The organism is Pseudomonas sp. Sample_22, from assembly GCF_004307635.1.
Taxonomy (GTDB): Bacteria; Pseudomonadota; Gammaproteobacteria; order Pseudomonadales; family Pseudomonadaceae; genus Aquipseudomonas.
The window spans coordinates 1-57,671 of the sequence record NZ_RCNY01000007.1 but is presented as its reverse complement, the minus strand read 5'-3'; the positions used below and the strand labels follow the sequence as shown (position 1 = coordinate 57,671).

Annotated in this window: 40 protein-coding genes (1 of these 40 running past the window's edge); 21 read left to right on the top strand and 19 right to left on the bottom strand. The window is 58.9% G+C overall.

Going from position 1 to position 57,671, the window contains the following annotated elements:
* Positions 1-498 carry the final stretch of a hemolysin family protein gene (locus D8U73_RS01270; protein WP_056854350.1) on the top strand. Its footprint begins 843 nt before the window's first position, so 498 of the gene's 1,341 nt are visible here — the last part of the coding sequence; the start codon falls outside the window, past its left edge; it ends in the stop codon at positions 496-498.
* Between the two features lie 65 nt (positions 499-563).
* Here the strand turns inward: D8U73_RS01270 and D8U73_RS01265 are convergent, their stop codons facing one another.
* The 8 genes from D8U73_RS01265 to D8U73_RS01230 form a co-directional block, all read right to left on the bottom strand.
* Entirely contained in the window at positions 564-1,484 is a 921-nt protein-coding gene (locus tag D8U73_RS01265; protein ID WP_130903515.1) for a peptidoglycan DD-metalloendopeptidase family protein, read from the bottom strand.
* A gap of 219 nt (positions 1,485-1,703) precedes the next feature.
* Positions 1,704-2,627, bottom strand: coding sequence for a response regulator (locus D8U73_RS01260; RefSeq protein WP_130903514.1), 924 nt, complete (start codon positions 2,625-2,627; stop codon positions 1,704-1,706).
* Between the two features lie 167 nt (positions 2,628-2,794).
* Positions 2,795-3,556, bottom strand: coding sequence for a phosphate signaling complex protein PhoU (phoU, locus tag D8U73_RS01255; protein WP_008150055.1), 762 nt, complete (start codon positions 3,554-3,556; stop codon positions 2,795-2,797).
* A 72-nt stretch (positions 3,557-3,628) separates the two neighbouring features.
* On the bottom strand, positions 3,629-4,462 hold the full coding sequence (gene pstB, locus D8U73_RS01250; RefSeq protein ID WP_020797931.1) for a phosphate ABC transporter ATP-binding protein PstB: 834 nt from the start codon (positions 4,460-4,462) through the stop codon (positions 3,629-3,631).
* 156 nt (positions 4,463-4,618) lie between these two features.
* Positions 4,619-6,289 carry a phosphate ABC transporter permease PstA gene (pstA, locus tag D8U73_RS01245; RefSeq protein WP_130903513.1) on the bottom strand — a complete coding sequence of 557 codons (1,671 nt, stop codon included), beginning with the start codon at positions 6,287-6,289 and terminating at the stop codon, positions 4,619-4,621.
* A gap of 15 nt (positions 6,290-6,304) precedes the next feature.
* Positions 6,305-8,587, bottom strand: coding sequence for an ABC transporter permease subunit (locus D8U73_RS01240; protein ID WP_130903512.1), 2,283 nt, complete (start codon positions 8,585-8,587; stop codon positions 6,305-6,307).
* Between the two features lie 217 nt (positions 8,588-8,804).
* Positions 8,805-9,803 (bottom strand): phosphate ABC transporter substrate-binding protein PstS, encoded by a 999-nt coding sequence (locus tag D8U73_RS01235; protein WP_130903511.1) that lies wholly within the window; start codon positions 9,801-9,803, stop codon positions 8,805-8,807.
* 259 nt (positions 9,804-10,062) lie between these two features.
* A complete protein-coding gene (locus tag D8U73_RS01230) occupies positions 10,063-11,361 on the bottom strand; it encodes an MFS transporter (protein ID WP_130903510.1) in 1,299 nt (432 codons plus the stop codon).
* 361 nt (positions 11,362-11,722) lie between these two features.
* Here D8U73_RS01230 and D8U73_RS01225 point away from each other — a divergent pair, with 361 nt between their 5' ends.
* Positions 11,723-12,127: an acyl-CoA thioesterase gene (locus D8U73_RS01225; protein WP_007896491.1), complete on the top strand. Its 405-nt coding sequence runs from the start codon at positions 11,723-11,725 to the stop codon at positions 12,125-12,127.
* A 74-nt stretch (positions 12,128-12,201) separates the two neighbouring features.
* Complete coding sequence (locus D8U73_RS01220) at positions 12,202-13,101, top strand: D-hexose-6-phosphate mutarotase (protein ID WP_130903509.1); 900 nt, start codon at positions 12,202-12,204, stop codon at positions 13,099-13,101.
* Positions 13,102-13,226: 125 nt separating this feature from the next.
* Here the strand turns inward: D8U73_RS01220 and D8U73_RS01215 are convergent, their stop codons facing one another.
* From D8U73_RS01215 to purE, 4 genes are all read right to left on the bottom strand, one after another.
* Positions 13,227-13,763: a DUF3299 domain-containing protein gene (locus D8U73_RS01215; protein ID WP_056854381.1), complete on the bottom strand. Its 537-nt coding sequence runs from the start codon at positions 13,761-13,763 to the stop codon at positions 13,227-13,229.
* A gap of 82 nt (positions 13,764-13,845) precedes the next feature.
* The gene (locus D8U73_RS01210; RefSeq protein ID WP_056854342.1) at positions 13,846-14,091 is read right to left on the bottom strand and encodes a GlsB/YeaQ/YmgE family stress response membrane protein; all 246 of its coding nucleotides are present in this window, start codon (positions 14,089-14,091) and stop codon (positions 13,846-13,848) included.
* A gap of 105 nt (positions 14,092-14,196) precedes the next feature.
* Entirely contained in the window at positions 14,197-15,279 is a 1,083-nt protein-coding gene (locus tag D8U73_RS01205) for a 5-(carboxyamino)imidazole ribonucleotide synthase (protein WP_056854341.1), read from the bottom strand.
* Between the two features lie 11 nt (positions 15,280-15,290).
* Positions 15,291-15,782: a 5-(carboxyamino)imidazole ribonucleotide mutase gene (gene purE, locus D8U73_RS01200; protein WP_034149342.1), complete on the bottom strand. Its 492-nt coding sequence runs from the start codon at positions 15,780-15,782 to the stop codon at positions 15,291-15,293.
* Positions 15,783-16,150: 368 nt separating this feature from the next.
* Here purE and D8U73_RS01195 point away from each other — a divergent pair, with 368 nt between their 5' ends.
* A complete protein-coding gene (locus D8U73_RS01195; RefSeq protein ID WP_130903508.1) occupies positions 16,151-16,843 on the top strand; it encodes a hypothetical protein in 693 nt (230 codons plus the stop codon).
* Positions 16,844-16,880: 37 nt separating this feature from the next.
* On the opposite strand, the gene D8U73_RS01190 is transcribed toward D8U73_RS01195, so the two are convergent.
* Positions 16,881-17,789 carry a LysR substrate-binding domain-containing protein gene (locus D8U73_RS01190; protein WP_056854340.1) on the bottom strand — a complete coding sequence of 303 codons (909 nt, stop codon included), beginning with the start codon at positions 17,787-17,789 and terminating at the stop codon, positions 16,881-16,883.
* Between the two features lie 180 nt (positions 17,790-17,969).
* Between D8U73_RS01190 and aspA the strand changes: the two genes are divergently transcribed.
* From aspA to D8U73_RS01145, 8 genes are all read left to right on the top strand, one after another.
* Positions 17,970-19,394, top strand: coding sequence for an aspartate ammonia-lyase (gene aspA, locus D8U73_RS01185; RefSeq protein WP_130903507.1), 1,425 nt, complete (start codon positions 17,970-17,972; stop codon positions 19,392-19,394).
* 427 nt (positions 19,395-19,821) lie between these two features.
* Positions 19,822-21,270, top strand: coding sequence for an alanine/glycine:cation symporter family protein (locus tag D8U73_RS01180; RefSeq protein WP_056854338.1), 1,449 nt, complete (start codon positions 19,822-19,824; stop codon positions 21,268-21,270).
* Positions 21,271-21,347: 77 nt separating this feature from the next.
* Positions 21,348-22,352 (top strand): asparaginase, encoded by a 1,005-nt coding sequence (locus D8U73_RS01175; RefSeq protein ID WP_056854337.1) that lies wholly within the window; start codon positions 21,348-21,350, stop codon positions 22,350-22,352.
* 173 nt (positions 22,353-22,525) lie between these two features.
* Complete coding sequence (locus tag D8U73_RS01170; RefSeq protein ID WP_130903506.1) at positions 22,526-23,518, top strand: AraC family transcriptional regulator; 993 nt, start codon at positions 22,526-22,528, stop codon at positions 23,516-23,518.
* A 229-nt stretch (positions 23,519-23,747) separates the two neighbouring features.
* Positions 23,748-24,779, top strand: coding sequence for a histone deacetylase family protein (locus D8U73_RS01165; RefSeq protein ID WP_130903505.1), 1,032 nt, complete (start codon positions 23,748-23,750; stop codon positions 24,777-24,779).
* A 12-nt stretch (positions 24,780-24,791) separates the two neighbouring features.
* Entirely contained in the window at positions 24,792-25,892 is a 1,101-nt protein-coding gene (locus D8U73_RS01160; RefSeq protein ID WP_130903504.1) for a polyamine ABC transporter substrate-binding protein, read from the top strand.
* 315 nt (positions 25,893-26,207) lie between these two features.
* Positions 26,208-30,836, top strand: a complete 4,629-nt coding sequence (locus D8U73_RS01150) for a DUF6543 domain-containing protein (RefSeq protein WP_130903503.1) — start codon at positions 26,208-26,210, stop codon at positions 30,834-30,836.
* 132 nt (positions 30,837-30,968) lie between these two features.
* Positions 30,969-35,546: a DUF6543 domain-containing protein gene (locus tag D8U73_RS01145; RefSeq protein WP_130903502.1), complete on the top strand. Its 4,578-nt coding sequence runs from the start codon at positions 30,969-30,971 to the stop codon at positions 35,544-35,546.
* A gap of 32 nt (positions 35,547-35,578) precedes the next feature.
* Here the strand turns inward: D8U73_RS01145 and D8U73_RS01140 are convergent, their stop codons facing one another.
* Positions 35,579-37,129, bottom strand: a complete 1,551-nt coding sequence (locus D8U73_RS01140; protein ID WP_130903501.1) for a PLP-dependent aminotransferase family protein — start codon at positions 37,127-37,129, stop codon at positions 35,579-35,581.
* Between the two features lie 92 nt (positions 37,130-37,221).
* Here D8U73_RS01140 and D8U73_RS01135 point away from each other — a divergent pair, with 92 nt between their 5' ends.
* From D8U73_RS01135 to D8U73_RS01115, 5 genes are all read left to right on the top strand, one after another.
* On the top strand, positions 37,222-37,845 hold the full coding sequence (locus tag D8U73_RS01135) for an FMN-binding negative transcriptional regulator (protein WP_130903500.1): 624 nt from the start codon (positions 37,222-37,224) through the stop codon (positions 37,843-37,845).
* Between the two features lie 10 nt (positions 37,846-37,855).
* The gene (locus D8U73_RS01130) at positions 37,856-38,302 is read left to right on the top strand and encodes a GNAT family N-acetyltransferase (RefSeq protein ID WP_056854329.1); all 447 of its coding nucleotides are present in this window, start codon (positions 37,856-37,858) and stop codon (positions 38,300-38,302) included.
* 17 nt (positions 38,303-38,319) lie between these two features.
* Complete coding sequence (locus tag D8U73_RS01125) at positions 38,320-38,991, top strand: GNAT family protein (protein WP_130903499.1); 672 nt, start codon at positions 38,320-38,322, stop codon at positions 38,989-38,991.
* A 407-nt stretch (positions 38,992-39,398) separates the two neighbouring features.
* Positions 39,399-42,362: an autotransporter domain-containing protein gene (locus D8U73_RS01120; RefSeq protein WP_130903498.1), complete on the top strand. Its 2,964-nt coding sequence runs from the start codon at positions 39,399-39,401 to the stop codon at positions 42,360-42,362.
* A 199-nt stretch (positions 42,363-42,561) separates the two neighbouring features.
* Positions 42,562-44,898 carry an autotransporter domain-containing protein gene (locus tag D8U73_RS01115; protein ID WP_130903497.1) on the top strand — a complete coding sequence of 779 codons (2,337 nt, stop codon included), beginning with the start codon at positions 42,562-42,564 and terminating at the stop codon, positions 44,896-44,898.
* Between the two features lie 76 nt (positions 44,899-44,974).
* On the opposite strand, the gene oadA is transcribed toward D8U73_RS01115, so the two are convergent.
* Together oadA and D8U73_RS01105 are read right to left on the bottom strand one after the other, a co-directional pair.
* On the bottom strand, positions 44,975-46,783 hold the full coding sequence (gene oadA, locus D8U73_RS01110) for a sodium-extruding oxaloacetate decarboxylase subunit alpha (protein ID WP_056854323.1): 1,809 nt from the start codon (positions 46,781-46,783) through the stop codon (positions 44,975-44,977).
* Between the two features lie 11 nt (positions 46,784-46,794).
* Positions 46,795-48,210: an acetyl-CoA carboxylase biotin carboxylase subunit gene (locus D8U73_RS01105; protein ID WP_056854322.1), complete on the bottom strand. Its 1,416-nt coding sequence runs from the start codon at positions 48,208-48,210 to the stop codon at positions 46,795-46,797.
* A gap of 190 nt (positions 48,211-48,400) precedes the next feature.
* On the opposite strand from D8U73_RS01105, the gene D8U73_RS01100 reads away from it, so the two are divergent.
* Positions 48,401-49,363 (top strand): LysR family transcriptional regulator, encoded by a 963-nt coding sequence (locus tag D8U73_RS01100; RefSeq protein ID WP_130903496.1) that lies wholly within the window; start codon positions 48,401-48,403, stop codon positions 49,361-49,363.
* Here D8U73_RS01100 and D8U73_RS01095 read toward each other — a convergent pair.
* Positions 49,305-49,517: a hypothetical protein gene (locus D8U73_RS01095; protein WP_130903495.1), complete on the bottom strand. Its 213-nt coding sequence runs from the start codon at positions 49,515-49,517 to the stop codon at positions 49,305-49,307. The genes D8U73_RS01100 and D8U73_RS01095 overlap by 59 nt on opposite strands.
* Before the next feature lie 215 nt (positions 49,518-49,732).
* Complete coding sequence (gene hexR / locus D8U73_RS01085) at positions 49,733-50,599, bottom strand: transcriptional regulator HexR (RefSeq protein WP_007954250.1); 867 nt, start codon at positions 50,597-50,599, stop codon at positions 49,733-49,735.
* Positions 50,600-50,938: 339 nt separating this feature from the next.
* Between hexR and D8U73_RS01080 the strand changes: the two genes are divergently transcribed.
* A complete protein-coding gene (locus D8U73_RS01080; protein WP_130903494.1) occupies positions 50,939-51,253 on the top strand; it encodes a hypothetical protein in 315 nt (104 codons plus the stop codon).
* A gap of 69 nt (positions 51,254-51,322) precedes the next feature.
* Here the strand turns inward: D8U73_RS01080 and D8U73_RS01075 are convergent, their stop codons facing one another.
* The gene (locus D8U73_RS01075; RefSeq protein ID WP_130903493.1) at positions 51,323-54,193 is read right to left on the bottom strand and encodes an EAL domain-containing protein; all 2,871 of its coding nucleotides are present in this window, start codon (positions 54,191-54,193) and stop codon (positions 51,323-51,325) included.
* A 258-nt stretch (positions 54,194-54,451) separates the two neighbouring features.
* Between D8U73_RS01075 and uvrD the strand changes: the two genes are divergently transcribed.
* Both uvrD and D8U73_RS01065 read left to right on the top strand, forming a co-directional pair.
* The gene (uvrD, locus tag D8U73_RS01070) at positions 54,452-56,635 is read left to right on the top strand and encodes a DNA helicase II (protein WP_130903492.1); all 2,184 of its coding nucleotides are present in this window, start codon (positions 54,452-54,454) and stop codon (positions 56,633-56,635) included.
* 223 nt (positions 56,636-56,858) lie between these two features.
* Positions 56,859-57,671 (top strand): TIM44-like domain-containing protein (locus D8U73_RS01065; RefSeq protein WP_130903491.1); only part of this gene is annotated, 813 nt, incomplete at its 3' end.

The following is a 57,671-nucleotide window of genomic DNA, read 5'->3' as shown; positions in this document are numbered from 1 at the left end:
GACCTGCTGCTGGAACTGGCGGCGCTGGACCACATTCCCGAGTCGTTCAACCTTGCCGAATTGACCCGCCCTCTGGAACGCGTTTCCCGGCACATGCCGCTGTCGCAATTGCTGGAACAGTTTCGCAAGGGCGGCTCGCACTTCGCCGTGGTCGAAGAGGCCGATGGCAACATCATCGGCTACCTGACCATGGAAGACGTGCTGGAAGTGCTGGTGGGCGACATTCAGGACGAACACCGCAAGGCCGAGCGCGGCATCCTCGCGTACCAACCGGGCAAGCTGCTGGTGCGCGGTGATACACCGCTGTTCAAGGTCGAGCGTCTGTTGGGTATCGATCTGGACCACGTCGAAGCCGAAACCCTTGCCGGGCTGGTCTACGAAAGCCTGAAGCGGGTGCCGGAAGAGGAAGAAGTGCTGGAAGTCGAAGGTTTGCGGATCATCATCAAGAAGATGAAAGGGCCGAAGATCGTGCTGGCCAAGGTGTTGATGCTGGATTAAGTCACGCCCCTGTAGGAGCCGGCTTGCTGGCGATGGGTACGCCGCGGTGCCCCTGTGATACCGCGTTATCGTTCATCGCCAGCAAGCCGGCTCCTACTGCCCAACGCAAAGTTGGGCATCGCCCCCACCGGTTGATTGAACCGGTACGGAATCGACACCAGCCCCATCCCGGTATTGCGCTGCACCACGAAGTGCAAATGTGGCCCGGTGCTGTTGCCGGTGTTGCCCGACAGGGCCAGTGCACTACCTACCGCCACCTTCTGCCCCTCTCGTACCCTGACCGAGCCTTGCTTGAGGTGCAGGTACACACCCATGGTCCCGTCATCGTGCAGCACCCGCACGAAATTGCCGGAAGCATCAGTGCCACGCCCGCTCTGGCCATTCTCGGTTTTCACCACCACCCCGCCCCGTGCGGCGATGATCGGCGTGCCCTCCGGCATGGCAATGTCGATGGCGTAGCGGCTTTTAGGGCCGAAGTGGCTGTAGGGTCCGTTGGCACCCTGACTGATCCGGAACGGACCGCCACGCCAAGGCAAGGGATACCGATAGCCCACAGCGGTGCCTGTCGGGTCACCGAGCGAATATTTGAGCTTGGGAATGTAGGCGAGCGGCTTCCCGGCCCGAGTCGCCGTGAGCTGCGCCAGGCGAACGCTGGTGCGCAGTGGAATGACTCGGCGGATCGATCGACCTGGAATTCCGCTGACGTTCTTCACGCCGGCAAAACTCAATTCGATCTCCACCGGTGCATACAGGTCATTGCGCACATACACGCTGTCCACGCCGTCCTTTTTCATGATCACGTAGTACACCTGACGCTCCAGGCGCTCGACCATCCGATCTCGAAAAACGAACACCTTTGAGCCTTTCGTGGGGCGATCGCTGTAAGAGACCACGCCATTGGCATCGGTGGACTTGTAGATAGTCATGGCCATGGATGAAGCGCAGGCCATGGACAAACCACAAAGAAACAACAGGCGCGCGAACATGGGAAGGAGTTCTGTCGAGTAAGGCTTGGGAATGAGCCTAGCAGCCGGAATTGACCCGCGTGGTCGACAGATGTTTCGAAATGGATGTTACGGGAGGATGAGCGGTGACGAGTGGCATGGGGAAGACAGTTGCTCCCACAAGGTATTCAATGTCCCTGTGGGAGCGACGGTGCGACGATTCGACTTGCTCGCGATGGCAATCTCACGGGCGACGCAGTTTTAAGCGCCGGGAATGAAATGCTTCTGCGCCGTGCCACGGGCAATCAGGCGGGAGATGTAGTCGAGTTTCTGCGCATCTTGGTCGACGAAGCGAAAGGTCAATTGCAACCATTCGCTGTCGGGCTTCTGTTCGTGAGCGACGATGGCATGCAGATAGCCATTGAGACGCGCCGTTTCGGCGTTGTCACCCTGCTCCAGATCGAGCACAGCGCTGTCGAGGACTTGCGGCAGGGTTTCGGCGCGCTTGACCACCAACAACGCTTCCTTGAGGCTCAGGGCCTTGATCACGCATTGCTGGATGCCGTTCGGCAAGCGCAATTGACCCTGGCCACGTCCTCCACCCACGGTGGCCGCTGCTACAGGAGCCTTGACTGGCGGGCTGTTGAGCAAGCCACCCCGCGACGGTGCCGGGGCCGCAGGTGCAGTTGCAACGGCAGCCGGAGCGACCACGGCGGGTTTGCCGCCAGTCAATGCACTGAGCGAGTCATTGCCGAATGCCGGGCTGGTTTTAGTCGCTGCAACGTTGATCAAGGCATCGAGCTTGCCGACCTTGTGCAGCGCCTGCTTGACCTTGGTGATCAGTTGCTCGTTGGTGAACGGTTTGCTGACGTATCCGGACACGCCGGCCTGGATTGCCTGGACCACGTTCTCTTTGTCGCCGCGACTGGTCACCATCACGAACGGCATGCTTTTGAGGCTGTCCTGCTCACGGCACCAGGTCAGCAGTTCCAGGCCGGACATTTCCGGCATTTCCCAGTCGCACAGGACCAGGTCGAACGCTTCCTTCGCCAGCATGGCCTGAGCCTTTTTGCCGTTGACCGCGTCTTCGATTCGCATGCCCGGGAAATAGTTACGCAGGCATTTCTTCACCAGGTCACGAATGAACGAGGCATCGTCCACGACCAACACACTGACCTTACTCATCCATAACCCCTTTAAAAAATCCCGGCAAGCATACCGCTTTGCTGATGGCACATTGCCAAAACCTTCAGTCACGCCGGCACTTTTCGTTCGCGGGTGCTGCTTTTCGAATTCGTCGGCCGCAAACAAAAACGCCCGGCCAAAAGGCCGGGCGCTTTACTTGGGCAACCTTACTTATCGTCAGCTTTGCCCGGAACATTAGCGGTTTCACCGCTTGTTCCTTCAACTTCTTCTTTCATGCGCTTGAGGCCCAGGTGACGCACGTCGGTACCGCGCACCAGGTAAATCACCAGTTCCGAGATATTGCGCGCGTGGTCGCCGATCCGCTCCAGCGAACGCAGCACCCAGATAATGCTCAAGACCCGCGAGATAGAGCGCGGGTCTTCCATCATGTAGGTGGCCAGTTCACGCAGGGCGGTCTTGTATTCGCGGTCGATGATCTTGTCGTACTGCGCCACCGACAACGCCAGGTCGGCGTCGAAACGGGCAAACGCGTCCAGCGCATCACGCACCATATTGCGTACCTGGTCGCCGATGTGACGAACCTCGACATAACCGCGCGGCGCTTCACCTTCTTCGCACAGCTGAATCGCACGGCGGGCGATCTTGGTCGCTTCGTCGCCGATGCGCTCCAGGTCGATCACCGATTTGGAAATGCTGATGATCAGGCGCAAGTCCGAGGCCGCCGGCTGGCGACGGGCCAGAATGCGCAGGCATTCTTCGTCGATGTTGCGTTCCATCTGGTTGATCTGGTCGTCGATCTCGCGAACCTGCTGGGCCAGGCCGGAGTCGGCCTCGATCAGCGCGGTCACCGCGTCGTTGACCTGCTTCTCGACCAGCCCGCCCATGGCCAGGAGGTGGCTGCGTACTTCCTCCAGTTCGGCGTTGAACTGCGCGGAAATGTGGTGGGTAAGGCCTTCTTTACTAATCATGTTGGCGTCCTTGGAGCGTCCGGTAAGGTGCGGTGGGCCGCAGCGTCAGTTCAGTGAGCAACCAACCGCTTGCTAGCCGTAACGACCGGTGATGTAGTCTTCGGTCTGCTTCTTCGCCGGATTGGTGAACAGGGTGTCGGTGTCGCCGAATTCCACCAGTTTGCCCATGTACATGAACGCCGTGTAGTCGGAAACCCGCGCGGCCTGTTGCATGTTGTGGGTGACGATAACGATGGTGAACTTCGATTTCAGTTCGTAAATCAGCTCTTCGACTTTCAGCGTCGAGATCGGGTCGAGCGCCGAGCACGGTTCGTCGAGCAACAGCACTTCCGGCTCCACGGCGATGGTGCGCGCAATGACCAGACGTTGCTGCTGACCACCGGACAGGCCCAATGCCGACTCGTGCAGGCGGTCCTTGACCTCGTCCCACAGCGCCGCACCTTTCAACGCCCACTCGACGGCTTCGTCGAGTACGCGCTTCTTGTTGATACCCTGGATACGCAAGCCGTAAACCACGTTCTCGTAGATGGTTTTCGGGAACGGATTCGGCTTCTGGAACACCATGCCGACCCGGCGACGCAGTTCGGCGACGTCTTCGCCCTTGCGGTAGATGTTGTTGCCGTAAAGGTTGATCGCGCCCTCGACACGGCAGCCATCGACCAGGTCATTCATGCGGTTGAAGGTCCGCAGCAGCGTGGATTTGCCGCAGCCGGACGGGCCGATGAAGGCGGTCACGCGCTGTTTCGGGATGTTCATGCTGACGTCGAACAAGGCTTGTTTGTCGCCGTAGAACAGGCTCAGGCCCGGCACTTCGATGGCTACGGTTTCCTGCTCGAGGCTCAGGCTCTGCTTATCGCGACCCAGGGCCGACATGTTGATGCCGTGGGTATGTGCTTCGTGCTGCATGGGAGGCTCCCTGTGCTAACAAATTCGGTTCAATTGGCCGCTGCAGGCATAAAGCCTGGCGGTAGCACCACCCCTGTAGGAGCACAGCTTGCTGGCGATGGCGATTTCGAAAACGCCATCGCGGGCAAGCCTTGCTCCTACAGGGAGCGGCAGTAATCAGCTATCCAGCGCTTTGTATTTTTCGCGCAGGTGGTTACGGATATAGACGGCCGACAGGTTCAACGTCGCGATCACCAGCACCAGCAACAACGCCGTGGCGTATACCAGTGGTCGTGCCGCTTCGACGTTCGGGCTCTGGAAGCCGACGTCATAGATGTGGAAGCCCAGGTGCATGATCTTCTGGTCCAGGTGCAGGTACGGGTAGTTGCCGTCCACCGGCAGCGACGGCGCCAGTTTCACCACACCCACCAGCATCAGCGGCGCCACTTCACCGGCGGCTCGGGCCACGGCGAGGATCATGCCGGTCATCATCGCCGGGCTGGCCATCGGCAGCACGATCTTCCACAAGGTTTCAGCCTTGGTCGCGCCGAGGGCCAACGAGCCTTCACGCACGGTGCGAGGAATCCGCGCCAGGCCTTCTTCGGTGGCGACGATCACCACCGGCACCGCCAGCAGTGCCAGGGTCAACGAAGCCCAAAGCAGACCCGGCGTACCGAAGGTTGGCGCCGGCAACGCTTCAGGGAAGAACAAGCGGTCGAGCGAGCCACCCAGTACATAAACGAAGAAGCCCAGACCGAACACGCCGTAGACAATGGCCGGTACACCCGCGAGGTTGTTCACCGCAATGCGGATCACCCGGGTCAGGGTGTTCTGCTTGGCGTATTCGCGCAGGTACACCGCCGCCAGCACGCCGAACGGGGTGACGATCATCGCCATGATCAACGTCATCATCACGGTGCCGAAGATCGCCGGGAAAATCCCGCCTTCGGTGTTCGCTTCACGCGGATCGTCGCTCAGGAATTCCCAGATCTTGCTGAAGTAGAAGCCGATCTTGGTGAGGGTGCCCATGCCATTGGGCTGGTAAGCGTGAACCACCTTGCCCAGACCAATCTCGATTTCCTTGCCGTTGGCATCACGGGCGGTGAGGCTGTCGCGATTGAACTGCGCGTGCAGATCATTCAGGCGCGCTTCAACATCCTGGTAACGGGCGTTCAGCTCAGCGCGTTCGGACTCCATGTCCGCTTGTGCGGTGGCGTCGAGCTTGCCATCGAGTTCCAGTTTGCGGCCGTGCAGACGGATGCGTTCCAGACCGGCGTTGATCGCACCGATATCGACTTTTTCCAGGGTCTTGAGTTGCGCGGCCAGCTGATTCACGCGGTTGATTCGCGCTTGCAGCTCAGGCCAGCCAGCTTCACCCTCGGCAATGATCTTGCCATCCTGTTTGACGTTGACCAGGTAACCGTAGAAGTTGCCCCATTCACGGCGCTCCAGCGCCATCAATTCGACTGGAGTCTTCTGGTTGGTCAGCCACTCGCCGACGATCCAGGTGAAGTCGGTGCCATTCAAGTCACGGTTGCCGACCTTGATCAGCTCGCGGGTCATGAATTCGGGGCCTTCGTCTGGCACCGGCAAACCGGCGCTCTTCAGACGCGCTCGCGGCACTTCTTCCTTCTGTACGATTTCGCCGATCACCAAGTGATTGGCCTGGCCCGGCACGTCGTAGCTGGCATGCACCAAGTCCGCCGGCCAGAAGTGACCCAGACCGCGCACGGCAATCACTGCCAGCAGGCCAATGGTCATGATGACCGCGATGGACACCGCGCCACCGCTGATCCAGACGCCGGGGGCGCCGCTCTTGAACCATCCTTTCAGGGAGTTCTGTTTCACAGACTTCTACCTTTCTTAAAGCGACGAGTATTTCTTGCGCAGACGCTGACGAATCAGTTCCGCGAGGGTGTTCATGACGAAGGTGAACAACAGCAACACCAGCGCCGAAAGGAACAGCACGCGGTAGTGGCTGCCGCCGACTTCCGACTCGGGCATTTCCACCGCGACGTTGGCGGCCAGGGTGCGCAGGCCTTCGAACAGGTTCATTTCCATGACCGGGGTGTTACCGGTGGCCATCAGCACGATCATGGTTTCACCGACCGCACGGCCCATGCCGATCATCAGTGCCGAGAAGATGCCCGGGCTGGCGGTGAGGATCACCACGCGGGTCATGGTCTGCCAAGGCGTGGCACCGAGGGCCAACGAACCGAGAGTCAAGCCACGCGGCACACTGAACACGGCATCTTCAGCGATGGAGTAGATGTTCGGGATCACCGCAAAGCCCATGGCCAGGCCGACCACCAGTGCGTTGCGCTGGTCGTAGGTAATCCCTAAGTCGTGGGAGATCCACATGCGCATGTCGCCGCCGAAGAACCAGTTCTCCATGAACGGACTCATGTACAACGACAGCCAGCCCACGAACAGGATCACCGGGATCAACAGCGCACTTTCCCAGCCGTCCGGGACTTTCAGGCGGATCGATTCAGGCAGGCGACTGAAGGCAAAACCCGCCACCAGAATGCCGATCGGTAGCAACATCAACAGGCTGAAGATGCCCGGCAAGTGCCCTTCGACATAGGGTGCGAGGAACAGACCGGCGAAGAAACCGAGGATCACCGTCGGCATCGCTTCCATCAGCTCGATCACCGGCTTGACCTTGCGGCGCATGCCCGGGGCCATGAAGTACGCGGTGTAGATTGCGGCGGCGACGGCCAGCGGCGCTGCCAGCAGCATGGCGTAGAAAGCGGCTTTCAAGGTACCGAAGGTCAGCGGCGACAGGCTCAGTTTCGGTTCGAAGTCAGTGTTGGCGGCGGTCGATTGCCAGACGTATTTAGGCTCGTCGTAGTTCTCGTACCAGACCTTGCTCCACAACGCGCTCCACGACACTTCCGGGTGCGGGTTATCGAGCAGCAACGGTTGCAGCTTGCCGCCGGCTTCCACGATGACGCGGTTGGCCCGCGGCGACAGACCGAACAGGCCCTCGCCTTCAACCACCTGGTCAACCAGCAAGGTGCGGTGTGCGGTGCTGTGGAACACGCCGAGCTTGCCGGAGGCGTCGAGGGCGACGAAGCCCTTGCGGCGCTCTTCGGCGGTGATTTCAACGATAGGCGTGGTGCCCATCTGGAAGGTGCGGATCTGCTTCAGGCGCTGTTCGCCATCCGGGTCGCGGGCCATGAACCACTGGGCCAGGCCACCTTTGGAATCGCCAAGAATCAGCGAGATACCACCGACCAGCTGCGTACTGGCGGTGATTTCAGCGTCGCCGTTTTCCAGCAATTTGTAGCGACCGTTCAGGCTCTTGTCGCGCAGGCTGAATACGTCGGCCTGGGCACGACCGTTGATCACGTATAACCACTGCTGACGCGGGTCGACGAAGATGTTCTTCACCGGCTCGGTCATTTGCGGCAAATCGATGCGCGTCTGCTCGTTGGTGATTTCACCGGTCATCATGTTTTCTTCGCTGGTCAGCGACAAAACATTGAGTTGCGAACCGGTGGAACCCACCAGCATCAGGGTCGAATCAGTCGCGTTGAGGCTGACGTGCTCCAGCACACCGCCCGCTTCGTTCACCGCGATCGGCGCTTCGCCATACGGATACTCGATGGCTGGCGAGATGGTTTTCTTGCCGTCCGGATAGCTGACCTTGTACGTGTGACGGAACACCAGGGCCTGACCATTGGACAGACCTACCGCCACCAGCGGGTGACCTGGCTGGTCTTTACCGATGGAGGTCACGCTAGTACCGGCCGGAACAGGCAAATCGACGCGCTTGAGTTCGGCGCCACTGTCGATATCGAAGAACAATGCCTGGCCTTTGTCGGAAACCCGCATGGCCACCTGGTTCTGCTCTTCCAGGGAAAACATCAACGGCTTGCCGGCGTCCTGCATCCAGGCCGGCGTGATCGCGTCCTTGGACGTCAGGCTGGCACCCTGGAACAGGGGCGCAACGACGTAGGCAAGGAAGAAGAAAATCAGGGTGATGGCTGCCAGCACCGCCAGGCCGCCGATCAGGACGTACCAGCGCGTGAAGCGATCTTTGAGCGCGCGAATGCGGCGCTTGCGTTGCAACTCAGGCGTATTGAAATCAATTCGCTTGGGGGGATTAGTAGTCATGTTGGAATTGGCCAGATCATTCATTCGCACACCCTAGCGATCCTGTATGACAGAAAGATGACAGTGCAGTGACGCGACAAATCCGCCGCCCGGTGGAACCGGCAGCGGAGCGAGAATTTGGGGGTTGTAGGAGCCGGCTTGCTGGCGAAAAATGGTGCATCCGACACATCTTCTGCGGATGGATGACCATCGCCAGCAAGCCGGCTCCTACACAGGCCAGGGTTACCCCGGGCCTACGGTTTTACTTTTTTGCTACGTTGCTACCTTCTTGCAAACCCAGGTCAGCCAGTGCTTTTGCAGCAACCTTGGCTGGCAGAGGGATGTAACCGTCTTTCACCACAACTTCCTGGCCTTGCTTGGACAGAACCAGCTTCACGAACTCGGCTTCCAGCGGGGCCAGAGGCTTGTTCGGGGCCTTGTTGACATACACGTACAGGAAGCGCGAAAGCGGGTATTTGCCATTCAGGGCGTTTTCTTCGGTGTCTTCGATGAATTCACCGCCATCTTTCTTGGCCAGGGCAACGGTTTTCACGCTGGCGGTCTTGTAGCCAATGCCCGAATAACCGACGCCGTTCAGCGAGCTGCTGATCGACTGCACAACCGAAGCCGAACCTGGCTGTTCGTTGACGTTTGGCTTGAAGTCGCCTTTGCACAGGGCCTCTTCCTTGAAGTAGCCGTAGGTGCCGGATACCGAGTTGCGGCCGAACAGTTGCACCGGCTTGTTGGCCAGGTCGCCGGTCACGCCCAGATCACCCCAGGTTTTCACGTCGCTTTTAGCGCCGCACAGACGGGTCGAGGAGAAAATGGCGTCGACCTGAGCCATGGTCAGGCCCTTGATCGGGTTGTCCTTGTGCACGAACACGGCCAAGGCATCCACAGCCACCGGAATGGCGGTTGGCTTGTAACCGTATTTGGTTTCGAAGGCTTGCAGTTCGTTATCCTTCATCTTGCGGCTCATCGGGCCCAGGTTAGCGGTGCCTTCAGTCAGCGCAGGTGGCGCGGTAGACGAACCGGCGGCCTGAATCTGGATGTTTACGTTCGGGTATTCTTTCTTGTAGTTCTCAGCCCAGAGGGTCATGAGGTTGGCCAGGGTATCGGAGCCGACGCTGGACAGGTTGCCCGACACACCAGTGGTCTTGGTGTAGCTCGGGATAGCAGGGTCAACAGCGGCAACCGCGTTGGCAGTCGCAACGCCAGCAGCGACAAAAGTCATTGCCGCCATCAAACGCTTCAGTTTCATGCCTTACTCCTAGCAGATAGGGTGTGTTAAGTCGGGGCCAAGTATCGGCAGGCCGTGTGAACACTCTATGGCTGAAATATGACAATTGGATGAAAGGCCAGTATTGGGCTTCTAGATCGTTCCCGCGCTCCGCGTGGGAATGCATCTCGGGACGCTCTGCGTCCCACTCAAAAGCGGACGCAGAGCGTGGAAACGATCGGTTACAAGCCGGCTCCTGCACAGGACTGTAGGAGCCGGCTTGCTGGCGATGAGGCCAGAACTAACGCCCCTTCTTCCAGAGATACGCACCCACCACAATCCCCACCCCGCACAGCACCGCCACATAATAGGCAGGCCCCATCGCACTCTCCTTGAGCAACAGGCTGACGATCATCGGCGTCAAACCACCGAAAATCGCGTAAGCCACGTTGTAGGAAAACGACAAACCGCTGAAACGAACCACCGGCGGGAACGCCTTGACCATCACGTACGGCACCGCACCGATGGTGCCGACCAGCAGGCCGGTCAGCGCATACAACGGGAACAACCAGTCAGGATGATCGACCAGGCTGTGATAGAAGGTCCAGGAACTGGCCAGCAATGCGGTGCAGCCAAAGACGAAGACCCGCCCCGCTCCAAAGCGATCGGCCAATGCGCCGGCAATGATGCAGCCAACGCTCAGGAACACGATCGCCAGACTGTTCGCCTGCAGGGAGGTGGTCGGCGCGAAGTGGTAGACCGTCTGCAGCACGGTCGGAGTCATCAGGATCAAGACCACGATGGCGGCGGACAGCAGCCAGGTCAGCAGCATCGAAATGGCGATGGCGCCGCGATGGTCACGCAACACCGCACGCAACGGCACTTCTTCGGCCAGGGCCTTGCGTTGTTGCAGTTCGGCAAACACCGGGGTTTCGTGCAGCCAGCGGCGCAGGTACACCGAGAACAGGCCGAACACGCCGCCCAGCAGGAACGGAATCCGCCAGGCGTAATCCGCCACTTCCCCCGGGGTGTAGAGACTGTTGATCGCCGTAGCGACCAGAGAACCCAAGAGAATGCCAGCCGTCAGGCCACTGGTCAGGGTCCCGCAGGCGTAGCCGATATGTTTTTGCGGCACGTGTTCGGAAACGAAGACCCAGGCGCCAGGCACTTCACCACCAATCGCCGCGCCCTGGATGACCCGCATCAGCAGCAACAGAATCGGCGCCCACATGCCGATCTGCGCGTAAGTCGGCAGCAGGCCCATGATCAGGGTCGGCACGGCCATCATGAAAATGCTCAGGGTGAACATCTTCTTGCGCCCCAGCAGATCGCCGAAGTGCGCCATCACGATGCCACCCAGCGGCCGCGCCAGATACCCGGCAGCAAAAATGCCGAAGGTCTGCATCAAACGCAGCCATTCAGGCATGTCCGCCGGGAAGAACAGCTTGCCCACCACCGTCGCGAAGAACACGAAAATAATGAAATCGTAAAATTCCAGCGCCCCGCCCAGGGCTGACAACGAAAGTGTCTTGTAGTCGTTGCGGGTCAGCGGACGTGCGGATTGGGATGGCTGCGCGATACTCGAGGGCGCTGTAGTCATGGCAAGGGCTTCTCTTATAGTCAGGTCTGCCGCCCCAACAACGCTGGCAAGGCTCGGGCAGGACCGGCACGATAGCAAATTGTTCGAAAAAGCACATAGAGGTGCGTAATTGACGGTCAAAATGAGAACCGGACGGTCGTCTCGGAGTCTACCGACCGATATACTCGCAACTGTGCAACGGCTTGCAAGGGTTGCTGTGCGAAAGCGCCTTCAGGGTCATAGGCGATTTCGCAGAGTTTCCCTTTAGGCGCCTTATGGAAAACGTGACGAACGTAGTATGTTCGGTGCTGAATCGTTTTTCCCGAAGACGGCTACCACCAGCAGCACCAACGAAGAGTCACGGGTCAGAGGCACCCCCGGCATGATAGAGCTCGAACAAGAAGATCCGATCCCGCAAGGCGACCTGGCCTTGCAAATCACCGCACTTCCCCGCGAAACCAACGGCTTTGGCGATATTTTTGGCGGCTGGCTGGTGGCGCAGATGGATTTGGCCGGCACCGCGATGGCCAGCAAGGTGGCTGGCGGGCGCGTCGCCACAGTCGCCATCGACCGCATGGCGTTTCTGGTACCCGTGGCGGTGGGCGCCCAGCTCTCCTTCTATACCCAGGCACTGGAAATCGGCCGCAGCTCGATCCAGATGATGGTCGAGGTCTGGAGCGACGATCCGCTCTCCAGCGAATGGCGCAAAGTCACTGAGGCGGTATTCGTGTTCGTTGCCATCGATGGCAGCGGCCGCACCCGCTCGGTTCCGCCCAGAGCTCGCTAAAAAACCGGGAAGCGTTAAACCCGACGACCGATTCACGGTCCATTGCAGTCCTGTTACCGATCGAGAGCTGTCCCATGAACACGCCCAACGTTGAAGCCGTCAAACTGGATGAACTGAACTGCTGGCGCATCCGTCACGGCCAGGCCGAATTACTGGTGGCCCAGCAAGGCGCGCACATCCTCAGTTATCAACTGGCGGGGCAGCCGCCGCTGATCTGGCTCAACGATGAGGCGGTGTTCAAGACGGGCAAAAGCATTCGCGCCGGCGTGCCAGTGTGCTGGCCGTGGTTCGGTAACTTCGAGCGCAATCCGCAGAGCGTGAAGGCGATGCGCGTGAGCGACGAGGCGCCAACGGCTCATGGCCTGGTGCGAGCAATGGACTGGGAATTGGGCGGCATCGAGGCCGAAGGCGAAAGCCTGAAAATCGAATTCCTCCTGCCCTGCCCCGAAGGTGGATTGCCAGGCTGGCCACATCGGGTGAACCTGAAGCTGAGCATTCGCCTGGACGAGCAACTGCACATCAGCCTGACCAGCCACAACGTGGGCGATGAAACCGTCACCATCAGCCAGGCCCTGCACAGTTATTTCGCCGTCAGCGATGTGCGCAATGTGCAAGTCGAAGGCGTGGACGACTTGAGCTACATCGAAACCCTGGAAGACTGGGCAACCCGGCAACAGTCCGGCGACCTGCGCTTTACCGGCGAAACCGACCGCATCTACCTCGACACCCCGCCATTGCTGAGCATCGTCGACCCGACCTGGGAACGACGTATCGAACTGAGCAGTACCGGTTCGCGCACGGCGGTGATCTGGAACCCGTGGACCGAGCGCGCCGCGGCGTTCAGCGACATGGCCGACGATGGCTGGCAACGCATGTTGTGCATCGAAACGGCGAACGTGATGGGTGATGTGGTGAGCCTGACGCCGGGTGCCAGCCATACCCTGGGCGTAAGCATCAGCAGCAAACCGCTCTAGGCAACATCGCAATAAAAAATGTGGGAGCCAGCCTGCTGGCGATGGCGTGGTGTCAGTCAACTTATAAGTATCTGACAGACCGCTATCGCCAGCAGGCTGGCTCCCACAGTTGTTTCGGGTTGCTGTTAGAGATCGGCCTCTTTCACCACTCTGACTTTTGACGCATCCAGCGCATAGGCCGCATCCGCCAGGTCATTGCTGACCTTCTCGACTTTCAGCGTGCCGGTGACCCACAGCGGCGTGTAGATATCATTGAGCTTCAAGCCCTTGGGATAGCGCACCAGCACCAATTGATTGGGTGGCGGAGGCGGCACATGAATGCAGGCGCCCGGGTATGGCACAAGGAAAAACAGCGTACTGTTGCCCTTGGCGTCGGACTCCAGCGGCACCGGATAACCACCGAGGCGGATGTTCTTGTCGTTCATCGACGCTACGGTTTTGGTCGAGTACATCACCGCCGGCAAGCCTTTGCTCTGCTTCATGCCACCCTTTTCGGTAAAGGTGCCATTGGCTTCGGGGGAGTCGTGGTCGATTTCAGGCATGGCCTCGAGGGCTTTCTGATCCGATTTGGGCATCAGTTCGAGCCAGTCGGTTTCCGGCAGTTCGCCGGCGTGGGCGAGGCCCGCACCCATTAAAACAACAGCAAGCAGAAGACGTCGCATGGAAATGCTCGGCAAGGAAAGGAAATCGCCGAGCATTCTAGTCCTCCCGGACTGCGCAGCCGAGAGGACTTTGTCGCTTGAATCAGTTCTTTTTGATCAGGCCGTAGATCACCAGCAACACCACCGCGCCCACCAGCGCACCGATGAAACCGGCAGCTTCGCCCGCCTGGTAAATGCCCAACGCCTGGCCGCCATAAGTAGCCGCCAGCGAACCGCCGATACCGAGCAGGATGGTCATGATCCAGCCCATGCTGTCATCGCCCGGCTTCAGGAACCGCGCCAGCAGGCCGACGATCAAGCCGATAAAGATGGTTCCGATAATTCCCATGGCATTTCCCTCTGATTGATTGGCTTTAGCCTAGCCAGACTTTGGCATCCTGCCATGAGAGAACGGCGGCACCGCAATGGTTCCGCCGCTGCCACGTGAAACTGTTTATTCGGCGATGAGCGCTTCGACTTTGAGGATCTGTGCAGCCAGCGTTTCACGGTCTGCACAACGCAGATTGGCGTGGCCAACCTTGCGGCCGACCTTGAATGCCTTGCCGTAGTGATGCAGATGACAATCGGCGATGGCCAGGACTTTCTCGGTCTCAGGCACTTGGCCAATGAAGTTGAGCATGGCGCTCTCGCCGACCTTGGCCGTCGAACCCAGCGGCAGACCGGCAACGGCCCGCAAGTGGTTTTCGAACTGACTGCATTCGGCGCCTTCGGTGGTCCAGTGCCCGGAGTTGTGCACCCGCGGGGCGATTTCGTTGGCCTTGAGGCCACCGTCGACCTCAAAGAATTCGAATGCCATCACGCCGACATAATTCAGCTGCTTGAGTACGCGACTGGAGTAGTCTTCGGCCAAGGCTTGCAACGGGTGATCGGTGCTGGCCACGGACAGCTTGAGGATGCCGCTGTCGTGGGTGTTGTGCACCAGCGGATAAAAACGGGTTTCACCATCGCGGGCACGTACGGCGATCAGTGAGACCTCACCAGTGAACGGCACGAAACCTTCCAGCAGGCAAGCCACGCTGCCCAGCTCGGCGAACGTGCCAACCACGTCTTCAGGGGTGCGCAGGACTTTCTGGCCCTTGCCGTCGTAGCCCAGGGTGCGGGTTTTCAGTACCGCCGGCAGACCGATGGAAGCCACGGCGGCGTCCAGGTCAGCCTGGGACTGAATGTCGGCGAATGCCGGGGTTGGAATGCCCAGGTCCTTGAACATGCTCTTTTCGAACCAGCGATCGCGAGCAATGCGCAGGGCTTCGGCACTCGGATAGACCGGAACGAATTGCGACAGGAACGCGACGGTTTCCGCCGGTACGCTTTCGAATTCGAAGGTCACCAGATCGACTTCATCGGCCAACTGGCGCAGGTGATCCTGATCGCCGTAATCGGCCCGCAGGTGTTCGCCCAATGCTGCCGCGCAAGCGTCCGGCGCCGGGTCGAGGAAAGCGAAGTTCATTCCCAGCGGAGTGCCCGCCAGCGCCAACATGCGACCCAACTGGCCGCCACCGATTACACCGATCTTCATCGTCAACAACCTCAGGCGATGCGTGGGTCTGGATTTTCCAGGACGCTGTCTGTCTGCTCAGCACGGAAGGTTTTCAGCACTTCATGAAACTGCGGGTGCTTGGCGCCCAGGATACTCGCCGACAACAGCGCGGCGTTGATCGCGCCAGCCTTGCCGATGGCCAGGGTGGCAACCGGAATGCCGGCAGGCATCTGCACGATGGAGAGCAGCGAATCGACGCCCGAGAGCATCGCCGACTGCACCGGCACGCCCAGCACCGGCAGGTGGGTCTTGGCTGCACACATGCCAGGCAAGTGGGCCGCGCCACCGGCACCGGCGATGATCACCTCGATGCCACGCGCCTCGGCTTCTTCAGCGTACTGGAACAGCAGATCCGGGGTGCGGTGGGCAGAAACCACCTTCACCTCATAAGGAATGCCGAGCTTTTCCAGCATATCGGCGGTGTGGCTAAGGGTGGACCAATCGGACTTCGAGCCCATGATCACGCCAACCAATGCACTCATCGTCGTGCCTCTTCTCTCTGGGCGCCCGCAGGCGCATCAAAAAACAACAAGCCACGCAGAATGCGTGGCTTGATTGTACGAATTATGGCCGGTCGTAACCGGCCGAAGGCCGCGCAGTATACCGCAATACGGCAGATAAACAGCCCCCGATACGACCAAGTGTCGCTGGAGTGGTTTTGCTCGCAACAACCGATTTTATTGACTTGAAAGTCAGAGCGAATAGCCCCTCGATCATTTTTCTTAGAACTGGACTTCCACACTGTTCGAAACATAACTATGCGATACAAGCTAACTTAAAAGTCATATTAATGTTCGCGGATGACATTACATCTTCCAAATAAAAATCCAATTATCCCGAGCGTATAAATATGCAAATACTCTACACACTTTTCACCACTTTGCTTTTTACTTCAATTATCAATCAAACCGCTTCGGCCACCGTCGTAAAAGACGAAACGCCCTGGCCGATTGCACAACCTGAAACTCCAAGTATGCGCAGCAGTATACCCGTGGAAAAAAGACCAATATTCGTATTTGCTTTTGTCCACGATGATGTACCGGAAGATAAGATCCCTTCCCTCTATCCCGATCACTTCGCGCCGGTCATCAGAGAACTGAGAACTACAACGGGACGTGATGTTTCGGTCATATTTGTACGCAACACCCCGCCTTACACGAACTACTCCTACAAGGGCGAAACTCAGGCCTCCTATGATGGATGGAGAGATCTGGGTACAGCCTACCGTGATGCAAAAAATCTCCCTACAGGCAGAACCACAAAATTTATGTTGCTTACCAATGATGGAATGACCAACAACGTATTTGGCCTTGCAGGGGTGGGACAACAATTTGCACTCGCGGCATTAAACCACAAACAAATTGTTGGACATGAACTTGGTCATATGCTAGATGCACAACATGAGCTCGCCGAAGTCAGATATAACGGATGGTGGTGCGAAACTTTCATGGCAGCCAAGGTCAATACGCTACTCTCCAACTGCTATGTATATACCGATCCAAATCGTGAGCGCATCAGAAGTTATCTGCGTGATGCTCCATAACCATTTGAATCATATATCAGTGATGCGTCTCGCCATTTCAAGTATTGGCAGCAACGCCGCCTTCCAGTTTGCGCCACAACAACCGTACGTTGGCCTTGCGTACCAAAGCGCAACGATACAAGCGAATCTCCAGAGGTACGTGCCACTGCGGTCCCCCGCAGACCACCAGTTCACCGCGCGCCAATTCGGCGCGCACACTGAGCTGCGGCACCCAGGCAATGCCCAGCCCTTCCAGCGCCATGCTCTTGAGGCTGTCGGCCATGGCGGTTTCGTAGATCGTGGTGAATCGCAGCTGGCGCTGGCGCAACAGACCATTGACTGAACGCCCGAGGAACGCACCGGCACTGTAGGCCAGCAGCGGCACGCTGGCCTCGCCTTCCAGATCGAACAACGGCTTGCCATCGGCATCTGCGGCGCACACCGGAAGCATTTCGGTCTGGCCAAGGTGCAGCGAGGGGAAGATTTCCGGATCCATCTGCATCGCCGCGTCCGGGTCGTAGAACGCCAGCATCAAGTCGCAGCCGCCTTCACGCAAGGCATGCACCGCATCGCCGACGTTGGTTGCGACCAGTCGAGTGGCAATATTCAAACCTTCGTTGCGCAACTGCGCGATCCAGCGCGGGAAAAAACCCAGCGCTAATGAGTGGGCAGCCGCGACCTGCATCACTTCCCCCTGCCCGCCTTCCAGATGGTGCAGGTGGCGCAGCACTTCGCCGAGCTGTTCGACCACGGTGCGCGCGGTGACCAGAAACAGTTGCCCCGCCGCCGTCAGCTCCACGGGTGTGCGCGAGCGATTGACCAGGGTCAGCCCCAATGCCGCTTCGAGGCTGCGGATGCGCCGGCTGAAGGCAGGCTGGGTCACGAAGCGTCGTTCCGCGGCCTGGGAGAAGCTGCGGGTGGCCGCCAGAGCACTGAAGTCCTCCAGCCATTTACTTTCCAGATTCATCACGTCCTCCCGGACACGCACCAATTTAGGTCGCACGCTCGCCGCGAACGCGACGTCACATCGGCATTATGCCGAATATGCATAGGGCAGTGTTTAACAGCATTGGCCCAAAATGCTCCACAAGCCTAGCATTTGCAGTGTTCCGGCACAGACCGGGTTAATATCGAGATGATTTCTATCATGTCTTCCGCTGCATCATTCCGCACAGAAAACGACCTGCTTGGCGCCCTCGAAGTACCGGCTCATGCGTATTACGGCATCCAGACACTGCGGGCGGTGAACAACTTCCGTCTCTCCGGTGTGCCGATTTCGCATTACCCGAAACTGGTTGTGGGTCTGGCAATGGTCAAACAGGCCGCTGCAGACGCCAACCGTGAGCTGGGCCACTTGAGCGAAGCCAAGCACGCGGCCATCAGCGAAGCCTGTGCTCGACTGATCCGCGGTGATTTCCACGAAGAATTCGTGGTCGACATGATTCAAGGTGGCGCCGGTACTTCCACCAACATGAACGCCAACGAAGTGATCGCCAACATTGCTCTGGAAGCGATGGGTCACGAGAAAGGCGAATACCAGTACCTGCACCCGAACGACGACGTCAACATGGCGCAGTCGACCAACGACGCTTACCCGACCGCGATCCGCCTGGGTCTGCTGTTGGGTCACGATGCGTTGCTGGCCAGCCTCGACAGCCTGATTCAGGCATTCGCGGCCAAAGGTGAAGAATTCAACCACGTCCTGAAGATGGGTCGTACCCAGCTGCAAGACGCTGTGCCGATGACCCTGGGTCAAGAGTTCCGTGCTTTCGCCACCACCATGGGCGAAGACCTGGCCCGTCTCAAGACGCTGGCCCCGGAACTGCTGACTGAAGTGAACCTGGGCGGTACCGCGATCGGTACCGGCATCAACGCCGACCCACGCTATCAGGCCCTGGCTGTGCAGCGCCTGGCCCTGATCAGCGGTCAGCCACTGGTTCCCGCCGCCGACCTGATCGAAGCCACCTCCGACATGGGTGCCTTCGTACTGTTCTCCGGCATGCTCAAGCGCACCGCGGTCAAGCTGTCGAAGATCTGCAACGACTTGCGCCTGCTGTCCAGCGGCCCACGCACCGGCATCAACGAAATCAACCTGCCGGCACGTCAGCCTGGCAGCTCGATCATGCCCGGCAAGGTCAACCCGGTGATTCCGGAAGCCGTTAACCAGGTGGCCTTCCAGGTCATCGGTAACGATCTGGCGCTGACCATGGCGGCCGAAGGCGGCCAGCTGCAACTGAACGTGATGGAACCGCTGATCGCTTTCAAGATCCTCGATTCGATCCGCCTGCTGCAACGCGCCATGGACATGCTGCGCGAGCACTGCATCGTCGGCATCACCGCCAACGAAGCACGCTGCCGTGAACTGGTCGAACACTCGATCGGCCTGGTCACCGCACTGAACCCGTACATCGGCTACAAAAACGCCACCCGCATCGCCCGTATCGCCCTCGAAAGCGGCCGTGGCGTGCTGGAACTGGTGCGCGAAGAAGGTCTGCTCGACGAAGCCATGCTCGCCGACATCCTGCGCCCGGAAAACATGATTGCTCCGCGTCTGGTTCCGCTTAAAGCCTGAACCGACGCGTTACCTGTAGCACCGCTCACCAGGTCGAGGGACTAGACACCTCTCACCTTTTGAGGGCTTGGAGATCACTCTCCCGGCCCTTTTTTTTGATTTTTTTACAGCTGTAGGAGCAAGGCTTGCCCGCGATGGCGTTCTCACAATCGCCATCGCGGGCAAGCCTTGCGCCTGCAATTGCGTGCTTGCACCACAACCGTGCAGACGGACGGCACTGTCATCGGTATAGTGCCGCCCCTCTTCGCGTGAGCGGTCGTCGGTAGCGAGACCACAACCCATGCGAAACCCGAACTAATAACAAACCCGCGATATGAAACCGGGACGAACATCGACCCGCCTGTTGTGCCGAGCGCCAACTGATGTAACTCGATGTGTCTGTCCGGCCAGCATTGTTGCCTACACAAAAAACAGCGAGGAATAATCCATGCTCGAAGTCATTAACGACTTCCTCTCAGGGAAAGTACTGATCGTGCTCATTGTCGGGCTCGGTAGCTACTTCACGATCCGCTCGCGTTTCGTTCAATTGCGTCACTTCTTCCACATGTTCGCGGTGTTCCGCGACAGCCTCAAAAGCAGCGCCGGGCAACTCAGTTCGTTCCAGGCCCTGATGCTCAGCCTCGCCGGCCGCGTCGGTGCGGGCAACATTGCCGGTGTCGGTATCGCTGTGACACTCGGCGGCCCAGGCGCGGTGTTCTGGATGTGGGTGACCGCACTGGTCGGCATGTCCAGCAGCTTCTTCGAATGCTCCCTGGGCCAGCTCTACAAGCGCTGCGACTCGGAAGGTCAGTTCCGTGGCGGCCCGTCCTATTACATCCAGCACGGTCTGCAAAAACGCTGGCTCGGCATGTTGATGGCTTTTCTGTTGCTGGTGACCTTCGGGTTCGCCTTCAACGGCTTGCAAGCCCACGCCGTGACTCACTCGCTGAACAACGCATTCGGCCTCGACACGACTTACACCGGCCTGGGCCTGGCCGTGCTGCTGGGCCTGGTGTTCATCGGCGGGATCAAGCGCATCGCCAAGGTCGCCGACCTGCTGGTGCCGGTGAAAACCCTGGTCTACATCGGCGTGACCATTTACGTGATCGTGCTGCAATTCGACCAGGTGCCGGGCATGCTGATGACCATCGTCAAGAGCGCCTTCGGTCTGGACCAGGCCTTTGGTGGACTGGTGGGCAGCGCCATTATCATGGGCGTCAAACGCGGCGTGTTCGCCAACGAAGCGGGCCTGGGCAGTGCGCCTAACGTGGCAGCGGTGGCAGCGGTCGAGCACCCGGTGGCGCAAGGCGTGGTTCAAGCGTTCAGTGTGTTCCTCGATACCTTCGTGATCTGCACCTGCACGGCGTTGCTGATCCTGCTCTCGGGCTTCTACACCCCGGGCTTCGAAGGCGACGGCATTGCCCTGACCCAGAACTCCCTGGCAGCAGTGGTCGGTGACTGGGGCCGGATGTTCATTTCCGTGGCGCTGGCGTTGTTCGTGTTCACCTCGATCCTCTACAACTACTACCTGGGCGAAAACAACCTGCGCTTTTTGATCGGTGAAAACCGCAAGGCGTTGATGGGTTATCGAGCGCTGGTACTGGTGCTGATTTTCTGGGGCGCCATCGAAAACCTCGGCACCGTGTTCGCCTTCGCCGACATCACCATGACCCTGCTCGCTTTCGTCAACCTGATCGCGCTGGCCCTGTTGTTCAAGGTCGGCATGCGCATCCTGCGTGACTACGATGACCAGCGCGCCGCCGGGATCAAGACGCCGGTGTTCGATTCGAGCAAGTTCCCGGATCTGGATCTGGATCGTCAGGCCTGGCCAGCGAATCCACCGGCCGCCGTTCAGAACCAGGCTGAGCCGCAAGGTGTGACCGCAGCGCAACGCTGATCGGTTAAAGTGCGAAATCCCCTGTAGGAGCCGGCTTGCTGGCTCCTACAGGACATCATCGTTCTCGGAGCAGCTCCATGAATTCGTCAACCTATCCTGCCGCCCAGCACGTCATGGTGCTCTATACCGGCGGCACCATCGGCATGCAGGCGAGCGCCAACGGCCTGGCCCCGGCGTCCGGTTTCGAAGCGCGGATGCGCGAATACCTGCACAGCCAGCCTGATCTCGTCGTACCGCAATGGCGCTTTCGCGAGATGTCGCCGCTGATCGACAGTGCCAACATGACCCCCGCGTATTGGCAGCAACTGCGTGAAGCAGTGGTCGATGCGGTGGATGTCCAGGGCTGCGACAGCGTGCTGATCCTGCATGGCACCGATACCCTGGCCTACAGCGCCGCAGCCATGAGCTTTCAGTTGCTCGGCCTGAAGGCTCGCGTGGTGTTCACCGGTTCCATGTTGCCGGCCGGCGTAACGGACAGCGATGCCTGGGAAAACCTCAGCGGTGCGCTGGTTGCCTTGGGCCAAGGCCTGGCGCCGGGCGTGCAACTGTACTTCCACGGCGAACTGCTGGCCCCGACCCGTTGCGCCAAGGTGCGCAGTTTCGGCCGGCATCCATTCAAGCGCCTGGAGCGCCAGGGTGGCGGCGTGAAAGCGGTTTCGATCCCGGCGCCGTTGAACTACAACCAGCCCCGACAATTGGCGAATGTCGCGGTGCTGCCATTGTTTCCCGGCATCAGCGCCGGGATTCTCGACGGCCTGCTCGACAGCGGCATTCAAGGCCTGGTGCTGGAGTGCTACGGCAGCGGCACGGGGCCGAGCGACAACCCGGCGTTCCTCGCCAGCCTGGAGCGGGCGCGGGATAAAGGCGTTGTCGTTGTCGCCGTGACTCAGTGCCATGAAGGTGGCGTGGAGCTGGATGTGTATGAGGCTGGCAGTCGCTTGCGCGGTGTGGGCGTGCTGTCGGGTGGCGGCATGACCCGTGAGGCGGCGTTCGGCAAGTTGCATGCGCTGTTGAGCGCCGGGCTCGATACCGCCGAGGTGCGCCGCCTGGCAGAACTGGACCTCTGCGGCGAGTTGATCTGACCCGCTCCACAAGAATCTGTAGGAGCGAAGCTTGCCCGCGAACGCGGCCTCAAGTACGCCAAAAGCTTCGCGGGCAAGCCTCGCTCCTTCGGGTTGGTTATTTGCGACACGCAACACGTTGAAGCAGGCATGCAACTTGCTGCGTTCCAGCCATCCCAAGGCTGGAACCTCCCATGCTCCACTCCCACCTCACCACCCTCAATGCCGTCTCGCTGATCCTCAACGTCTTCAAGGCCGAAGGTTTGTCCAGCGAGGCGCTGCTGGCCGGCAGCGGCATCAGTGCGGCGGACCTGCACCGGGCCGACACGCGCATCACCACCAATCAGGAAATGCAGGTCTGCGCCAACGCCGTTGCGCTCAAGCGTGACATCGGCCTGGAACTGGGGCGGCGAATGCACGTTTCCTGCTACGGCATGCTCGGTTACGCCCTGCTCACCAGTGCCACCTTCGGTGACGCTTTACGTTTGGCGATGCGGTATCCGGCGTTGCTGGGAACACTTTTCGAATTGAGCCTGGAAGACGATGGCGAGCGTATCTGGTTCGTCGCGGCCGACTACCGTGAGAGCCCGGCGATGGCCGTGTTCAACGCGGAGTTTTGCCTGGTGTCGTTGAAAGTCACCTGCGACGATCTGCTCGGGCATTCACTGCCGTTGCTGGCTGCACGCTTCGAACATGCCGCGCCCGACTATGAATCGACCTACGCCGAACATTTCAATTGCCCGCTGCTCTTTGGGGCGCGGGACAACGCCTTTGCCTTCGACAAGCGCTGGCTCGACCAGCCATTGCCGCTGGCCGATGTCATCACCCACCAGGCCATGGCCGAACGTTGCCGCAAGCAGAACCTCGAATTCACGGGGCGCCAGGCCTGGTTAGGGCGGATTCGGCAGTTGCTCCGTGCGCAATTGAACGCCGCGCCAGGGCTTGAAGGGCTGGCCGAGCAGATGAATTGTTCGGCGCGCACCTTGCGTCGGCATCTGAAAGATCTGGGATGCAGTTATCAGGAACTGCTCGACGAACTGCGCTTCGAGCAGGCCAAACAAATGCTGTGCGAGGATCAACTGCCGATCTATCAAATCGCCGAGGCCCTGGGGTTCAGCGAGACCGCCAGTTTTCGTCATGCGTTTGTGCGTTGGAGCGGTGTGGCGCCGAGCCAGTTCCGGCCCTGATACCGCCCACTGACGCAGGAGCGAGGCTTGCCCGCGAAGAGTTCTCACGTGCGTCAAAAGCTTCGCGGGCAAGCCTCGCTCCTACGGGTTTTGAGGCGTTATTCGAGAGGCGAATTTCGGTCAAATGTTTTGGCCACATCGATCCCCTTTTGGCCTTTCCTGCCGTTCTCCTGAATCGTCTGCGCCGCAAGACTGTGCTCAACCGAACCAGCCCTGCGGAGAACAACAAATGCTGACGATCTACTCAGACGATCACCACCTGCACCATGGCCGCTGCGAATTGATAGACGGGCAACTCAAGCCCTGCTTCGAAATGCCATCGAGGGCCGACCACGTGCTTTCCAGAGTGCAAAAGCAGAATCTCGGCCCAGTGGAGGCGCCGAAGGATTTCGGCCTCGAACCGATCGCGCGTATCCACAGCCGCGATTATCTCGACTTTTTCAAAGGCGCCTGGGCACGCTGGACCGAGTTCAACACCGACGGTGACTTGCTGCCCTACACCTGGCCGGCGCGCACGCTGCGTCGTGTCAAACCCACCAGCCTGCATGGCGAACTGGGTTACTACAGTTTCGATGGCGGCGCCCCGATCACCGCCGGCACCTGGCAGGCAGCGTACAGTGCAGCGCAAGTTGCGCTCACGGCCCAAGCCGAAATCCAGCGCGGCGCGCGCAGTGCCTTCGCCCTCTGCCGCCCACCAGGACACCACGCTGCCGGCGACTTGATGGGGGGTTATTGCTACCTCAACAACGCCGCCATCGCCGCCCAGGCATTCCTCGATCAGGGCCACAAAAAGGTCGCGATCCTCGACGTCGACTACCACCACGGCAACGGCACTCAATCGATTTTCTACGAGCGCAGCGATGTGCTGTTCACTTCGATCCATGGTCACCCGGAAGCCGAGTTTCCATTCTTCCTCGGCTATGAAGACGAATTGGGTGAAGGCGCCGGTGAAGGTTTCAACTTCAACTATCCGTTGCCTGCCGGCAGCGGCTGGGACACCTGGAGTGCAGCGTTGGAACACGCTTGCAAAGAGATCCAAAGCTATGGCGCCGACATCGTTGTCGTGTCCCTGGGCGTCGACACGTTCAAGGACGACCCGATCTCGCAGTTCAAGCTCGACAGTCCGGATTACCTGGCCATGGGCAAGCGCATCGCAAAGCTAGGCGTACCGACGCTGTTCGTGATGGAAGGCGGGTACGCAGTCGAAGAAATCGGTATCAACGCCGTGAACGTTCTCGAAGGTTTTGAAAGCGCTTGCTGAGGAAATACAAGCATGAAGAATCTCAAGCGTTTTATCGTCCCTGCGCTTTGCGCCACGGTACTGAGCGGTGCCGCACAGGCCGAAGAACGAACGTTGCGTGTCTACAACTGGTTCGACTACATCACGCCCAAAGCCCTGGAAGACTTCAAGGCACAGAACGCGCAGACCAAACTGGTCTACGACATCTTCGATACCAACGAAGCGCTGGAAGCCAAACTGCTGACCGGCAACTCCGGCTACGACGTGGTGGTGCCGTCCAATGTGTTCCTCGCCAAGCAAATTGAAGCGGGCGTATTCCAGCCTCTGGACCGCAGCAAATTGCCGAACTGGAACCACCTCGATCCCAAGCTGATGAAGCTGATCGAAGCCAATGACCCGGGCAACAAATTTGCCGTGCCCTACATGTACGGCACGATCCTGATCGGCTTCAACCCGGACAAGGTCAAGGCCGTGCTGGGTGACAACGCTCCCGTGGACAGCTGGGACCTGATCTTCAAGGAAGAAAACATCAGCAAGCTCAAGCAGTGCGGCGTCGCCCTGCTCGACTCGCCCTCGGAGATCCTGCCGCTGGCCCTGCAACACCTCGGCCTCGATCCCAACAGCAAAAAGCCTGCGGACTACGCCAAGGCTGAATCACTGCTGATGAAAATCCGTCCGTACGTCACTTACTTCCACTCTTCCAAGTACATGGCCGACATCGCCAACGGCGACATCTGCGTCGCGGTCGGTTACTCCGGCAGCTTCTCCCAGGCGGCCAACCGCGCCAAGGAAGCCAAAAACGGTGTGACCGTCGACATGCGCCTGCCGAAGGAAGGCGCGCCGATCTGGTTCGACATGCTTGCCATTCCCAAGGGCGCGAAGAACCCGGAAGACGCCTACACCTTCATCAACTACTTGCTGCAACCTCAGGTGATCGCGCCGGTGAGCGATTTCGTCGGTTACCCGAACCCGAACAAGGACGCCACGGAAATGGTCGACCCGGCCATCCGCAACAACCCGAATCTGTATCCGACCGACACGGCGATGAGCACGCTCTACACCCTGCAGCCGCTGCCGCGCGATGCCGAACGCGCGCGCACCCGGGCGTGGACCAAGATCAAATCCGGAACCTGAACGAGCCAGTGTTTGCGCGCCAGTGAAGACCCGCTTATGGCGTAATGCTGTTCACTTAAGAGAACGCTGGCATCCTGTGGCGAGGGAGCTTGCTCCCGCTGGAGCGCGGAGCGGTCCTGAAAGGGACTGCTGCGCATCGAGAGCAAGCTCCCTCGCCACGGGTGTTCGTCCTTAAGTGAACAGCATTACGCTTATGGCGGGTCTTTTTTTCCGGACGATATTTAAGTACCGCACGCCCCATCCCACCCCACGTTACCTTCCGAACCTGAGCGGCGCGTTGACGCGCACGTCCCAGTCCCTCAGCAAGGAACGCACATGGCCTCTACCGAAACGAATGCTGTCGAGCCTGATCAGGCCTCCAGCGACCCAAGTGATCTGCTCACCCAACTGGTCACCGGCCCCTCTATCAGGGAGGTCGCCACCCGTATTCTTCGAGACGATCTGAAAAAGCTGTATCCACAGTTGAACATCGACCCCGCAATGGCGATGGTCGTTACACCGAGCTGGAAAATCGTCGCCGGGGCCGTCCGGCCCGGAACCCTGCGATTCGAGTCACTGACGGATGCGCTGTTGCGGCACGCCGGTTCAGGCGAGTCTGTGACCTACCTCGACGGCGAGCATTACCTGAGCCTGAATCCCAGAACGAAAACGCCCATCCACCTACCGGTCAGGATCGATGCCATAGGGCGTCTGATCAATAAACTGTCGCCCGTCCTGTTGGTGGCCTATCAGGAACAACAACTCGAATACTGGGACCAGACCACTCAAGGTTCCACTTTGCGCTGGCAAGCGTTGTCGCAGTCACTGCGGCAGGTCTGGAATGTACAAAAGGTGGAAGGCTGGGATGCGCATCAGCTGGCGATCGCGCGCAATGTTTTCGACTATCCCGATGCGAAAACACGCACTGACCACGACACCTACAAGATTCGGGTTTGCCTGATCGACCTCGACCGGCTCGATGGCACCGTATCCAGCCATCTCAATCGTACGGATCTGACCGTCGTGATCGGCACCGTCGAGACACGCACAATCATCCTGACCCACTCCATCGCTTCGGGGTTCGGGACCTATGAGTCGCTGGAAAAACTCGGCGAGGATTTGCCGAAGTATGTTGAAAAAATGCCACCCGAAGCCAAGCTTCAATGGCGCCTGTTCGAACCCTCCGGGAATTTTTTTGATCATCAGGCCGTCGCGCTGATTGCCCTGCAAACTGATGCGATTGCCGGCCTGGAGTTTGGACAACGGGACAGCAAACCGGTGTTCACGACGCCTGCCCGTGCCGCAGCGCAGGTGAGCGGTACAACTCAGACCGAACAGGTTTCGCACTTCGTAAAGGTGCAGCGTCTGATCCCCGAATGGCTGAACAACGCTTCGCCATTCGATCTGGGTTGCTACAGTCGACACCTGTTCGATCTGGCATTGCTGCAACTGCGCAACAGCGGAAAATCCTTCGACGACGATATTGCTCCGATCAAGACATTCGCACTGGATGCCCTTCGAGCCCACATGCTCAAAAGCCACAGTGACGTTGCCGGCATGAAGCTTGAGAACATTGAGATCGTTATCGAGAGTCAAGTGGTCTGGGGGGCATTCACTGCCCCTGGCATGAACCAGACCAATCGCCTGGACCTTGCCGAGCTGGCACTCGAAAACCTCATCGCCCTTCCGCTGGGCAACCAGTCGGTGCGATACAAGGACGGCACAGCAGTGCCGACCTGGATGACGCCCGACTATGTCAAGACGGCCATCAGCGCCGTCGATATCGGTGCGACCTACCCCGCACGGGTCAAGAGCAAGCTGTTGGATGACCCGCTTGAATCGCTGCGCCGTCAACGCCTCTACGCCAGTAACCTGCGTATTCAGCTGGCGCTACAAGCATTGCAAAGCAAAATTCTTGGCGAACATGGCATTGACGAAAAGGGCTATCGCTACATCGTGGCGGCAATGAATGTGCTGAAGGCCGACCGCTGGGTCGACGGGCATGAGATCGTCATCCGTCCGCTGGCGTTCATCACCGGCCAGGATAAAAACAAAACCCCTGATGAAGTCACCAACATGTTTGTGATCGGGCCGCGGGACATGGCCAATGGGCCTTGCATTCTCTATCGCCCACTGCTTTTACAAGCGTTGACTCAGTACCCCTCGGCCGCCAACCTGCTGTATGCGATCAAACACGACAAGGAGCTTCGCGAATCTACCCTGGCATGGTTGGCGGACGATGTTCGGTTCAATTATTCGCAGTATGTCTTCCCGGGTGAATTACCTTCGGTCTGGACGGTGTCACAACTGTTGGCCGACCCGACCATTTCCCTGCGGATGAGCGGACCGGTGTCGCTCGGGCAAAAAGTGATCGAGCACGACCGCCTGATGAAACTGTTCAAGGCCAACGCCAATGCGCTGATCATGAAGAGCGAGCGGGATTCGGTATCCAACGCCGAAAGCCGCTGGGCCAGCTTCAAACAACGCGCCTGGATGATCTTCAGCGCCGTGTTGCCTTTTCTCGGTCGAACCGCCGGAACGGCTGCGTGGATCTGGCAGATTCTGGACGATCTGCAAGAAGGCATTGATGCCCGGGAAAACCAGGATACGCCAGCACAATGGTCCGCCCTGACCGACTTGTTCCTGACCCTGGGCATGGTGCTGGCTCATCAGGCGACCGCCCGACGCCAACCGGCGCGCGCGCGCCCTGCGAAGACCGAAACAGCCGTTATTGGCGGCGCGCAGAAAAACCCTCCGCCGCAGACCCCGGCCAGCATCCAGTTACCTGATATTGAGGATGATTATCTACCGGCCGAACACCAGACCTCACTCCACCCCGCGACCGTACTCAATAGCAACAGCGCAGGGCTGGGGCCAACCCTGGACCGGTACAAAATCCCCAAACCGCCGGGGCTGGGAGCGGCCAGCACCGAAGGCTGGCACAAACACCTTTATGAACATCAGTCCAAATACTATGCCCCGGTAGGCGAACGATGGTTCGAAGTCTTCCTGAACGACGATGAAATCGTTCAAATCGTTGATACCCGCAAACAACCTTCCATCACCGGCCCCTTGTTGATCAACAATTCCAGAGGCGATTGGGTCATCGATATCAGGCTGCGACTGCGTGGCGGTGGCAAGAAAAGCAGGCTCAAGGCATTGCAAAAAGCCAACGCCACCAAAGTCACCGAGATCAAGGCTCACCTGGCGGTTTTCGATGCGCAGATGGCGTCCAAACGCCAAAGTATTACCGATGCCTACAACACCATGAAAAAGGCTTCCGCAGATGCAAGGGATGCAGCTAAACAAACATTTCTCGACAAACTCGAGGAGCGCATCGGTGAATATGAAATCACCATCGAGAAACTCAAATCACTCAACCTGGTCGAGGATGTGCGTAACTATCGTGACGCGATGATCGAGATGCTGGGAACTCAACTGTTTTTCAACCAGACCTGGATCGACGAGAAATACCCGGCGTTCGTCGATGCCCTGAAGTTGACCCTGGAACATCTCGATGCCAAAGAAGACAGTGCCCAATCGCCTCCCGCCGGGACGTTTGAAAACATGTCGGACCTGACCCAAGGCGTTATCGAGAAGGTCGAGTTCGCTCAGTTGCGCTTCAAGGAATTGACGCGCCTGGGCAAGAAAGCCGAGCAGCTGTCCCTTGAGTATCAAAAGAAACTGCCAAAATTCGACCTTCCGGACCTCAAGTCCCTTCAAGTCACGCTGGCTCGCGAGGTGTGCGTCAAATCTGGCGAAACGGCCGAACTGTCCAGTGCCAAAGCATCCCTCGAGCAGATTGTCGAAGACGCCGACCTGACGGTGAACAGTGCAATGGAGTTGATGGGTGATGCGCAGCTGTTGCGCACGGATGAACGGATTGAGGCCTTGAACAACCTGATCGACCAGTTCGCCGCTATCGAACAACGCCTCAAGAGCTTCTCTACAGCCAACCAGGAGCAGATCGTGCACACGCAATTTACGCGATTGCAGGGTCGTATCGACGAGTTCAATCAGCAGACCGTCGGGCATCTGGCGGACCTGCTGCGCGAACAGCAACTCCTGGAGCCTGTACCCGGCCCGTCACGCACCACATCGACGTCAAACAAAAGGGTCATCACAACGCGCTTCAAAGGTACGGTGATCGGCCAGACCCGCAAAACCGCGCCCGGTCACATGGTCCTTGTGGATGTCACCGCGCCGGTGACCGGCAAAGTGATCGCCACCTTCCATGAAAAGACCCCCGGGGTCTGGGTCGAACGTTTGACGATGAAACCGCAGGCGCCGAAAACGCGCCTGCCTGATCCCGGGGCACGCATAAAGGCGGGTAAAGCATTGCTGGATGCGCTGCCCGCCTTTATTCAACGAACCGAAGCAGACTCAAAACAATCCTGGCAGCTCCCGGTGGAAATAGAGGAAGCATTCCACCAACAAGCTTCTCGCCTTGAAGAAGCCACCAAGGCGATCAACGCAGCGCTCATGCAAAGCAATACCACGCAAGATCATACAAACGAGGCGCAATCGGTACTGACGCAACTGGCCACGCAAACCACGCTACTGTATGCCGAAGGCCATCGGTTGCGGCTTGAAATGACCAAACGGCAACCGCCCACCGCTGCACGCGTCGAATGGCTACACAGCAAAGGCGAAGTCGACATCGTGCCGGTGGGAGACCGACGTCGACTCAAAGGGCAGCGCCGGGACTATCTGCAGGAATACGAAGTGCGTGACGCCACCTCCGCAAATGCGCTTTGGTATGCCCACTTTCACTACGCCCAGCTCAAGGACGACGTCCAGTCCTACACCGCAGCGCATCTGAAAACCCGCGAGCAACGGCTGCTGGGTCGTGTCGATATCGGGGCCAGCACCAGCAACCAGGACGCAATCGAAATCTATCGCAGCAGGATCAGCCCTCAGTTGGCCCGATCACTGTTCTTCGCCAAGACATCCACCTCCACCTGATCGCTGCTGCAGACTCACCTGTCGGTGGGTCCTTTCAAACGCTGTCGCCTGCCTGCCTCCATCTTATCGGGCTGTGATGCCCGTATCGCAGGCTGGCGGCCGCCCCCATGCCGGTCAAAAAGGAAAATGACCATGACCCGAGAATCCACAAGCACCTCCGCAAACAACGCAACACTGTTGCTGGACAGAAGCAAGCTGGTCAGCCTGACCAATCAGGGGCCTTCCCTCGACGATGCCAGCTCGCAGGTGCTGAGCGAAGCACTGAAAAAACTTTATCCGCTGCTCGACATCGACCCCGACCAGACACTGATTGTGACGCCGCAATGGCGCATGACCAATGGAACGCTGAGTGCCGCCTCTCCCTCCGTGGAAACATTGACCCATGCGCTGGTGCGTTTGAGCTGGAGCGCAGGTGTCGCCAATTTCATCGAGGGTGAGCATTTCCTGACGCACAGCCCACTGACCAGCGACCCCGTTCATCTTGCTGTCAGTGTCGAAGACATTGCCCAACTGCTCAACGACCACGCCGCCCTGTTAATGGTCGAGTTTCAACAGCGCGCACTGGCGTTCTGGAATGAAACAGTCAGCGACCAACCGCGATGGCATGGACTCTGCGAGACACTGAAAAACGCATTTGATGTCCAACAGGTAAAGGGCTGGAATGTCGATCAATGTACGGTGGCCCGTGCGGTGTACAACTATCCGGACAAAACCGAACGAGCCCGGAAAAATACTGAAATTCCCGGTATCAAAGCCTGCCTGATCGACGTGGACAACAACGAAGGCGTTCATCTAATGCTCGGCGGTGCGATTGCACTGCAGGCCACTTACAAACAGCGTGAACAGATCATGCTGTACACAGTGGAAAGCGGTTACGAAGCCTTCGATTCTCTGGAGCAACTGGGCGCGACGCTGCCTGGCCGGATCGACATCGACCTGGCAGGGCGCACGCTGAAGTGGCGACTGGTCGAGGCCGACGGCAACGTTTTCGATCATATGGCCTGGGCGCTGATAGCCTCTCAAATGGACGCCATTAATGCACTCGTCCCTCCGGTCTCGACCGCCAGGACCGCAACACCCCCGGGCTTGCGTACGGCAGCCACCCCGGCTGAGCATTTCAGCACTAGCGACAAAAACCGTATCGAGCAGCTTGAGGCGGCCATTCCCGATTGGTTATCCAATGCCTCGCCCAGTCATTCGCAAGACTACAGCCACTGCCTTGCCCGCCTTGGAAAACTGCGCAACAGCTCAAGCGCAAACGACATTCCTCTGATCAGTGTGTATGCGCAGACCGCCATGCGCGAAGCCATCGTCAAGGACAAGGCCAGTGAAGGGGCCGCGCATCTACCGCTTGATGATCTGCAAATCACTGTCACCAACAGCTTCACCGTCGGCGGGCTCACCTTGCCCAATCCGCAAGACCGGTATACCGAAAACCTGGGTGATATCGCCCTGCAAAATACCGCGCCCTACCGGGCCGAGTTGAGTTTCAAAAACAACACGCTGGTGCCCAATTGGCTGACTGTCGATTATCTGGTCGACATCGCCGCCAAGGTCAATATCGGCGAGATCTACCCGAAGTTGCTGAGGAACAAACTGATCGATGATCCGGTGCAAGCCGCGCTACAGAAAAAGCACTATATGGATCAGCTACCCGACTTGCTGCGGCTCAATGCACTGGAATGCATGCTTCAACAATTGGGTGGTGTTGACGAGACTGGCTATCGCTACATTAGCGAGTTGATGGACGTCGCACAGGGAAAACCTCGACAACCTCATTCCGATATCGTCATTCGCCCTCTCACGTTCAAGCCTCGGCATCGCCTGCTGTCCGGCGGTGACACCGTCAGCAACATGTTCATCATCGGCCCGCGGCAAAAAACAGACGCTCCCTGCCTGCTTTACCGGCCACTGTTCGAGCAACCGTTAATACAATTTGCCTCGCAGGCAAACCTGGTTTACGCCCTGCACCAACCGGGCGAGCTGCGCGATTGCGTACTGGCCTGGCTGCCGACACCGGCGCTGAGCTTCGAATATGCGCAATACGTTTTTCCCGTAGGTTTGCCTTCACCTTGGCTGGCGACTCAGTCCGGTATCTCGACGTTATTCAGCCTGGACCTGGCGGGACCTATCGATCTGGACACCGAGGAGATCACTGGCGACTTGCTGTCCGCATTGTTCACCAGCAACGCCAATGCCATGGCAGAGCAGGCGGATCGGTCATCAGTGTCCAATGAGGAAAGACGCTGGACACTTTTGAAGGACAGCGCCTGGGCGATTTTCAACGTTGCCTCGACGTTCTTGAGCGGGCCTGTGGGGACCGCCGTCTGGGTGTGGCAAAGCATCAGCGAGATCCAGCAAGCACTCGACGCCCATGAACAAGGCGACACGCTGATCGAATGGAGCTCATTGGGTGATGTGCTGGTGACGCTGGCCATTGTGCTGACTCACCGCGCTTACCAGCAGCGTCACAGTGAATGGACCAGGCGTGTACGCAAAAAACCGGCGTGGGACCTGCCGTCAGCTCCAGTAACACCGCAATCGCCCAAGCCTGTACCTGCGAAAATTTCCATGGCCCCTTCAGTATCTTTTGATCAATTGCCCGACAGCCATACCTCCTCTCTGGAGACCGGTGTATCGGTGCCTCGTCGCTCGACCCCGTCATTGGGCACCTATCTGGACAAGCTCAGCGTCTCTGCGCCGGACCTGAACAATATCGAGATGAAGACGCTGAACAACAAGCCGCCCCATCTGTATGAACTTAACGAAACACACTACGCCCAGGTAGGTGAACGCTGGTTTCAGGTCACCGTCAATGACGACGAAGACGTGCAGATTGTCAGTCCCGATGACGCCAAACGTACCGGGCCGTTGTTGGCTCGTGGCCCCCATGGCAAATGGTTTGTCGATACGCGGCTGCGCCTGCGCGGCGGTGGCCCGAAAAGCCGTTTGAAAGCCCTGAAGCTAGCCAAGGAAAAACGCAAAGCGGAACTTGATACTCAATTGGAGGCGTTCAGAAGCCAGGAAGAAACCCAACAGCAAGCACTCAATCTCCTTCAGACGAGCATGACTCAGGCTTCCACCGAGAATCTCGAAGCAGCGACCAGGCTCTACACCGACAAACTCGACGAGCTGAAAACAAGTTATGGAAAAGCCCTCGAACAGTTGAGCGAATGGCGTTCGCTGGGCGGGGAAACCGGGTACACCTACGAGTTGTTGCGCCTGACCACCGTGCAGCAAAAGTTCCTTTCACTCTGGTTTACGGTAAAGAAAAACCAGTACGCCCGGATCATGCAGAAACTGCTGGCGCAAGCGCCTTTGAACACGGGTGAGCCGGTACGAGCGGATCTGACCGACATCCGAGAGGCAATCGCATTGGGAGACGCCATCGTCGAACGCTTGGAACAGTCACAAACCACCCTGACAGGTCTCCAGGTACTGGGCCATGTCGGGCTTACCAGAATCGCCGATCTGACAAAACTCTTGCCGAAATTCACTCGCCTGGACTTCAAAGCCAATGAAGTGGGCATGGCCTATGAACAGTGCATCCAAGAGGCATCTGGCGAAACCATGTCCGAAGCTCGAACGGCGATCGTCAGCATGGTGGAGGACGCCGCCGACGCCAGCCATGAAGTTGCTGAAATGATGAAACAGCCGAGCAATACCGAGCCGCCCGAGGCGCGCATCCAAAAGCTGTCCAGGCTGGCCGACATCTATGCCGATGCACTTCAGTGTATTAAGGATCTGCCAGCCCGATACCCCGGGATGGTTCACCAATCGGCGCTCGACCACCTTCAAGTGCTGATCTCGGAATTTCAAACACTGACGCTGAACCAGCTCAACCAACTGCTTCCTGAAGCCGAAGAAGCTTTCATCCAGCAACCTTCCCGACCTGCTGTTGCAGGCCCGTCGCGGCCCAAGGTCAAAGTCACCAAGACCCGCCCACGCGTCGTCGAAAGCGAAGCCCCGCAAACATCCGGGCAGGAGAAAAAAGAGGAGTTGTTCCAGAAGCTCGTTCCCAAAAGCGCCAAGCCCGCCAAGCCCGCGCTGGATGATCTCGCCACCATCGCTGCCGGCCTGAACCTCAACGTGGACGCAAACGAATTCACCAGGCGCATCAATCGGGACGCCGAACGTGCAAATCGAATCCCTGCCGATGTACAGGACCTGTTCGATCAACAGGCGCGCAAACTGGAAGAGTCCGCCACAAGCGTCGAACAGGCCATGAGCAACATCAGAAGTACCGGCAAACAACCTCCTCCCGTAGCTGGCCTGAGCCTGGAATTGCGCGGCAGGGCTGACAGACTCCGCAAAGAGGGCATCAAGACACGCACAAAAATGCTCAAGAAGCGCAAGCCAAGGCAGGAGTACTTCCAATGGTTGCACGAAAACCGACAGGTCAAAATCCTGCGCAACGAGCAAGGCCGGATCAGAACCACGGGGCGCAAGGACTACTTTCAGGAGTACCGGATTCTCGACGCTACCGACAATGACCAGGAACTGTGGGTTGCGCACTTCCACTACGAAACACTTGAGAGCGATGCCGCCCAACCCACAGCAGCGCATCTGAAAGTATCGGAAAAATACCTGGCGACGCTGGATACCGAGCTTCGAGAACAATTGGCAACGCTGCAGCCCATCGACTACGTACTGCGTCGAATCACCAGTGCTTCCACCCAATCATTGTTCCTGCAACTCGAGCCCCAGTGACTCATAGAGGGGCGGGTCCGCGGACCCGCCCTTTACCGGCACCAGGCACTGCGCAAACGCACAAGCGCTGACGCGATAGCCGCTTCCGGCACCGCCGCAAATCCCAGCACCAGCCCTGCCCGCTGATCCACCGAAGTGCTCGAATCCGCTAGCCAGTAACTGCTCAGACCGTTGATCTCGACATCGACGCCGGCGGCAGCCTCAATCAGTTCACGTTCACGGGCCTGAGTATCGACTGCCACCGTCACGTGCAACCCTGCCGCGACACTCGGCAGGCTGCCCACCCCGGGAATGTCCGAGGGCCAGTTGGCCAGCAGCGTATTGCGACGACTCAACGCGGCGCGGCGCATACGGCGGATGTGCCGCTGGAAATGCCCGGCCGCCATGAATTCGGCCATGACGGCCTGGGTGCTGACCTCGGAGTGCCGGACATCGACCGCGCGACGCTGGCTGAAAGCGTCCACCAGTGCCGTTGGCAACACCAGATAACCCAGGCGCAATGCCGGGAAAGCCACTTTGCCGAACGTGCCAACGTAGAGCACGCGCCCGTGACGATCCAGCGCGGCCAGCGGTGCCAGTGGCGCGCCGCTGTAACGGTACTCGCCATCGTAATCGTCCTCGACAATCCAGCCTTGGGTTTTCTCGGCCCAGGCCAATAACTCGAGCCGCCGCGCCAGACTCATCACCACCCCCGTCGGGTATTGATGCGATGGTGTGACATAGGCCAAACGACAATCCACGATGCCGTTCAATTCGTTGCAATCGATACCGTCACTGTCCACCGCCACCCCGTGCAATCGGGCACCGGCCACGGCGAACGCATGACCCGCCGCGCGATAACCGGGATTCTCAATCGCCACACCATCGCCAGGTTCGACCAGCAACTGTGCACAAAGGCTGATCCCCTGCTGCGCACCACTGGTGATCACAATTTGTTCAGCCGTGCACTGCATGCCCCGGGAACTGCGCAAGTACGCGGCAATCATTCCACGCAGACGCGCATCACCTGCGGGGTCGCCGTAACACAGCTGCTGCAAATCCGGTTTTCGCCAGAAAGCCGCGTTCAGCTTGGCCCACACTTCGAAAGGAAAAAGGTCAAAGGCCGGAACGCCAACCCTGAATGCCCGCGGAGGCCCGCTTGGTGGACTCGGTAAATGGTTCTTTTCTACGCGACCCAACGCACCGCTGTGGATAACTTTGCTGGATGAATCAACAGGTAAATCCAGCCAATTTGTGGATAAGGTTGTGGGTAAGCCTGTTGACAACCCTGTGGATACTTTTGTGGATAATTTTTTTGCCGGCAACGCATTCTGAGGTAATTGCGCGACATAGGTCCCATCGCCTACCCGTCCCTCGATGAAGCCTTCGGCATACAGTTGGTCGTAGGCGCGCACCACACTGTTGCGGGAAATCGCCAGAGCCGCCGCCAGATCGCGGCTGGCGGGAAGACGGGTGCCACTGGCCAGTCGCCCATCCAGCACCCGCAGGCGCAATGCCTGATACAGCTGCCGACTCAGCCCCTGGCGGCGATCAAGTTCGATGCCCGCCGGGTTGAACGAAAGGGACAGTGGTTCGGTAGTCATGACAATGGACCTATGAAATTGGTCATTAATGGCTCTTACAACAGACCAATAGCCTGCCTAGGATGCAGGCATTCGCCAAGGAAAATATCTTCATGTACACGCCACGTGCCTTTGCCATCGACGAGTTGTCCCAACTGCATGAACTGATGCTCGCCAGCCGGCTCGCCATTTTGGTGACCCACGGTGAAAGTGGCCTGCAAGCCAGTCATGTACCGGTTCTGCTGCACTGCGAACAGGGCTCGAACGGCACGCTGTACGGACACTTGGCCAAAGCCAATCCACAGTGGAAAGACCTGCGCGACGGCGCTGAAGCCCTGCTGATTTTTGCCGGCCCCGATGCCTACGTCAGCCCTGGCTTCTATCCGAGCAAGGCCGAACTCGGCAAAGTCGTGCCCACCTGGAACTACGTCGCGGTACATGCCTATGGCCGTGCCGAAACCTTCAGCGATGGCGGGCGGCTGCTCGACATTGTCAGCACCCTCACCGACCGTCATGAAGCTGGCCGCGCCCAGCCATGGTCAGTGGCCGATGCCCCCGCCGATTACATCGACGGCATGCTCAAGGCCATCGTCGGTTTCGCCATTCCCATTGACCGTCTCGAGGGTAAACGCAAACTCAGCCAGAACCGCGCCCCCGCCGACATCGCGGGCGTACGCGAAGGCCTGGCTGCCAGCTCCGACGTCAATGACCAGACCCTCGCTCAATTGATGCGCTAAGGAAATCACCATGAGTCAGATCGACATTCGCCCAGTCACCGCCGGCGATCACGCAGCTTGGCTACCGCTGTGGCAAACCTACCTGCGCTTCTACAACACCGAACTGCCGGACGCCGTCAGCCAAAGCACCTGGCAACGCATGCTCGATCCAAACGAACCCACTCACGCCGCGCTGGCCTGGGCCGACGGCAAAGCGGTGGGCATGGTGCATTTCATCTACCATCGTTCGAACTGGAGCATCGAAAACTCCTGCTACCTGCAAGACCTGCTGGTAGCGCCCGAAACCCGTGGTACCGGCGTCGGCCGACAATTGATCGAATTCGTTTACGCAACAGCCAAACAGGACGGTTGCTGCAAGGTCCACTGGCTCACTCACGAAACCAACGCCACCGCGATCCAGCTTTATGAGCGCATCGCCGAGCGCCCCGGTTTCATCCAGTTTCGCAAAGCCATTTAAGGTTCAAGGAGAACAACATGTCGACTTCACTCGCGGATTGGAAAGGTGTCCCGGCACCGTCGGTTCAAACCATCGAAGGGCGTTTCATCCGCCTGGAAAAACTTGACCCGGCGCGCCACGGCGATGACTTGTTCAACGCCCTGCAAGGCCCCGGTGCCGATCCGAAACTCTGGGATTATCTGCCTTACGGCCCCTTCCCCGAGCGCAGTGCTTTCAACGATTGGCTGAACAACCATGCAGCCAATAGCGACCCCTACTTCTTCAGTGTGATCGACCGTGCCAGCGGTGAAGTGCAAGGCATCCTCAGTTTGATGTCGATTGTGCCTTCACAAGGCCGGATCGAGATCGGTCACGTGACGTTCGGTGCGCCGATGCAGCGCTCGCCGAAAAGCACCGAGGCGGTTTATTTGCTCGCCCGGGAATCCTTTGCCCTGGGTTACCGCCGCCTGGAATGGAAGTGCAACAACGCCAATGCCCGCTCCAAGTACGCAGCCGAGCGGCTGGGTTTCAGCTTTGAAGGCGTGTTCCGCCAGCACATGGTGGTCAAGGGGCAGAATCGGGATACGGCGTGGTATTCGATCCTGGACTCGGAATGGCCGGCAATCGGTGCAGGGTTCGAGCGGTGGTTGAGTGATAAAAACCAGAAAGGGGCGGGACAGGTGAAGTCGTTGGTGGAGTGCCGGGGGTAATCACCGCGGATACACCCCAATCCCTGTAAGCCAGCCCGATGGCGATGAAGCCGGCATGTCCAAAATCCCCCGCGCCTGACACTCCGTCATCGCGAGCAGGCTCACTCCCACAAGGGATCTGCGGCGTACATAGACCTCGCGTACGACACCAATGAACTGTAGGAGCCGGCTTGCTGGCGATTAGGGCCGCACATTCAGCATCTCCCGCGCCAGACACACCGCTATGGCCAGCAAGCCGGCTCCTACAATAGATTTTTTCCAGGCACAAATTTTGGGTACCGCAAAACCCCTGTGGGCCAGCCTGCTGGCGAAAAAGTCCAGCGTTCAGCGACTTTTTCGATATACATCAATCTGTAAAAACCCTCCGCTATACAGGACGCCCTGCTTATAACAAAAGGCCGTCCATCATGACCTCCCCGCCCCAGCATTTGGCACTTGTCATCAGCCTGGTGATCAGTACAGGCGCCATTGCCGCGCCGTACAAAAACCTGCAGATCGACACGGCCACCACCACTGCGCAAACCCTCGGCGGTGCAGACACATTGACGATCTCCGCGCCAGGCAGCATTACCCATGCCGGCAAGGCTGTCAGCCTCAAGGACGGTACGGCCGGTGTCGGCGTGGTGATCGATAACGCGGGGCAGATCGTTTCTACCGGTGGACGGGCGATCGACAGCAGCGGCGACCTGACCCAGGCGCGCAACTACAGCATTTACAACCGCGCCGGTGGCCAGATTCTCGGCTTCAACGACGCGTTGCGCATCGACAGCAACTTCGTCAGTGGCAGCCTGTTGATCGATAACAGCGGCATCATCCGCTCGACAACCGGCCAAGGCCTGGACCTCGATGCACTGCGCAGCACCGGGGTCACGACCACCATCATCAACCGCGCGGGCGGGCTGATTCGTGGTGATGCCAGCGACGGCATGAAGACCGGCGCCAATGCGAGCATTACCAACTATGGCGAGATTTCCACCGGCGACTCGCACAACGCCGACCAGAAATTCGACGGCATCGACATCGACTCGGCCAGCGGCGTGACAGTGACCAACTACGGCACCATCACGGGGGGACGCCACGGCATTACCACCGATCTGGGCGCGACCCTCACCAACTATGGACATGTTACCGGGCGCAACGGCTCCGGTTTCGGTTCCGACGGCGATGGTACGGTGATCAACCACGGCACCATCACCGGCGCCTATTCCGGCCTGCAAGCCAATGGCGACGGCGATGGCGTAGACATCGACAACATCGCCCACATCGAAAACTACGGCACGATCCAGGGTGTTGGTGCCGGCGGTGTGGACAAGAACGGGTTCACCAACGGCAGCGAAGGGATCGCATTGGGCGGTGGTTATGTGCTGAACGCCCAAGGCGCGATGATCAGCGGTGCCACAAGTGCCATTCTGGTTGACGACGGCAGCGGCGGCTCGGGCCTCGCGGCAACCGCGCTGGAAAACTTCGGCACCATCCAGGGTCTCGATGGTTTCGGCGTGAAGTTCGTCGGCGAGTTCGCTGACAGCGTCGTCAACGGCGGCACCATCAGCGGCAGCAATGGCTTGGCTTTGGACCTTGGTGGTGGTAACGACAGCCTGAGCTTGCGCAACGGCAGCCGATTCATTGGGACTGTGGACGGCGGCAGCGGTTACGACCGTGTAGTGATGGACGATGCGTCGGGCGGCAGCTTCGGCAACAGTCGCCACTTCGAATGGCTGGAGGTCAAGCAAGGGGTATGGACCCTGAACGGCAGCGCAGATTTCAGTGACGGTGGTGCAATACATAGTGGAGCAACGCTGATCAACCAGGCAGGCATCAGCGGCAGCATGACTGTCGATGCAGGTGGCGTGTATGCCGGCGGCGGTTCGGTGGGCAACTTGTTGGTCAATGGCACCCTGCTGACCAACACCCGACTCGGCACTGCGACCGTCACCCACGACTTGACCATGGGTAGCAGCTCGACAATCGCATACGGCGTAAATGCAGATGGCAGCAGCGCACCGATCATGGTCGGCGGTACGGCCAATCTCAACGGCGCGACGCTGGCCGTAAACCCCGGCAGCGGCACCTATCCGTGGCAAAGCCATTACACCGTGTTGCAGGCAGCGGTCGTGAACGGCACCTTCGGCAATGTCACAAGCGACTACGCGTTTATCACGCCAACCTTGGCTTATACGCCAACCCGGGTCGACCTGACCTACACCCGTAACGATGTCGCCTTCAACGAATTCGCCGTCACCGGTAATGGCAGTAGCGCCGCCAACAGCCTGACCTCCCTCGGCAAAAACAATACGCTGTACAACGCCTTGCTCAACACCACCGGCGCAACCGCGGGTGCAGCCATCGAGCAGCTCAGCGGTGCCAGCAACGCTGACCTGGCCAGCGCAACCCTCGGTGTCAGTAACCAGATCGGCGCCAGCATGCTGTCGGCGATGCATCAGATGGGCGGCCGTTCGGCTTTACTGGTGGGCCTCGATCAACGGGACACGCCGGTCCTCGCCGCGAACGGCGTCCCCCGTGATGCTCGCAACCTCAATGACCCGAATGCCCAAGGCCGACTCTGGCTGCAAGCCATTGGCGGCTACGGCAAACTCGACGGCGAACACGGCAGCAGCGGACTTGAACAACGCAGCAAAGGCACAGTACTGGGCGCCGATTGGGCGCTCGATGGGCAATGGAAACTGGGTGTGCTTGGCGGTTATTCAAAGACCGATCTGGACGCCACAGGCGTCGATGGCAATGTCGAAAGCTGGCACGCCGGCGTCTATGCGTTGCGCCAAAGCGGCCCGTTGGCTCTGCGCCTCGGCGCGGCATATAGCGGTCATCAGGGTGAAAGCAAACGCACCGTGGCATTCAACGGTTTCAGCGACCGGCCCAAAGGTGATTACGACGCCGACAGCCAACAGGCATTCGCCGAACTCGGGTACGCCATGGGCAGCGGTCGCCTCAGCGCCGAACCGTTCGCCAACCTTGGCTACCAGCGCTATCACCGCGACAGTTATGAAGAAAAAGGAGGCGCTGCGGCCCTGCACGTCGACGGTCAAACCAAGGACAACTTCAGCACAACCTTTGGCCTGCGCCTTGCGCACCTGAACAGCCTCGAGAACGGCATGAGCCTCACCCCGCGCATGACTGCCGGCTGGAAACACACCTACGGCGATGTCAGCAACTCGACACGCCAGGCCTTTGTAGTCGGTGGCACAGCGTTCAGTGTGGATGGCAGCTCACTGGATCGCGACAGCCTGGTGCTGGAAGCCGGACTGGATGTGGGCATTTCGGCACGCCATAGCGTCGGCGTTGGCTATTCCGGAGAAATCGGCAGCAACAGTCGCAACCATGGAGTGATCGGGCAGTGGCAGATGAGTTTCTGACAGCCCGCTGGCCGCACTCGTCCTGATTTTTTGTAAGAACAATCGTCTTCTTTCTCAGATAAATACAGCCACCTTTAGGTGGCTGTATTTTTTCTGCGCCCCATTCCGACATCAGCCGCAGCACCTGCGGATGCGCCTGACATCGATATTTTTCACTGCCTTTTAGAGTTTGGCTTCCTGTCAAAAGAGGCCGTACTCGATGCCCGTTCAACACAAATACCGACCGAAACATCTGGCGCTGGCGATTGCGCTCGCAGTGGGTTGCGCTGAAATTTCACTTGCCCAGCAAGTGTCCATCAATACCACCATTGCTCCGGATGCAACACCGGAGCAGCTCATGGCGGCACTCGATGCATTCATCAATGATCCCACCACTGACAAACAGACCATTGGCAAAGCAGCGGATGGCGTTAACCGGACATTCGGCGATGGAAATGACCTGGTCATTGTATCTGGCCGAGGCGCCCTTTCCGGGTTGATTGACGGTGGTGGCGGGGACAATTTCCTGCAACTCGATACCGCGAGCGGTGGCACATTGGACGACAGTCGACGTTTTGCAGGTCTGGAGCTCAAACGCAGCACCTGGACCGTGAATGGCTCCGGTGATTTCAACATTGGGGTCTTGATTCGTTCAAAAGCAACGCTAATCAACGAAGGGCACATTCTGGGTGGGGCACTGACCCAGGGAACGCTGGTCAACAATGGGAAGATTGGCGGCGGCGCGACGGTGCGACCGGGAGGTTTCCTGAACAACCCGGGCTTTATCGAAGGCGACGTCGAGGTTGAAGAAAAAGGCGTTTTTGCGGGCAGCGGCTTGACCGGTTCCCTCACCGTGAATGGAAAACTTTCTGTCAACAGTTTGCACGGTGCACCAAAGGTCAAAGGTGATTTGAATCTCTCGAAAACCGCCGAGTTGAGCTACGAGATCGATGATGGGCTCAACAGTGAAACGATTGTGGTCGATGGCACCGCCAACCTCGGCGGCGCCACACTGAACATCGTGGCGGCATCGGGTGATTACCCGCTGATCAGCGAAAAAACCATCCTGGTTGCCGACAAAATCGAAGGGAAATTCGGGAAGATTCTCAACAATCTTGCGTTCCTGACACCCGAGCCGGATTACCAGGCCAAGACTTTCGGCTTGATCTTCGTCCGCAACGACGTACCGTTCGCGGTTGCCGCTATCACGGACAATGGCAGGGAACTCGGTGAAAGCCTTGACGATATTGAGTTTCAAGCACCCTCCGTCGCTGAAGTCCCGAATCTACCCACAGACACCGGTACATCCGTTCCGGTCTTAACCCCAACCACTGCCGATGAAAATCAGTCGACAGCCTCTACAGCAATGCCCCCCGAACAACCTGCCATAGCCGCAACGCCGGTTACCAGCAACCAAACCGTCACCGCTGAAACGCCATCTGACAAATCCGACACAGCTTCAACTCCTCCAGCTACCCCTTCCGTCGCCTCACTACCAAAGGCACCCATCCCCACAAACGCTGCGGTCGCAGCCCTGCTCCGCGCTGACAAACAGACCGCATCTATTGCCATCGAGCAACTGGCCGCCAGCCAAAACGCCAACCTCGCGAAGGCGACCCTGAACAGTGACAGCCCAATCAGCGCAACCATGCTCTCAGCCATGCGTCAGCTGGACAGTGCCAGTGGCTATGGCAACGCCACGAGGCGCAATGCACCACGCCTGGCTGCCGGCAGCGAAGACAATGGTCGGGTCTGGCTGCAAGCATTGGGTCATGGTGGGACCCTGGATCGCGATTACGATGCTCTGAAACACACCACCCACGGGCTGGTAATCGGAGCGGACTGGGGTATCGCAGAGGACTGGCGGCTGGGTGTTATCAGCGGCAAATCCGACACGCGCCTGAACAGTCGGGGACTCGACGGCAATCTCGACAGCTGGCATGTGGGCGCCTACGCCCTGCGTCAAAACGGTCCCCTGTCAATGCGACTGGGTGCGACCTACAGCAGCCACGATGGCAGCACTAAACGACGGGTTGCCTTCAAAGGTTTCAGCGACCGCCCCGAAGGCCGCTACGATGCCAGCACCCAGCAGGCTTTCGCGGAATTGGGTTACAACCTGGGCCGGGCGAATGTCAGCATCGAACCGTTTGCCAGCCTGGGCTACCAACGCTATCAGCGCGATACCTTCACGGAAAAAGGTGGTGCAGCGGCACTGAAGGTACACGGTCAAACGCAGAACAATTTGAACAGCACATTCGGCCTGCGACTGGCGAAGCTCACCGCGCTGGATAACGGCATGCAACTGACCCCGCGGTTCAGCGCTGGCTGGAAACACACCTACGGGGACGTCTACAGCGATACTCGCCAACAAATAGTTACGGGTGGGAAAAACTTCACCGTTTCCGGCGTGCCACTGGATCGTGACAGCCTGCTGGTCGATGCCGGGCTGGACCTTGGATTTTCAGCGAAACACACGCTGGCCGTCGGCATCACGGGTGAGATCGGCACCGACAGCCGCAACCACGGCGTTACAGGTCAGTGGCGAATGAGTTTCTGAGAGCCCAAACCCGAGGCGAAAAAAAGGGGAGCACATGCTCCCCCGAGGTTTAAAGCGGTAGATCGAGGCTGTTAACTCAGCCTTCGATTTCGATCAGGATTTCGCCCGGGTTCACCCGGTCGCCCTTGGCCACGTGAATGGCGGTGACTTTACCGGCGATGGCCGCCTGCACTTCGGTTTCCATCTTCATCGCTTCGGTGATCAGCACCGCTTGGCCAGCCTTGACGGAGTCGCCTTCCTTGACCAGCACATCGACGATGTTGCCCGGCATGGTGGTGCTGACGTGGCCCGGAGCTGTGGCTTGCTTGCGCTTGCTGCTGCCGCCGCCGACAAATTCGTTGAGCGGTTCGAACACCACTTCTTCCGGCATACCGTCGATGGACAGGTAGAAATGCCGCTTGCCTTCGGACTTGACGCCAACACCGGTGATATCGACGCGGTAGGTTTCGCCGTGCACGTCGATGACGAACTCGGTCGGTACGCCTTCGCCGCCAGCCGATGCAACACCACCGGCCTCAGGAATCGGCAACAGCACTTCAGGTGTCAGGGTGCCGGCAGCACGTTCCTCGAGGAACTTGCGACCGATATCCGGGAACATCGCGAAGGTCAGCACGTCTTCTTCGGACTTGGCCAATGCACCGATGTCAGCGCGCAGCTTGGCCATTTCCGGTTTGAGCAGATCGGCCGGACGAACGTCGATTACCTCTTCGCTGCCAATGGCCTGGCGACGCAGCTTCTCGTTCACGGTGCCCGGTGCCTTGCCATAGCCACCTTGCAGGTAAAGCTTCACTTCGTTGGTGATCGTCTTGTAACGCTCACCGGCCAGCACGTTGAAGAACGCCTGGGTGCCGACGATCTGCGAAGTCGGGGTCACCAACGGAGGAAAGCCGAGGTCTTCACGAACGCGCGGGATTTCGGCCAGCACTTCGCCCATGCGGTTCAGCGCGCCCTGCTCCTTCAACTGGTTGGCGAGGTTGGAAATCATCCCGCCCGGCACCTGGTTGACTTGCACACGAGTGTCGACAGCGGTGAATTCGCTTTCGAACTGGTGGTACTTCTTGCGCACGGCGTAGAAGTACAGGCCGATTTCCTGCAACAACTCCAGGTCCAGGCCTGTGTCGAATTCGCTGCCTTTGAGCGCAGCCACCATCGATTCGGTGCCTGGGTGGCTGGTGCCCGAGGCGAAGCTGGAGATCGCGGTGTCGATGTGGTCGGCACCGTTTTCAATTGCCTTGAGCTGGCACATCGTCGCCAGACCGGCGGTGTCATGAGAGTGGATGAACACGGGAAGCGACTGTTCGGCTTTCAACGCCCGCACCAGTTCACCGGTGGCGTATGGGGTCAGCAGGCCGGCCATGTCCTTGATCGCCACCGAGTCGCAACCCATGGCTTCCATTTGCTTGGCTTGCGCCACGAAAGCATCAATCGTGTGCACCGGGCTGGTGGTGTAGGCGATGGTGCCCTGAGCGTGCTTGCCTGCGGCTTTCACCGCTTCAATCGCCACGCGCAGGTTACGCACGTCGTTCATCGCGTCGAAGATGCGGAACACGTCGATGCCGTTGACCGCGGCCTTGGCAACGAAAGCTTTGACCACGTCGTCGCTGTAGTGGCGATAGCCCAGCAGGTTCTGACCGCGCAGGAGCATTTGCAGACGCGTGTTAGGCAGTGCCGCGCGCAATTGGCGCAGACGCTCCCACGGGTCTTCTTTCAGGAAACGTACGCAGGCGTCGAACGTCGCCCCACCCCAGCACTCCAGCGACCAGTAGCCGACTTTGTCGAGCTTGTCGCAGATCGGCAGCATGTCTTCGGTGCGCATGCGGGTCGCCAGCAGCGATTGGTGGGCGTCGCGCAGGATGGTGTCGGTTACATGGATCTTCTTGGACATTGTTCTATTCCTCACAGGCCTGCGTGGGCGGCGATGGCGGCGGCGATGGCCAGGGCCAGCTCTTCGGGTTTGCGCTTGATCGAGTAGTTGGTCAGTTCAGGGTGGCTTTCAACGAAACTGGTGTTGAACTGGCCGCTACGGAATTCCGGATTGCGCAGGATCTCCTGGTAATACGCGGCGGTGGTCTTGACCCCTTGCAGACGCATATCGTCCAGAGCGCGCAAGCCACGGTCCATCGCCTCTTCCCAGGTCAACGCCCACACCACCAGTTTCAGGCACATGGAATCGTAGAACGGCGGAATGGTGTAACCGGTGTAAATCGCCGTGTCGGTACGCACGCCGGGACCGCCGGGCGCGTAGTAACGGGTGATCTTGCCGAAGCTCGGCAGGAAGTTGTTTTTCGGGTCTTCGGCGTTGATCCGGAATTGCAGGGCAAATCCACGGTGGTGGATGTCTTCCTGTTTCACCGAAAGCGGCAGACCGGAAGCGATGCGGATCTGCTCGCGGACGATGTCGATGCCGGTGATTTCTTCGGTGATGGTGTGTTCCACCTGCACCCGGGTGTTCATCTCCATGAAGTACACCTCGCCTTCAGCGAGCAGGAACTCCACAGTACCGGCGTTCTCGTAACCCACAGCCTTGGCTGCACGCACCGACAGGTCACCGATATAGGCGCGCTGTTCAGGGGTCAGTTGCGGGCTCGGGGCGATCTCGATCAGCTTCTGGTTGCGGCGCTGGATCGAGCAGTCACGCTCGAACAGATGCACGACGTTGCCGAAACTGTCGCCCAGGATCTGCGCTTCGATGTGCTTGGGATTGACGATGCATTTTTCCAGGAACACTTCAGCGGAACCAAACGCCTTGGTGGCTTCGGAGATCACGCGAGGGAACGCCTGTTCGAGCTCTTCGCGGCTGTTGCAGCGACGAATGCCGCGGCCGCCGCCACCGGAAGTGGCCTTGAGCATCACCGGGTAGCCGATACGATCGCCTTCGGTCAGGGCTTCTTCGATACCCGAGACGTTGCCTTCGGTACCTGGGGTAACCGGCACGCCAGCCTTGATCATGCTGCGGCGGGCTTCGGTCTTGTCGCCCATGCGGCGAATCACTTCAGCCGATGGACCGATGAATTTGATCCCGCGTTCTGCGCAGATGTCTGCCAGTTCAGCGTTCTCGGAGAGGAAGCCGTAGCCGGGGTGCAATGCATCACAACCGGTTTCCACGGCCAGGTTCACCAGCTTGCGCGGGTTCAGGTAGCCCGCCAATGGCTCGGCGCCAATGCTGTGGGCCTCGTCCGCACGCTTCACATGCAGGGCATGACGGTCGGCATCGGAATAGATCGCGACCGAGCGAATACCCATCTCGGCGCAGGCACGTACGATGCGTACGGCAATCTCACCACGGTTGGCGATCAGGATCTTTTTTATCACTTGGAGGTTCCCTTGAGCCGGTGGTACCCACGACCCGCTAGACCAGGTCGACGCGTGACCAAATGTTTCAATTTGGTCGCAGCCCCACACTAGCGCCCACAAGGGATTAACAAAAATGAATAATTATTGGGTCACGCATAAGTAAAGACTTATAGTTGCTGTATCAGCCAGCGGCGAGAGGACTAATAAAGTGCGTAAGTCATTGATGCGTATGACGTTGCGTCAGTTGCAGATCTTCAATGAAGTCTGCGATTTGAGGTCCTACAGCCGCGCAGCCGACGAAATGTCGCTCACACAACCGGCCGTAAGCCTGCAGATTCGCCAACTCGAAGAACTGGTTGGCCAGCCATTGTTCGATTACGTCGGTAAAAAACTCTACATGACCGAAGCGGCCGAAGCACTGCAACGCGCCAGCCGGGACATTTTCGGGCGCCTGGAAAACCTCGATATGCAGCTATCGGACATGCAGGGCTCCCTACAGGGTCAATTGAAACTGGCGGTGGAATCGAGCGCCAAGTACTTCGTTCCGCACTTGTTTGCCGCGTTCAAGCGCCAGCATCCGGAGGTCAACCTGCAATTGACGGTGGTCAACCGGGGGCAGGTGATTCGACGCCTCTCGGACAACCGTGACGACCTGGTCATCATGTCCATGGTGCCACAGGACATGGGCCTGGAATTCCTGCCATTCCTGAACAATCCGATTGTCGCCGTGGCGCCACCGAATCATCCACTGTGCCACATGGGCCCCCTGCGCCTGCAGGATCTGGAACCTTATACCCTGCTGCTGCGCGAGCCCGGTTCGGGGACACGCCTGGCGTGCGAAGAGTACTTCAAGGAAAAGCGCGTGCACTTCAACCAGACACAGGAAGTGTCATCAGCCGAAGCTCAACGCGAATGCGTGCTGGCGGGTCTGGGCGTGGCGTTGTTGACGCGCCACGCCCTGAACCTCGAACTGGCGACCGGTGGGTTGATCGAGTTGCCGGTCGAAGAACTGCCGCTTTATCGCAGCTGGTGTCTGGTGCAAGCCAAGGCTAAACGGCTGTCACCAGTGGCTCACGCCTTCCTTGCGTTCGTGCGCAGCGAGCGGGTGCAGATCAGCGGCCTGGTTGAGCGCTTCGCCGGGAAGCTGTCGGCGCAGCCTGCCAATAATTGAGCTCGAAATCTTCAGGAAAATCGCCAATCTCGGCCAGAAGCTGACGGCGCTCGCAACGATCTTCAATAGCGCGGCGAAACTCCATGCGCCGTTGATCTTCTTGTTGACGACGGGTTTTGACAGCGCTGTTGCGTTCTTCGTAAGGCAGGGCCATTTCAAGTCTCCCAAGACGAGTACGGGAGTTTCAAGATAGACGTGGGGGATGACGGTTTGGCGGCTTGATGGTTACAGACCGATGAATGTTGTTTGGTCCTGTGGCGAGGGAGCTTGCTCCCGTTCGGCTGCGCAGCAGTCGCACAATTTTGGGGCCGCTTCGCGACCCAGCGGGAGCGAGCTCCCTCGCCACAGGGGGCCGCGCGGGCCTTGAAGTCAGTCGTCCAGCGCTTTCACCGATTTGGGCGACAACCGCAAGCTGCGCAAACTGCGTTTAACGCTCTTGAGGTGGTTGACCAGGCTCGGCCCGCGCGCCATTGCCACGCCCATCGCCAATACGTCGATTACCACCAAATGGGCAATACGCGAGGTCAGCGGCGTGTAGATTTCGGTGTCTTCGTGCACGTCGATCGCCAGGTTGACCGTCGACAACTCGGCCAACGGTGTCTGGCTCGGGCACAGGGTAATCAGCGAAGCGCCGCTCTCACGCACAAGATTGGCAGTGATCAATAGATCCTTGGAGCGCCCGGACTGGGAGATGCAGATCGCCACGTCTGTCGGTTTCAACGTCACCGCCGACATCGCTTGCATATGCGGATCGGAGTACGCCGCTGCGGTCAGCAACAAACGGAAGAACTTGTGCTGCGCATCCGCCGCTACCGCACCCGAAGCACCGAAACCGTAGAACTCGACCCGCTGCGCCTGGGACATCAGCGTCACTGCTCGCTGCAATTCCAGTGGGTCGAGCTTTTCTCGAACCTCCATCAGGGTATGCAACGTGGTGTCGAAGATCTTCAGGCTGTAGTCGGCCACCGAATCGTCTTCATGGATCGCGAATTGCCCGAAACTCGCACCGGCTGCCAGGCTCTGGGCCAGCTTCAGTTTCAGGTCCTGGAACCCGGAACACCCGATGGCGCGGCAAAAGCGCACGATGGTCGGCTCACTGATGCCTACGCTATGGGCCAGGTCGGCCATGGAGCTGTGCATCACAGCCGCAGGGTCAAGCAGCACATGATCGGCGACCTTGAGCTCCGACTTGCGTAACAGGTGACGTGACTGGGCGATGTGTTGCAGCAGATTCAAAGGGCTGGACTCTTTGTTATTGGCAGGTGCCGGGGATGTAGCACGCTTGTAGTTATACTACATGAATTGGCTTTTTGCCTGCTCAATGCGTTACCGAATCCCTCGATTTCTGGCGTCCGCGCCTCATGTAGCACTCATGGCGCGGGGCCGAAGCGCGAGTTTTGAACTGAAAAACATTGAATTAGTTACTTGGCAAAATATAAAACCAATGCGGCATGAGCACTCGATAACAACACACGCCGATTTACAAATCAAACTAACAAAATTCAACCAAAGCAAACTTCAGCTGGGTATATTAATTGCGCAGGAAGCGAATCAAAACTAAAGGAGCTACACATCATGACTATTAAAACCAAAGGCTGGACCGCACAGATCGACCGCATGCCAGGCGCCGCTTCGTTTCGCACCTATGGCGTCGTAACCGTGGCGCATACGGGCATTACCCCAAAGCTGGAATTGAGTGAAGAGCAAGATAAATCCTATGACTTGCGCCTGGAACTTAAACTTGAAAGCTCCAATGAAATTTCGCTGCAAGTCGAAACCGACAAGTTTGTAGAATACAAAGTGCCGGGCAACTCTGATGTTTGCAGCGTGAGCATCTTCTACGAAGGAAAGTTGCTGCACCATATCGATAAAGTATCGATCACCCACTAAGCATCAATTGCGCTTCCGGCAATTCAGGCGTCCCGCAGTCTCAGCTGCTGAGACCGGGACGCCTTCTACTCAACTGGCGGCCTGAGCATGCAGCAAGCCGGCCAGGGTTTCGGCCTCTACCGGGCGGCTGACCAGATAACCCTGCACTTCATCACACTGTTCAGCTTTCAGAAACTCAAGCTGTTCGATCCGCTCGACGCCTTCCGCCACGACCTTCAATGCCAGGCCGTGCGCCATGGCGATGATCGCCCGAGTAATCGCCGCATCTTCGCTACCCTCCCCCAGGCCACGAATGAACGCTTGATCGATCTTCACGTAATCGACGGGAATCCGCTTCAGATAACTCAAGGACGAATAGCCTGTGCCGAAATCATCAATCGCCAGTTTCACGCCCAGATCACGTAATTGCTGGAACGTCGCAATGATGTGTTCGACGCTGTCCAGCAACTGGCTTTCGGTGAGTTCCAGCTCAAGGTAGCGCGGCTCCAGCCCGGTTTCTTCCAGGACCTGGCGCACCAGACTGACCAGCTTGCCCTGTCGCAGTTGGTGCACGGACAGGTTCACAGATACCCGAATCGCTTCAAGTCCCTGCCGCTGCCATTCACAGGCTTGCCAGCAAGCCTGACGCAGTACGAACTCGCCTATCGGACCAATCAGCCCGGTTTCCTCGGCCAACCCGATGAAATCCCCAGGAGGCACTCGGCCCATGGTCGGGTGATCCCAACGCACCAAGGCCTCGGCGGCATTCAACTTGCCCGTGGCAAGGCACAATTTCGGTTGATAAAACACCTTCAACTGCTTCTCTTCGACAGCCTTTCGCAGTTGGTTTTCCATTTGCAAACGCTCCAGCGTGCTGGCTTGCAAACTGTCGGTATAGAACTGGAAGTTGTTCCCTCCCAGATGCTTTGCGTGCTGCATGGCCATGTTCGACTGACTGACCAATGCCGAAATATCCCGGGCGCTGTCCGGCAATAAACTGATGCCCATCGACGCGCTGACCACCAGCTCATGCCCATCAATGGTCACCGGCAACCGCAACTTGCTCGCCAGACGCGTCGCCACCCGCGCCAGGCTCGACAGGTTGCCGTAAGCGTTGAACAGCACCGCGAATTCGTCACCGGACAGGCGCGCGATGGTGTCCGCTTCCGGCAATGCATTCACCAACCGTCGAGCCATCTTCTGCAACAACTGGTCAGCGATTTCATGCCCCAGGCTGTCGTTGAGCTGTTTGAAGCGGTCCAGATTGATGTGCAGCAACGCCAGGCTGCGATAACCGCCCTGACGCACCCGTTGATGCGCTTCGCTGAGTCGTTCGCGGAACATCGAGCGGTTGGCCAGGCCGGTCAGTTCGTCGTAATGCGTTAGATAACGCATGCGCTCTTCGGACTCTCGGCGCGCCGAAAGATCAGCGAAGAAGCCCACGATATGACTGACATTTCCCCGAGTATCGCGTACGGCGTTCAGCTGCAGCCATTGCGGATACATCTCGCCGTTCTTGCGGGTTTCCACCAGTTCGCCTTGCCAACTGCCCTGCTGTTCCAGCGCCTGGTGAATCGACGCGTAATGCCTGCGCGCATCGCGGCTGCACGGTAATTCAACGACATTGCGCCCGATCATGTCCTCGATGTCGTAGCCGGTCACCCGACTGAAAGCCTGATTGATCGCGATAAGCTTGTAATTCGGATCGAAAATCACAATGCCTTCGCTGGCCGCTTCGAACACGGTCGCGGCCAGCTGCCGCTGCTCTTCCAGACCTTTGCTGACGCTGATGTCGCGACGGGTGCCGACCATGCGAATCACCCTTGCGTTTTCGCCACGCTCGACTGCCCGCCCGCGGTCCTCGATCCAGACCCAGTGGCCGTCGCCATGCCGCACGCGATATTCGATCTGATAGTCCTCGGTGCGCCCTTTCAAATGCTCGACCAGTGCTCTTTTCAGTCCGGGAAGGTCCTCCGGGTGCAGCCGCGGCTTGAGGTGACGCAAAATGCCCGTCACCTGTTCCGGCTCCAGGCCGAACAATTCCTGAATCTGCGTGTGGTGAACTTCGTCGGTTTGCAGGTTCCAGTCCCACAGCCCCAATTCGCTGGCCTTCAGGGCCAGCGCCAGGCGCGCTTCACTCTTGCTCAACGCCTGGCTGGCGGCGTCCAGTTCGAGGCTGCGCTGGGCAACACGGTTTTCCAGGTCGGTCTGGATTTCCCGCAGTTCTTCTTCGGCACGCTGGCGTTGCTCAATTTCCTTGGCCAGCTTCTGATTGAGCTGGTCACTGCAACTTTGTGCCTGTTGCAGGTGTTCGATGAGCGCCTGATTCTGAAAACGTCGCATCAAGCCCCGATCGATCAAACGATTGACCTGCCAGGCAACCACGCTCAGTGCACCCAGCAGAATCAATCCAAACCAGCCCCAACCTTGCTGCTGCTCGTCTCCCCCCCAAAACATGTAAGCGATGGCCGGCAGCAGACAGGGCAAGGTGAACGAAAGAAAGGCCGGCAAACTGACCGCATAAGCCACACTGGCGGAAAGCGCCGCGGCACCGATGAGGCCGAAGACCCAGGCCTGCTGAATGAAGTTATCGGCGGGAACCAGGGCGATGCCGGCACCCGCCAGAGTCAGGCCGGTGAGGCCGGAGCCCAATAAAAACATGCGTAGCCAAATGGGGTGAGCCTGACGATTGGGAATGGCCGAATCGAAGGCGGCAACCTGAATCACCCGCAATGCCACCAGTGACAGCAGCCATACCAGCCAGACCGTGACCAGGAAGTAACGCTGCGGACTCCAGAGTAAACCGGCGCAGACCAGACCATTGATCAACATGAACAGCGTAGGCAGCAGAGAGCCCTGATACAGCAGACGCGTGCGTTCGACCGCCATCTCCATGGCGTATTGTTTACGAATAACCCGGGGCTGCGCAGTGGGGCCCGACAGGTCGAAGCTGAGGGTCATAGGCGATATTCTTGTTCTTATAATGATGAGCATGAGCCCGAAACGTCGACGGAGCATACACAAGCATCTGCCCTGACCAAACTGCTGCCGGTCAAAAAACAGACAAATCTGCCTGCCACCCGCCCCCGCGCAAATGCCCCCAGGCATGTAGCTGCAATGCTTACGGACAATGACTGACCGGTCGTCCCGCACACCTCTTTCATCGGCTAATGCAAAGCGGGATTTGCCCGGTGTGGCGCCGCCCCCTAGAATGCCCCGATGCGCGATGACCTCTCCCTTTTGCTGAACTCCCTCAACGATGCCCAACGTCAGGCCGTAGCGGCCCCCGTAGGCCGTCAGTTGGTCCTGGCCGGTGCTGGTTCCGGTAAAACCCGAGTGCTGGTGCACCGTATCGCCTGGTTGATCCAGGTCGAAAACGCGTCGCCCCACTCCATTCTGTCGGTGACCTTCACCAACAAGGCCGCTGCCGAGATGCGTCACCGCATCGAACAGTTGATGGGTATCAACCCGGCCGGCATGTGGGTCGGCACCTTCCACGGCCTGGCGCACCGCTTGCTGCGGGCGCACTGGCAAGAGGCAGGCCTGAGCCAGACCTTCCAGATTCTCGACAGTGATGACCAACAACGATTGGTCAAGCGGGTGATCCGCGAGCTCGGCCTGGACGAGCAACGCTGGCCGGCGCGTCAGGCCCAATGGTTCATTAACGGGCAAAAAGACGAAGGTCTGCGTCCGCAACACATTCAAGCCAGCGGCGACCTGTTCCTGGCGACCATGCGCAGCATTTATGAAGCCTATGAGGCTGCGTGTCTGCGCGCCGGTGTCATCGACTTCTCCGAACTGCTGCTGCGCGCCCTCGACCTGTGGCGCGATCATCCGGGCCTGCTGGCGCATTATCAAAAGCGCTTCCGGCACATTCTGGTGGACGAGTTCCAGGACACCAACGCCGTGCAGTACGCCTGGTTGCGCTTGCTGGCCAAGGGCGGCGACAGCCTGATGGTGGTTGGCGATGACGACCAGTCGATCTATGGCTGGCGCGGCGCGAAAATCGAGAACATCTACCAGTATTCCGAAGACTTCCCGGACGCCGAGACCATTCGTCTGGAGCAAAACTACCGTTCCACGGCCGGTATCCTCAAGGCTGCCAACGCCCTGATCGCCAACAACACCGGTCGCCTGGGCAAGGAACTGTGGACCGACGGCGGCGATGGCGAGGCCATCAACCTGTATGCCGCCTTCAACGAACACGATGAAGCACGCTACGTTGTCGAAACCATCGAAAGTGCGCTGAAAACCGGCCTGGCGCGAAGCGATATTGCGATTCTGTACCGCTCCAACGCCCAATCGCGCGTTTTGGAAGAAGCCTTGCTGCGCGAGCGCATTCCGTACCGCATCTACGGTGGTCAGCGCTTCTTCGAGCGGGCGGAAATCAAAAACGCCATGGCCTACATGCGCCTGCTTGAAGGCCGTGGCAACGATGCCGCGCTGGAACGGGTGATCAACGTACCCGCCCGCGGCATCGGCGAAAAAACCGTCGAAGCGATTCGCGAGCATGCACGCCACAGCGATGTGTCGATGTGGGAAGCGATGCAACAACTGGTAGCCAACAAAGGCCTTACCGGTCGCGCCGCCAGCGCATTGGGCGCATTTGTCGAGCTGATCGAAAACCTTGCCGCCAAGTGCATGGAAATGCCGCTGCACCTGATGACCCAGACCGTCATCGAGCAGTCGGGGTTGATCGCCTATCACGAAGCGGAAAAAGGCGAGAAAGGCCAGGCCCGGGTAGAAAACCTTGAAGAACTGGTCAGCGCTGCGCGAAACTTTGAAAACAGCGAAGAGGACGAGGACCTGACGCCACTGGCGGCATTCCTCGGCCATGCATCGCTGGAAGCTGGTGATACCCAGGCTGACGAGCACGAAGACAGCATTCAGCTGATGACCCTGCACAGCGCCAAGGGTCTGGAATTCCCTTACGTGTTCCTGGTGGGCATGGAAGAAGGCCTGTTCCCGCACAAGATGAGCCTGGAAGAGCCTGGCCGTCTCGAGGAAGAGCGGCGCCTGGCGTACGTCGGCATCACACGCGCCATGCAGAACCTAGTGATGACTTATGCGGAAACCCGACGCCTCTACGGCAGCGAGACCTACAACAAGGTGTCGCGTTTCGTACGCGAAGTGCCGAAAGGTCTGATTCAGGAAGTGCGGCTTTCCAACAGCGTCAGTCGCCCGTTTGGCGGCAACCAGTCGATGAGCGGCGGCAACCTGTTCAGCGGCAGCGAGATTCCGCAGACCGACTTCAGCCTCGGCCAGACCGTGCGCCACTCGATTTTCGGGGACGGCGTGATCCTCAACTTCGAAGGCGCCGGGGCCGCGGCCAGGGTGCAGGTGAACTTCAGCGAAGGCAGCAAGTGGTTGATGCTGGGGTATGCGAAGCTGGAAGCGATTTAAAGCAATTTTCTGTGGGAGCGAACCTGTTCGCTCCCACAGGGTTTTGCAACTTTCCTACAGAACTTATCCACTCTTCCTACAGACCAAAGTTAACAGGCCTTATTGCCCTGATTAAGCTGAACCCGACCTGTCAGGCAAAAGCCCGAAACACTCTGCCGCTAGCCAGTAACACTTCAGCTGTGCAACATGGCGCGCGTGCCTTCCACAAATGGGAATTCCCTCTATGAAACGTTTTCTTAGCATCGCCATGGCGTTGTGCATCGGCCTGACGATGAGTCTCGACGTCAATGCCGCCAAGCGCTTCGGTGGTGGCAAAAGCGCAGGCGCTGCGCCAACTCACCAGACCAGCCAGATGGCTCCTTCTTCTCCAGGCATGGGCGGCGCTGCGGCGACCGCTGGTGCTGCCGGTGCCGCTGGCGCCGCTGCCAAGGCCGGTGGCGCTTCGCGCTGGCTCGGCCCACTGGCCGGTATCGCCGCCGGTGGCCTGCTGGCGTCCATGTTCATGGGCGACGGCTTCCAGGGCATGCAGATCTTCGACATCCTGATCATGGCGGTCATCGCGTTCCTGGTCTTCCGCTTCATCGCCGCCCGTCGTCGCAAGCAGCAGGAGCAATTCGCACCAGCCGGTCACGCGCCGATGCAGCGTGAAGCTTTCGAACACAAGCCTGCCGGCGGTTCGATCTTCGGCGGTTCTGCAGCACCCGTCGCCGCTCGTCCGGTCATCAATGCTCCAGCCTGGTTCAATGAACGCAACTTCATCGAAGCAGCGCGCAATCACTTCCAGTCCCTGCAACAACATTGGGACGCGAACGAAATGGACAAGATCGCCGAGTTCGTCACTCCGCAGATGCTGGAGTTCCTCAAGCGCGAACGTGCCGATCTGGGCGACGGCTTCCAGTCGACCTACATCGACAACCTCAATGTGCAACTGGACGGTGTGGACGATCGCGCCGACAAGACCATCGCCACCCTGACCTTCAGCGGCGTGTCGAAAACCTCGCGTTTCGACCAGGGCGAAGTGTTCAGCGAAAGCTGG

Excerpts from the sequence above, each read along its gene's own strand:
- D8U73_RS01215 (WP_056854381.1), bottom strand. The coding sequence starts at position 13,763 with ATGCGACGTCTTCTGCTTGCTGTTGTTTTAATGGGTGCGGGCCTCGCC.
- D8U73_RS01225 (WP_007896491.1), top strand. The coding sequence starts at position 11,723 with ATGATAGAGCTCGAACAAGAAGATCCGATCCCGCAAGGCGACCTGGCC.
- D8U73_RS01235 (WP_130903511.1), bottom strand. The coding sequence starts at position 9,803 with ATGAAACTGAAGCGTTTGATGGCGGCAATGACTTTTGTCGCTGCTGGC.
- D8U73_RS01135 (WP_130903500.1), top strand. The coding sequence starts at position 37,222 with ATGTACACGCCACGTGCCTTTGCCATCGACGAGTTGTCCCAACTGCAT.
- D8U73_RS01195 (WP_130903508.1), top strand. The coding sequence starts at position 16,151 with ATGCAAATACTCTACACACTTTTCACCACTTTGCTTTTTACTTCAATT.
- D8U73_RS01130 (WP_056854329.1), top strand. The coding sequence starts at position 37,856 with ATGAGTCAGATCGACATTCGCCCAGTCACCGCCGGCGATCACGCAGCT.
- D8U73_RS01210 (WP_056854342.1), bottom strand. The coding sequence starts at position 14,091 with ATGGGAATTATCGGAACCATCTTTATCGGCTTGATCGTCGGCCTGCTG.
- D8U73_RS01260 (WP_130903514.1), bottom strand. The coding sequence starts at position 2,627 with ATGAGTAAGGTCAGTGTGTTGGTCGTGGACGATGCCTCGTTCATTCGT.
- D8U73_RS01175 (WP_056854337.1), top strand. The coding sequence starts at position 21,348 with ATGAATTCGTCAACCTATCCTGCCGCCCAGCACGTCATGGTGCTCTAT.
- uvrD (WP_130903492.1), top strand. The coding sequence starts at position 54,452 with ATGCGCGATGACCTCTCCCTTTTGCTGAACTCCCTCAACGATGCCCAA.
- pstB (WP_020797931.1), bottom strand. The coding sequence starts at position 4,462 with ATGCAGCACGAAGCACATACCCACGGCATCAACATGTCGGCCCTGGGT.
- D8U73_RS01125 (WP_130903499.1), top strand. The coding sequence starts at position 38,320 with ATGTCGACTTCACTCGCGGATTGGAAAGGTGTCCCGGCACCGTCGGTT.
- D8U73_RS01230 (WP_130903510.1), bottom strand. The coding sequence starts at position 11,361 with ATGACTACAGCGCCCTCGAGTATCGCGCAGCCATCCCAATCCGCACGT.
- D8U73_RS01115 (WP_130903497.1), top strand. The coding sequence starts at position 42,562 with ATGCCCGTTCAACACAAATACCGACCGAAACATCTGGCGCTGGCGATT.
- D8U73_RS01205 (WP_056854341.1), bottom strand. The coding sequence starts at position 15,279 with ATGAAGATCGGTGTAATCGGTGGCGGCCAGTTGGGTCGCATGTTGGCG.
- D8U73_RS01165 (WP_130903505.1), top strand. The coding sequence starts at position 23,748 with ATGCTGACGATCTACTCAGACGATCACCACCTGCACCATGGCCGCTGC.
- D8U73_RS01150 (WP_130903503.1), top strand. The coding sequence starts at position 26,208 with ATGGCCTCTACCGAAACGAATGCTGTCGAGCCTGATCAGGCCTCCAGC.
- D8U73_RS01180 (WP_056854338.1), top strand. The coding sequence starts at position 19,822 with ATGCTCGAAGTCATTAACGACTTCCTCTCAGGGAAAGTACTGATCGTG.
- D8U73_RS01145 (WP_130903502.1), top strand. The coding sequence starts at position 30,969 with ATGACCCGAGAATCCACAAGCACCTCCGCAAACAACGCAACACTGTTG.
- aspA (WP_130903507.1), top strand. The coding sequence starts at position 17,970 with ATGTCTTCCGCTGCATCATTCCGCACAGAAAACGACCTGCTTGGCGCC.
- D8U73_RS01075 (WP_130903493.1), bottom strand. The coding sequence starts at position 54,193 with ATGACCCTCAGCTTCGACCTGTCGGGCCCCACTGCGCAGCCCCGGGTT.
- D8U73_RS01080 (WP_130903494.1), top strand. The coding sequence starts at position 50,939 with ATGACTATTAAAACCAAAGGCTGGACCGCACAGATCGACCGCATGCCA.
- D8U73_RS01120 (WP_130903498.1), top strand. The coding sequence starts at position 39,399 with ATGACCTCCCCGCCCCAGCATTTGGCACTTGTCATCAGCCTGGTGATC.
- D8U73_RS01095 (WP_130903495.1), bottom strand. The coding sequence starts at position 49,517 with ATGGCCCTGCCTTACGAAGAACGCAACAGCGCTGTCAAAACCCGTCGT.
- D8U73_RS01170 (WP_130903506.1), top strand. The coding sequence starts at position 22,526 with ATGCTCCACTCCCACCTCACCACCCTCAATGCCGTCTCGCTGATCCTC.
- purE (WP_034149342.1), bottom strand. The coding sequence starts at position 15,782 with ATGAGTGCATTGGTTGGCGTGATCATGGGCTCGAAGTCCGATTGGTCC.
- D8U73_RS01240 (WP_130903512.1), bottom strand. The coding sequence starts at position 8,587 with ATGAATGATCTGGCCAATTCCAACATGACTACTAATCCCCCCAAGCGA.
- D8U73_RS01190 (WP_056854340.1), bottom strand. The coding sequence starts at position 17,789 with ATGAATCTGGAAAGTAAATGGCTGGAGGACTTCAGTGCTCTGGCGGCC.
- phoU (WP_008150055.1), bottom strand. The coding sequence starts at position 3,556 with ATGATTAGTAAAGAAGGCCTTACCCACCACATTTCCGCGCAGTTCAAC.
- D8U73_RS01160 (WP_130903504.1), top strand. The coding sequence starts at position 24,792 with ATGAAGAATCTCAAGCGTTTTATCGTCCCTGCGCTTTGCGCCACGGTA.
- oadA (WP_056854323.1), bottom strand. The coding sequence starts at position 46,783 with ATGTCCAAGAAGATCCATGTAACCGACACCATCCTGCGCGACGCCCAC.
- D8U73_RS01265 (WP_130903515.1), bottom strand. The coding sequence starts at position 1,484 with ATGTTCGCGCGCCTGTTGTTTCTTTGTGGTTTGTCCATGGCCTGCGCT.
- D8U73_RS01220 (WP_130903509.1), top strand. The coding sequence starts at position 12,202 with ATGAACACGCCCAACGTTGAAGCCGTCAAACTGGATGAACTGAACTGC.
- D8U73_RS01140 (WP_130903501.1), bottom strand. The coding sequence starts at position 37,129 with ATGACTACCGAACCACTGTCCCTTTCGTTCAACCCGGCGGGCATCGAA.